The following is a 57477-nucleotide window of genomic DNA, read 5'->3' on the forward strand; positions in this document are numbered from 1 at the left end:
CAAGCCTTTTGGGTTACCTTTTCGGCGTTTGGAAAAGGTGACCCGCCGTCAGGGCGGAACCCTAAGCCGCCGTTACCGCAGCAACGGATATGTACCCAATCAACCCCACTAGCTCAAAACGACGACGCCACCCGGCAACTCAGTGCACTTAACGCCATAAGCATCCCGAATCAGCAACGCAACGCCAGCAAGTTGATCAAGGCTAAAGCGCGCCTGCACCCGCCGCTGCCCAAGCTCACGGTTGAGCAGCAACAACATCCCCGGCCGATACCGATTGATCTCATCAATCATCTGGCTCAGCGTAGCGCCGTTAAACACCAACACTTGCTGACGCCAATTCATCACCGCCGCCGTGTCGACACTCTGCACACTGCCAACCTGCCGCGCGTCATAGGTCACCTGCTGCCCCGGTTCAAGCCGCAAACTACGCCCCTCAACATCAACTTCAACCGCACCATCAAGGCAAGTCACGCAAACTTGCTGATCCGTGTTACGCAAGTTGAAACGCCCCTGACTCGCACGCAACCACCCTCCCCCAGCCTGCATCGCCAGCGGCAACCGCGCCGTCTGCACCTCAACTTCGCCACTGACCAGCTCAAAACCCTGCACACCGTCAGACACCGCACGCTGATTGATCCGCGTCTGAGTGTTCAGCTCCAGGCTCACACCCTGCACCGGTTCAAAGCGGCGCTGCTGGCCAACTTCGGTGATGTAGTCAGCACCCAGCCCTCCGAAGCCACCAGGAATCGTCCCGCGCACCAGCAAAAACGCCGCCGACGCAGCAATCGCGCCACCGAGAAAGGCGCGGCGACCGAAACGACGCGGCGCCTGCATTTGCTCCACAGCCGGTTGCAGTTGTTGCCACAACCGCTTGGCATCTTCAAACGCGCGGGCATGTTCGGCGCTCTGGGCGCACCATTCGCGCAGCGCGCGGGCATCGGCCACGGTGGCGCGGCCGGAGGTCAGCAGGACCAGCCAGTCGTGGGCTTCGTTGTGCAGAGGGTCGGCCGCCGATGGCTCGGCAGGTGTCAGTCGAAAGATGTTCAAACGCGCAGGTTCTCAACGAATTGATCGGGCACTATTCAGAAGACGGTTTTCCGGCCCCGCGACCGAACCGCTGAAACACTTTTCTTTCCAGTTTCGCGGCGCAGAAGCCCAATGCGGCTTTGATTTCCTTCTCGACCATGCGTGTGGAAATGCCGAAGCGCTGGGAGATTTCCAGGTGCGGTGCCTCTTCCAGGCGTGCGGCGATGAAGATTCTGCGACGTCGTGCGGGCAGTTCGTAGAGGGCACTGAGCAGTGACTGGATTTCCTTTTGCCCGCCCACCACCCGCGCCGGGTCGAGGGCTTCGTCACCGATTTGCAGCAGCTCTTCGACTTCCTCGCCGGTGAGCAGGCGCGCATCGGCCTGACGGCGGTCGGCGGCGATGTTCAGCGCCATGCGATAGAGGTAGGCATTGGGCCGCAACAGGTTCGGCGGCGTCTCCATGCGGTCGACCCGCAGGTAGGTTTCGTGCAACACGTCGTTCGCCAGGTCTTCCGAACCGAGACGCCTGCGCAAGCGCACCCGAAAGTCCTCGTAGGACGTCAGGAACAGCTGGACCATCGAACCTTGTCCGGTGTCTTTCATCCCCCGGAAACTCCTTCCCATTTGGTGCATTCCATGCGTTTCCCTGACGACTCCGGTAACAACAGCAACGTGACCGGCTGACGCAAGGCGCTGGGCGTCGGCCGGTCGATCTTGAGATTGCGAAAGCTCTCCACCAGCGCGGTATCGCGCCGTATATCACCGGTGGTGGCGACCAACCGGTTGTGCTGCACCACGCCGTCACGCCCGACCCAGACCTGCAACACCGCGCGATAACTGCCCGGACGGGTCAATGGCGAACGGCACAGGTTGCGCTCGATCGCCGTTTGCACGGCGGTGGCGTAGCTGCGACTCACGGCGGCGCTGGCCGGCGTGGGTTTTTCCATGGCCGACGGCACGTCCTCGACCTGCGCCACCTGCAAGGTGAACGCGTCGTCGCGGGCGTAGCGCGCCATCAGCCCGCTGCCGCCGAGCAAACGGCGCAGCGCATCGGCAGCGGTGTATTCGCCATCGACCGCCAATGAGCGTCGGCCGCGACTCAACTGGCTGTCGACCAGCACCGCCACCCCCGTGGCGTGGCTGTACTGATCCAGCGCCCGAGCCAGGTCCTGTGCCGGAATGTGCAGCGTCATGCGCAAGTCCGCCGGCACCGCGTCGGCCATCGCCTGGCCCGCCGCACAGCCAAGCAGCAACCCCAGACACATCCGGCGCACAAGCCTCGTTGAACGCTGAAAACCGTCCCTGGAACTGCCTCGCTGCACGGCTGACGAATCCTTGGAAATCGTCATCCTGAGGGCTGTTTATGAATCTGGTGTGACGGGCGGTGCAAAAAAACCATCACGGGAATTGCGCAAGGCTTGCACTAGACTCCAGACAACGAACGGCCTCTTCGGGCCGGCCAGGAGGCCTGGATGAAAACACTGTGGATAATCGCCCTGGGCGGGTTGCTGCTGAGCGCCTTCGCCAATGCGCACGCCGAGCAGCCGTTGGGCTGCGTGGAAGTCACCGTGGGTGGCTACAAGGCGCCGAATTACGACTGCCTGAGCCAGCAGATGGGCAACAACCCCGAAGGCGCGGCAGCCGCACAGAAGAATCAGGAAGCGCTGAACGTGCCGGTGAACAAGCGGCCACCGAATCAGGTCGGGCTGGCGACACCGGCGGGGACCAGTACACGAATGGGCAATACCTTCGGCACCTCGGTGAAACCACAACGCCCACCGCAATGACACCCCACCGATCGTTCCCACGCGCAGCAAAGGAATGCCTCAACGGACGCTCCGCGTTCGGCTCTGGAGGGGACGCGGAGCGTCCCGGGCTGCATTCCCACGCAGAGCGTGGGAACGATCAGGGCGGGCTCATTCGCTGGGGGTTTGGCGGAAGCTTACTGCGAGGCGATTCCAGCTGTTGATGGTGGTCACGGCCATTGTCAGGTCGACCAGTTCGCCTTCGCTGAATTGCTCGCGCGCCAGCTGATACACCTCATCAGGCACGCGGCTCTCCGCCAGCAACGTCACCGCCTCCGCCCAGGCCAGCGCCGCACGCTCACGCGGGTTGAAGAAGTTGCTGTCGCGCCACACCGCAATTGCATACAAGCGCCGATCACTCTCCCCGGCCCGCCGCGCGTCCACCGAATGCATGTCGGTGCAGAACGCGCAGCCGTTGAGTTGCGAGGCGCGGATCCTGATCAGTTGCAACAGCGGCGCTTCGATGCTCAGGTTGCTGGTGAGCGCTTCCATGGCGATCATGGCTTTCATCGCCTTGGGCGATGCGCTGTAGTAGTCCAGACGCGGGGACATGGCAGGTCTCGGGAAGCGGAATGATGAGTTCACGGTAAGCGCAGAGCTGCCGGCGTTACAGCCCCAATTCCACGGAAAACCGCTACACCAATAACCCCGCGAACTGATCGTTCCCACGCGCAGCAAAGGAATACAGCCATGGACGCTCTGCGTCCACCGTGAGGCAGAGCGTCACGGGAGGCGTTACCACGCGGAGCGTGGGAACGATCAACAATAACCATGAGCCGAACACAAATACCTGTAGGAGTGAACCTGCTCGCGATAGCGGTGTATCAGCCAACATTTTTGTCGGATGTGCCACTGTGATCGCGAGCAGGCTCACTCCTACAGGGATCTAGGCCAATTTCGGGTTTTTCGGGTAGGCAACTATTGCCAATCAAACAACAGCGGTAATCTGGCAGGCACGCCAAATAGCCCCGGGAGCCTCGTCGGTATGGAACTTCACGTCGTGATCAACGGCCGCAAGGACCTGGCCGGTCAGTTGTACAACCAGCTGCGTGGCGCCATCGAGTCCGGACGCCTGGCGGCAGGTACGCAATTGCCGCCCAGCCGCCTGCTGGCCGAGCAACTGGGGATCTCGCGCAAGACCATTTCCGACACCTACGCGCAGCTGACGTACGAAAATTTCCTCACCGGGGTGATCGGCAAAGGCACTTACGTCAACGCCCGCCCTGCGCAAGTTCAGCGCAAGCAAAGCCACACCGAACTGGCCAGTGCCGAGGTCATCGAAAGCTGGCGCAACCTGCCGATGTTTCTGCGGCATCCGACGCTGGATGGCTCGTTGCGCTACGACTTCATCGGCGGCGCCACCAGCAAGGGCCAGTTCCCCCATGACGACTGGCGCCGCTGCGTCTCGCACGCCATGCGCCAGATGGCCGCGTCCAAGGGTTTCTACAGCGTGCCCGAAGGCCTGCCGGTGCTGCGCAATGCGATTGCCCGGCACATCGCGTTCTCGCGCGGAATCAACTGCCAGGACGAAGACATTGTGGTGTGCAACGGCGCGCAACAGGCGCTGGACCTGATCACCCGCGTGCTCATCAGCCCAGGCAGTCGGGTGGCGATGGAAGACCCGGGCTACCCGCCGGCCCGCATGTTGTTCGGCACCCACGGTGCGGAAGTGGTCGGCGTGCCGGTGGATGCCGAAGGCATTGTGGTCGAGCAGATCCCCGAGGGCACGCGGATGATTTACGTCACCCCGTCGCACCAGTTTCCGCTGGGCATGTCGATGAGCCAGGCGCGTCGCCACGCTTTGCTGGCCAGGGCTTATGAACTCGGCGCGATCATCATCGAGGACGACTATGACAGCGAATTTCGCTACGAAGGTCGCCCGACTGATTCGCTGCACAACCTCGATCAGCGCGGCATCGTTGCCTACGTCGGCACCTTCTCCAAGACCCTGCTGCCAGAGCTGCGGCTCGGCTACGCGATCCTGCCGCCGGCGATCCTCGAAGCGGTGATCCGCGCCAAACAGCTCACCGACCTGCACGCCTCGACCCTGCCGCAATGGGCACTGGCCAAGTTCATCGCCGAGGGCTGCTTGCTCAAGCACATCCGCCGCTGCCACACCATTTATGCCCAGCGCCGCGAGCGGATCCTGGCGCGCATGGCCACCGACCTGTCGCCGTGGCTCGATGCGGTGCCGGCCAGCGCGGGCTTCCACATGGCGGTGTTGTGCAAGGTCCCGATCGATCTGCCGCTGGTGATCGAACTGGCAAAAAAGGTCGAGGTCGGGCTGTATTCGATCAAGGGTTTCTATCACCAGCAACCGGCGAAAAACGGCCTGTACTTCGGCTTCGGTGCGATCGAAACGCTGGACATCGACATCGCTCTGGATCGCCTGCGCGACATTCTGCAACAAGTCGCGTGAATGATTGGTCTGGGCGATTAACCGCCGATTGGTTATTGGTGATCACGGGGTGCAGGCCTATTCTGCACTGGCGTTATCCCTCAATGAGCGGGATTCGTCCGGCCTGATTCAGGAGTGTGAGCAATGTCCAACGAAGTGATCAACACCGTCGAGGTGCGAGCAGCAGCCGGGCGTTCGGAAGAACTCGGCCGGCAGTTGCAGAAGATCGTCGACACCCTGCGCGAATCCCCGGGCTGCGACTCCTATATGGTCGACCGCTGCCCCGAGGACAGCCACCGCTGGACCGTGAGCGCACACTGGCAATCGGAAGCGGCGATGAAGGCGCACTTCAACCGACCCGAGGCGCAGGGTTTTATCGACCTGATCGACAGTCGACTGACCAACAGTGTGGATTTCAACAGCTTTCCCATCGTCTGATCTGGCCCCTTCGCGAGCAAGCTCGCTCCCACAGGTTCTGCGATTGCTCACCTATCTTGTGAGCAACAGATAACCCTGTGGGAGCGAGCTTGCTCGCGAAGGCGTATTCCGCCACACCGATAACCTTTCTGACGCCCCGCAAATTGGTCACCCAACCTTCCCGAATATTGGCCGTTTGAATGCCTCGCCCTGCGGATTACTGTGATTAGCAACACCCCGATCATCACAGGTAACCCGCCATGAAAGCCCTGCCCTTCTTCGCCGCCGCCCTCGCCCTGAGCCTTTGCACCTCGTCCGCCTTCGCTCACGATCCCTCGGAAAAAGTCACCGTCCTGCAAGACCAGATGCTGAAAAACGCCCCCGGCAAAAAGGCCATGATGATCGAAGTCGACTACAAACCCGGCCAGTCCTCCATTGCCCACAAACACGACGGCACCGCCATGGCCTACGTGCTGGAAGGCGAAGTGATTTCCCAGGTCAAGGGTGAACAACCGATCACCTACCAGAAAGGCCAGTTCTGGTACGAACCGGCCGGTTCCGAACATCTGGTGTCAAAAAACGCCAGCAAAACCAAACCGGCCAAGTTGTTGGTGTTCATGGTGCTGGCGCCGGACGAGCAAGTGCTGATCCCTTTGAAAAACTGATGGTTGTTTACACAGCCATAAATAAAAAGGCGCAAAACCTTGTTTTGCGCCTTTTTATTTCCCTACGAAATTAGCCGTTCTGCCTTAAAGCCAATAAAACTATTGCATCGCCATCACCAGGAAAATTGTCAGCTTATTTACAGCTTGGCGGGTTTAGTCTGAATTAACTGTCGTGCGCCCGTCACCAAGAGCCACGACAACCCAGACTTTCCGACTGAAGTTGTTTCACGGGAGACTCACCATGAAACTTGCGTTTGCCAGCACCTTGGCGATATCGGTTTTAGCCCTGTCCGCCTGTTCAGTACCCACCGCGCCGACAGCGGTTTCATCCCTCGACACGCTGTTCACCCAACCGGTCGGCCGTAGTAGCGCCGCCCAGGTGAAAAGCGGCCCCGGCGTGTCACTGGGCGTGGTCTACAGCCCAAGCACCCAGACCAACCGCGAATACCTGCGTGACTACCAGGCCAATGCCGGCACCGGTTTCGGCCAGAGCCTGCTGGTCCAGCCGATCCACGACGCCTACGTCGCCACCTCGAAACCCGACATGGCGGTGGACTGGGTCAAGTCCTCGCTGCAACGGCAGTTCGGCTCGGTCACGGTGTATCCGGACATGCAAAGCCTGCGCGCAGCGCAGCCCGACATGGTGGCGATCGTCGACACCCACAGCCAGTTGATCACCTCGCGTAGTTCCGACATCAAGGCCGATGTCAGTGCGGATTTCTATGATGCGAAGTTCAACTACATCGGTACGGCGAAAGGTTCCGAGGCAAAAGAACTGACGCCGGTGTGGGCAGACTTCAAACGCTCGGAGGAGATTGTTGCCGATATTAATCAGCAGCAGGATGTGCAAGTTCGGGCGCTGCAGAAGTTTGACCAATCGCTCAACAATTTAGTCGCTAGACCTGCGGACAAAGTGTCGATGCTCGATAGTAAACAAGGTCAGAAGTTGTATTGATATAAAGGACGCCATCGCGAGCAGGCTCACTCCTACAGGGGGAACGCATTCCAACTGTAGGAGTGAGCCTGCTCGCGATGGCGCCGCAACAGGCACCAAAAACCCCTCAGACATAAAAAAGCCCCGGCATCTCACGACACCGGGGCTTTTTCATTCAACCACTACTTACGCCAATTCAAGCTCGGCATTCGCAGCAGCCGCAGGCACTACCGCCTGACCGCTCAACGCGAGGTCGAGCAGCTCACGGTTGGCCACCGCATACATGGCGTAGTCCGTGCCGCTCGCAGCACGGATTTCCACCAGCATGGCGCGCCAGCGCGAGATCATGCCTTCGTGCTGTTCCATCCACAGCGCCAGACGTGCTTCCACGTCCAGCGTGCCGTCGCCCTGTTGCAGGACGGAGATGGTGATCGCACGTTGCTGCCAGTCGACGTCATCACGGAACGCTTCACGGGCCAGAGCCTGCCAGTTGTTTTCAACCGGCAGTGCGCTGATCTGTTGCAGGTACCAGGTGATGTCCAGCGCACTGCCCACGGCGAAGTAGGCCTTGGCCACTTCTGCAGGGTCCTGGCCAGTCACGTCGGACGCTTCGATGATCGGCAGCAGGGTGTACAGGTGCGAGGTGCCCGCAACCATACGCGCCAGCAATTCCGGTACACCGGCCGCGACGTAAGCCTGATAACGGGCCTGCCAGTTTTCACGGATTTCGCCGCTCAGCAGTTCGTCCAGCTTCAGACCCAGTTCTTTCAGATGCGGACCGAAGTGCGCGACGTCACGGGCAGCGTTCTGCTCGTTGCGGCGGGCACGCAGGAACCAGCGTGTAGCACGGCGGCCCAGACGCATCAGCTCGTCCATCAGCTCCAGTTGCACGTCAGCGCTGACCTGGTAGTCCAGCGCTTCAATCTGACGGAACCAGTGTGGGAGGTGGAAGATGTCGCGCACAATCACGTAGGCGCCGGCCACGTTCGCCGGGCTCATGCCGGTCGACTCTTTGAGTCGTTGGACGAAGGTGATGCCCATGTGGTTGACCAGGTCGTTGGCGATCTGGGTGCTGACGATCTCGCGCTTCAGACGGTGACGACGCATGGCTTCGGAGAACTTGCTGACCAGGGTCGGCGGGAATGCCGTTTCCATGTCGCGGGTCAGATAGTCATCGTCCGGCACCAGCGAGCCCAACAGCTGCTCCTTGAGGTCGATCTTGCTGTACGAGATCAGCACCGACAGCTCGGGACGGGTCAGGCCATGGCCGGCCGCAACGCGCTCGTTGATCTGCTCTTCGGTCGGCAGGAACTCGATGGCACGATCCAGCTTGCCACGGCCTTCCAGATCGCTCATCAGACGCTTGTACTCAGCGATGCGCGCGTAAGCACGACGCGCCGCCAGGGACAGGGCCTGAGTCTGCTTGTAGTTGTTGCCCAGCACCAGACCGCCGACTTCGTCGGTCATGCTCGCCAGCAACTGGTTGCGTTGCTTGTCGGTCATGTCACCGGCCTGAACCACTTCGTTCAGCAGGATCTTGATGTTCACTTCGTGGTCGGAGCAGTCCACGCCACCGGCGTTGTCGATGAAGTCGGTGTTGGAACCGCCGCCATTGAGACCGAATTCCACACGACCCAGTTGGGTCATGCCGAGGTTACCGCCCTCGCCCACGACTTTGCAGCGCAGTTCGTTGCCGTTCACGCGCAGTGCATCGTTGGCCTTGTCGCCCACGTCTGCATGGCTTTCGGTGCTGGCCTTGACGTAAGTACCGATACCGCCGTTCCACAGCAGATCCACTGGCGCCTTGAGCAAGGCGTTCAGCAGTTCGGTCGGGGTCAGTTTGTCGGCCTTGATGGCGAAGCGTTCCTGCATCTGCGGGGAGATCGCGATGCTCTTCGCGCTACGCGAGAAGATACCGCCACCTTCGGACATGATGCTGGTGTCGTAGTCGGTCCAGGCCGAACGCGGCAGGTCGAACATGCGCTGACGCTCGACGAAGCTGGTGGCCGGGTTCGGGTTTGGATCGATGAAGATGTGCATGTGGTTGAAAGCCGCGACCAGTTGCAGCTTGTCGGACATCAACAGGCCGTTACCGAACACGTCACCGGCCATGTCACCCACGCCGACCACAGTGATGCTGTCTTCCTGAACATTGATGCCGCGCTCGCGGAAGTGACGTTGTACGCCAACCCACGCGCCCTTGGCGGTGATGCCCATTTTCTTGTGGTCGTAACCGGCCGAACCACCGGACGCAAACGCGTCACCCAGCCAGAAGCCGTAGTCGATGGCGATGCCGTTGGCGATGTCGGAGAAGGTCGCAGTGCCCTTGTCCGCGGCCACAACCAGGTACGGGTCATCGTCGTCATGACGCACGACGTTGGCCGGCGGCACCAGGGCGCCGTCTTTCAGGTTGTCAGTGATGTCCAACAGACCCGAAATGAAGATGCGGTAGCAGGCGATGCCCTCGGCCGCGATCTCGTCACGGCTGCCGCCCAGTGGCAGGCGACGCGGCAGGAAGCCGCCCTTCGCGCCCACCGGCACGATGACCGAGTTCTTCACTTGCTGGGCTTTTACCAGGCCGAGGACTTCGGTACGGAAGTCTTCTTCACGGTCGGACCAGCGCAGACCACCACGGGCGACGTTACCGAAGCGCAGGTGCACGCCTTCGACGCGTGGCGAGTAAACGAAGATTTCAAACTTCGGTACCGGCTTAGGCAGCTCAGGGATTGCGTGCGGGTTGAACTTGAAGCTGAAGTACGACTTGTTCTGGCCGTTGGCATCAGTCTGATAGAAGTTGGTGCGCAGGGTGGCTTTGATCAGGTCCAGATAACGACGCAGGATGCGGTCTTCGTTGAGCACCTGAACGTCGTCCAGTGCGGTCAGAATCGCTTGTTCCAGACGCTGTTGCTTGTCTTCCAGATCATCGCTGCCCAGCTTGCGTGCCAGGTAGAAACGGGTCTTGAACAACCGGGTCAACTCGCGAGCGATGTCGGTGTGGTTGTTCAGGGTGCTGGCGATGTAGCCCAGGTCAAAGCCCAGACGGATCTGCTTCAGGTAACGGGCGTAAGCGCGCAGCAGCGCCACGTCGCGCCATGGCAGGCCGGCAGTCAGCACCAGACGGTTGAACGCATCGTTCTCGGCATCGCCACGGACGATGTGGACGAACGCGTCCTGCAGGGTGTCGTTCAACTGCTGGATGTCCAGTTCCAGGCCTTCGGCAGCGGTGAACGCGAAGTCGTGGATCCAGAACTCGCGGCCGTTGGTGTGACGCAGACGGTACGGGAATTCACCCAGCACGCGCAGGCCGAGGTTTTCCAGGATCGGCAGCACGTCGGACAGCGCCAGCGGGGTGTCGGCGTGGTACAGCTTGCAATGCAGCTCGCGCTGGCCGGACACCTGGCCCAGCGGCTGATAGAAGCTCATCACCAGCGGATTTTTTTCGTTCAGGCTCAGCAGGTGCTGCATGTCGACCACGGCCGAATGCGCCGCGAAACGCTCGCGGTAGCCGGCCGGGAAGCCTTTCGGGAAGTCTGCCAGCACGTTGGTGCCGTGGGCTTCGCCGAAGCTTTCGACGGTCAGTGCGGCGTAGTCGTCCTGCCAGCTGCGGCAAGCCTGTACCACTTCCTTTTCCAGCAGCAGCGGGTCGATGTCGAGACGATTCTTCGGATCGACACGCAGGATCAGTTGCACGCGAGCCAGCACGGACTCGGAGAAGAACGTCCAGAACTCGCAGTCGGTGGCCTTCAGGCGCTCCATCAGGACTTGCTGGATCTTCTGGCGCACTTCGGTGGAATAGATGTCACGCGGCACGTAGGCGAGGCAGTAGCAGAAGCGACCGTACGGGTCTTTGCGCAGGAACACGCGGATCTTGTTGCGCTCCTGGATCTGCACAATCGACATCACGGTGCTGAACAATTCGTCGACCGGGGTCTGGAACAGGTCGTCACGCGGCAGCACTTCGAGGACCTGCGCCAGTTCCTTGCCCAGGTGAGCCTTGGACTGGAAGCCGGAGCGACGCTCGATTTCTTCGACCTTGCGGCGGATGAACGGGATGACCCGCACGCTCTCGCCATACACCGAGGAGGTGTACAAGCCCATGAAGCGGTGTTCCTTGATGACGTTGCCGTCAGCGTCGATTTCACGGATCGACACGTAGTCCGGGTAGGCCGGACGGTGCACACGACTCGGGTGCGCGGCCTTGGCGAACGACAGCAGGGTCGGTTCGCGCAGGTAGTTCACCGCGTAGTCTTCGATGTGACGGTCTTCGTTGGTCAGACCGGTGCGCAACAGTTTGGTCAGACCGAGGAAGGAATTCTGGTCGTATTCGATATGGCCACCATCGGCCTGATCGACAACGGTGAACTCTTCATAGCCGAGGAAGGTGAAGTGGTTGCCCACCAGCCATTCCAGGAAGCTCTTGATCTCGGTCTTTTCGTCGGCATCGACGGTGAATGCGCTGTTGTCGAGCTTGGTGAGGATCTCCTGCACCTTGGCCTTCATCGGCTCGAAATCGGCAACCGCGACGCGCACTTCACCGAGCACCTGCTCCAGCTCTTTGCTCAGCACGTTCAGTTCGGCCGCATTGGCGCAGCGATCGATTTCCAGGTACATCAGCGACTCGTGCAGCACGCCTTCGCCGGTGCTGCCTTTTGGCAGGATTTCCAGCAGCTCGCCCTTGCTGCCACGGCGTACGCTGAGCACGGTGGTTTGCAGGGTGTGGATGCTGTAGCCGCGACGGTTCAGCTCGGTGCGGACCGAGTCGACCAGAAATGGCAGGTCATGGTGCAGGACTTCGACCGCCGTGTGGGTCGACTGCCAGCCATGACGCTCGTAATCGGGGTTGTAGACGCGCACTTGCGGTTGCGCGTGATCGAAGCGCTCAAGCAGGCGCCACGCGGAAAGAGTACAGCCAGCGAGGTCGGAGAGGCGACGTTGGGTCAGCTCGTCCAGGGAAATGATGCCGAAGAATTGTTCAGCGAACAGCGCCACTTGTGGCAGTGCCTGTTCACTGATGTGCTGCGCCAGTGCCGCTTGCAGTTGGTGCTGGAAGTCGGCTTTGCTGGCTGCGGTGAAGAACGCCATCTGTGGTACTCCGCTTAAGCTTGTTATTGATGGAAAGCGTCGCGTGCAACACCCCTTTCGGGGCTTGTGTCGCCCTGCTCCTGATTCTCGGGCAGAGGAAACAGGGGGACAGGTGGGTGAAGCTGGACGAGACACTCAGGTCACATTCACCTTCCATTGAATGGGCATCTGCAAAAACGACTGCCGGGGCTGCCGACAATGTCTTTACGGGTGCTCATCCGTTGCGCAGCTTAATGGGTGCGACAATGTGTCTGCTTGCGGTGCTGCGACATATTCGGTCATTGGCACGTAAACGCAGGCCCGCGCACTGGTAAACATTAGCAGTCAAAGAGAAATCTCGCGTTTAAGGCATCCATTCAACGCGCAAGCGCACCTGAAATGACCGCTCACCCGAAATTCGTTCCCGTCGCGCCCTTGCGCTTCGTGCAACCACCCGTCATTACCCCGCCAAAGATTACACTTCTTCCGATTACTCGCACAAAAAAGCCAATAAAAACAACAACTGGAAACACACTAAAGAATCCTTACAAACTGACAAGAAATGTCTCACACAATTTAAAGACCGAATTCCTACAGCACGATTTGAATGCGCAAACCGGCAGTGCTATCTATATAAGACCAGCCCAATAAACAGAACATTGCTTTTTGACCGAACCCACGGAAAGGGTTCCCCATCACAGAAAGGAATCATCACATGCGACAACTCGAACTCCCGGCAACCATATTCTATGGTGACGGTACATGGGAGATAGTCAACTTAAGCCCAAAAACTATCCGGGGAGACATTCTCAAGAACTATCCACTTGGCAATCCGATGCATGGATTCACACTGGCAATAGAAAGCGATTATCTCGCAAGAAAGCACAATCTCGAACATGGCTTGCAAACAGAGTTGAACCTTATAGATAGCAGGCACCCACCACTCACCAACCCTACACCCGACACATGGCTGAACAAAGCCACGAACATTGTCAACGAATTACTTTTTCAAAAAAACGCGGAGTTGCAGCAAAAACTAAGGGACGTTCAAACGGCGCGACAACATTCGAAGTTACAAGCCACTTATGACGCCATGCTTCTGAACGAGCAAATCGCAAACCTCCAGAATCGGCAGACAAAACTGTATGCCGAAATAGCCCGGCGCCAGGCCGAGGCACTCGCCCAACAACAGGCAGCCGAAGCGGCGCGGCAGGCTGAAGAGGCACAGAGACGAGAGCACGTTCATCAGGCAGCTCTGGCAGAGGCCAAACGCCTGCAGGAAGAAAAAAACCGGATCGCTGCCGAAGCAGAAGCCAAGCGCATTGATGATTACAAACGCGCAGTGGCTTACGTCGCCGACGCGAACAAATACATCCTTGAGAAATACGGCGCAAACCTGCACCAGGTCGTGATGGATCTTCAAAAGGATGTTTCAGGGAAGAAGATCAGAAGCTACAACGATGCGTTGCAGACGTTCGAGCAGGTGCGGACCAACCCGAAGGCAAGGCTCAGCGCGCAGGATACTCGCGCGGTCGTCGATGCACTGAACGCGCTGGATAAAGCAACCTATGCGGACAACGTCAACCGATTGGCCAAGGGGTTTGGCGTAACCGGCAAAATTGTGCAAGCGCACTCGGTGATCGATAAAACTGTTGTCGGGTTCCGGGAAGGCAATTGGAAACCGTTGATGCTGGAGCTTGAGAGTATTGCGGCTGGAATGGGGGCAGGCGCACTACTGGCAGTGATCGCCGCCTATTCTTTCCCGGCACTGGCCATCACCGTGCCCGGCATCGTGGTAGTCGGCTTATTGATTGCCTTGGCAGCAGCCTATTTGAGTGCTGATAACGTGGAAAAAATAAATACACTAATCCTGGATCAGTTCAATAGCGCTTCCACAAAAGGATAGCAAACATCTGTAACGGGCCAGTCTCTAACTTCCGGCTGGCCCAGTTAAGCAGACAACACAGCCTTGCCTACTGGAGAACACCAAGATGAATAAAAACCCACCTGAACTGACTGTACCCCCATTATTAATTTGCCTTTTCTGCGCCCCGATCTTTTTTATAAATCTTCTCCTCCCTGCACTCCCGCAAAGCAGCCTGGATTTCGCCATTAACGACTTTCTTGACAATCAGCTTTTCAGCTTGAGCGGATTCTGGTCTTCCTTATTCCCCTTCAGCTCAAAAGCAACCGCAAACTATGTAGCGGCGATCGGGCCAATATTTGCGCTAACGCTATTCTACAAAGTGCACAAAACAATGAAAATCGACCCTGCCCAGTACAAAAACAAGATTTTAACGCGATTCATCACTGGGATATTCTTTACAGCCTTTATGATTATGTTTTTTACATTGGTTTTTTATTTAACCGACACAGACCTTGGAAAAGGCACCGGGAAATATGGAAATCTGTTTGGACAAAACATATTGTTCTACTCGATATTCTCTTCAGGCATGTTGATAATTTTCTTTGTTATCCCATTCATGATTCACCGAGTCTTTTTTTATTTCCCGTTCTTGCTGATCAAGAACTGGAAGGAAAAAAGGGAACGCAGCCACCCTCATTGAGCGCTACGCCCTCCCTTTTTCCCTGGACCATTTACGGCCATCACCCCATCAACATCAGTCAGGCAGTTCCTCGAACGCCCTGAATTTGCTCACCGTGGCACAGTCGTAACACATGGTTTTCAGGATCAATTTGTCCATGCTGGCGTCGATATTGCTGGAGTCACACTCTCGGCAAAACAGCTTCAAATGACCGAGCAGGTCGCAGTCAAAAGCTGCACCGGAAAAGAACTGCGGCACCAGTTCATCGCGCCAGTACATTCCCGGCGACTTGGAAAACCCGGCACCGCTGTCCTTGAGCACTACGTCGTACAACAACCGATGCAACGCCGATTGCGGTACCCGCGAATCGCGGTGTGCGTTTTTGCGCCAGTTTCGTGTCAGGGCATCCTGGGCGGTCCCGAGCATGTTGCGCGGGATGGTGTTGGATGCGTGATTGCGCCCCTTGGAATTGCCGGTGGCGTAGAAGTGCGCAGCGTTTTTTACTGCCAGACGAGCAAAGTAGTAGAGCTGACTCACGGAAAAATCCTGCAGGAGTTGCCCCACGACCGTTTCAGCACGAGCCTGGGCCGTGAACGTAAAACTGACTTCATTGGCCAGCACATGGATGTACTGCAGCGACTCTTCTCGGGCCAGATCAAAGATCAACCCGTAGAGCTCACTCTTCCAGGCGGCCTGAACGTCGCCGGACAACTCCTGATAGAGGGCCAGGTACAAGCTTTCCCGATTGCAGCGCGCAACCCCGTCGAGTGCCACATTGGGCTGCCAGCGCACCGCAGAATAGTCACTGATACTGCAACCCTCAGTGCGATCGAAGGCCTTGATATCGGAACTCGTCGCGACCGTTAACACGCCGGCCTCGTGCAGACTCTTCAGCCGTTCCTCACTGGCCTCAACGGTCGGTGCCAGATGTTCGCTTCGCGAAGGTGCGTTCAACGGAGCAATCCATTCGGGATGGCTGCCGTTGCCATCGTCAAGCAAGGCCAGCAACGTCAGTTTCTGCACAAACCCAAGGGCCGAATACGGTACAGCGACACAAGGCATAGCGTAGCGCGATTCAAGCTCCCGTCGATCAAGCTCGGCCTGCGCCGCCAATTGTTGTTGATGAGCCTGAAAGCATGCCTGGCAAGTACACACGGTACGTCGACCATGGCGGGCAGACGCAGAATATCGGTGCTCGCACCGTACGCACTTGAACGGATGACGCTGCGAGACCGAGGTGCCCCGAGCGTGCCGACGTACCCACATGGGCAAATCGCAATAAGGGCACATCAGATCCTGACTGACGATTGGCGGCAACACCTTGAGCAAGCTGCGAACAGTGGCAGGGATCTGATACTCGACCAAAAGTGCAGCGCTTTTTTCCCCGTCCAGATATCGCTGATAAATCTGCTCGATCTGATCGTCGGACAGGTGCGCGTTTCCTGAGCGCGTTCGAAATACTGATGCATTGAAAGAGGTCCTTTTTTTCAGTTTGGATTGACGCACTCCTTTGCGCTCGAGCGGCCAAAATAATGGCGATTGCGTCGATAAAACAAGCGAAAAAGCAGAAAACACCAGACAAGTTCCAACAAGGAATTTTTCCTTCGGCGTCCTCGGAAATTTCAGTCCCAGTCTCAAGACTCAGCTGCGGGAATTATCCTTCTTCATTGATTCTGCCAAGTTTCCTGCGAGCCATTATTGCGAGCATCAATAAGACAAAATCGTTTCCCAGCCGCCTGTGTCGACGCAAGAGAGCAGCGCAAATGCGCCAAGGCTGGCAAAATCGCGTTTTCGATTGCACTCAGCGCCCGTCGGCCAGGAATTCCCCCATGCAAATGACCACCGCCCTACTGATCGTCAACCCGTGCGATGACGAAGAAGACAACATGGCCATGCTCTGCTGCCACAGTGACAAGGGCGATATGTTTCTGATGAGCCGTTATCCGGACGAGGACGAACTGGAAATCACTCTGGATGGCGAGCCTTCGACGCTGGACGGCGTCAAGGTGACCTTGAGCAAGACGCTGCTGAAGATCGAAATCGCTGCGGCGGACGCCGATGCGTTGAATGGGGATGATGTGCTGGAGATCAGCTTCAACCCGGATATGGTTGATCTGGATGAGGTTGTTGAGACCTTGAAGAATATCCTTGATGGGACGGGTACCTTCATTAACGAAGTGTGATGGCGCCCAGACTGGCCTCATCGCGAGCAGGCTCACTCCTACAGGTCGGTGTACGACGATCCATTGTAGGAGTGAGCCTGCTCGCGATAGGGCCGGCACAGGCAACCAATCACTCCCCGGCTACAAAAATCCAACAATTACCCCAGTCATTTCCCGCACTTTGCGCAAAATGCCGTTAGTCGCCACCCCCCTCGATGGATTAAAGTAACGCCCCCAGCCCCGGCGTTATCCGAACGCCTGGGGCCACCCTTTCCAGGAACAGTCACCGATGGAACATCGTGAAGCGCTGCTGGCGCTGCGAACCTTTCTTTCAACGCAGATTCTCGGCCAGGAAAAACTCATCGAGCGCTTGCTCATCGCCCTGCTCGCCGACGGCCACATGCTGGTCGAGGGCGCTCCGGGTCTGGCCAAGACCAAAGCGATCAAAGAACTCGCCGAGGGCATCGAAGCCCAGTTCCATCGCATCCAGTTCACCCCCGACCTGCTGCCGGCCGACATCACCGGCACCGAGATCTATCGCCCGGAAACCGGCAGTTTCGTGTTCCAGCAAGGGCCGATCTTCCACAACCTGGTGCTGGCGGACGAAATCAACCGTGCCCCGGCCAAGGTGCAATCGGCACTGCTCGAAGCCATGGCCGAGCGCCAGGTCAGCGTCGGGCGCAGCACTTACGAGCTGTCGCCGCTGTTTCTGGTGATGGCCACGCAGAACCCGATCGAGCAGGAAGGCACCTACCCGCTGCCGGAAGCGCAACTCGACCGGTTCCTGATGCACGTAAAAATCGGTTTCCCGGACGCCGCCGTCGAACGCCGGATCCTCCAGCAGGCCCGTGGCGAAGCGCTGAATGGCGAAACCAAGCCTGAACGCCGGGTCAGCCAGCAGGCGATCTTCGCCGCACGCAAGGAAATCCTCGGCCTGTACATGGCCGACGCCGTGGAGGAGTACTTGGTGCAACTGGTCATGGCCACGCGCACCCCGGCCAAGTTCGACCCGGAAATGGCCGAGTGGATCGCCTATGGCGCCAGCCCGCGCGGTTCCATCGCTCTCGACCGCTGCGCCCGGGCCCACGCCTGGCTGGCCGGTCGCGACTTCGTCAGCCCGGAAGACATTCAGGCGGTGCTGTTCGACGTGTTGCGTCACCGCATCATTCTGTCGTTTGAAGCCGAAGCCGCCGGCATCGATCAGGATCGGGTGGTGCAGCGGATTCTCGACGTCGTAGCCGTCGCTTGACCCCCATGAACGCCCCCCTGCCGTCCGAACCGGGCATCCGCATCAGCCTCACCGACCTGATCGAGATGCGCCACCGTGTGCGCGAAGTGCAGCTGTTTTCCACGCCGAGTCAGCGCAGCCCGCTGATCGGCCTGCATCACTCGAAATTCCGTGGGCGCGGGGTCGACTTCGATCAGGTGCGGGTCTATCAGGCCGGCGACGACGTGCGCACTATCGATTGGCGGGTGACGGCGCGCACTCAGGAGCCGCACACCAAGCTGTTCCATGAAGAACGCGAGCGGCCGATTTTCATCATGGTCGAGCAGAGCACACGGCTGTTTTTCGGCTCCGGGTTGATGTTCAAGTCGGTGCTCGCGGCGCAAGCGGCGGCGCTGATCGGCTGGGCCGCGCTGGGGCACAACGACCGGGTCGGCGGGCTGGTGTTTGGCGACAACGAACATTACGAAATCAAACCGCGCCGCAGCAAACAAAGCCTGTTGCAGTTGCTCAACCGCCTGGTGAAGGTCAATCAGTCGCTGCACAGCGAACGCGAACCGGACCGCGACGCCCTCGGCGTAGCGCTGCGCCGGGCCCGTGAAGTGTTGCGCCCGGGCAGCCTGGTGATCGTGATCTGCGATGAGCGTGCGCTGTCCGACAGCGCCGAGCAGCAACTGAGCCTGCTGTCGCGCCATTGCGACCTGCTGATGCTGCCGCTGTCCGATCCGCTGGATCACGCGTTGCCCGCCGCGGGGCTTTTGAGGTTCGCGGAAAGAGGCGCGCAACTGGAGCTCGACACGCTCAATTTCGATCTGCGCCAGACCTATCGCGCCCAGGCCGAAGCCCGCATCGCCCGCTGGGAATTGCTCGCGCAAAAACTGCGGGTGCTGTTGATGCCGTTGAGCACGCAAAGCGAGATGGTCGAGCAGATGCGGGAGTTCCTCAATCCGCAGCGCTCGGGGAGCGGTCGATGAACGGCCTCGAGCAACTGCAACCTCTGATCTCCCCACCCCCAATCGACTTCTGGCCACCGGCGCCGGGTTGGTGGCTACTGCTTTTACTGCTGCCACTGCTGGGTTTCGCGGCGTGGCGCCTGCGTCGGTTCATACCGACCCGCAAACGCCCGATCGTGCGCGCCGAGCAACCGCTGGACCCGGTGCGCATCGCCGCGCTGGCCGAACTGGCACAAATGCCCAAACCCTACGACGGCGCGCCGGCCGGGGCCTGGCTGCAACAGCTCAACGGCCTGCTCAAGCGCCTGTGCCGTAACCACTACCCCTACAGCCAGAGCCACACGCTCAATGGCCGCAAATGGCTGGCATTTCTCGACAACCGTTGCCCGGCCGCTGGCCTGACACGCTGGATGGTGCTGGTCGAAGGCGCCTACAAACCCGAATGCAAACTCGACGACAAAGCCATCGCCGGCCTGACCCAAGCCGTTGAAACCTGGATTCGCAAACATGTTTGAGTTCGCCTGGCCGTGGATCTTTGTGCTGCTGCCGCTGCCGTGGCTGATGCGCCTGGTGCTGCCGGTGGCCGACAGCGGTGAGCCAGCATTGCGTGTGAGCTTTCTGTCCGACCTCGAAGGCCTGGCGCGTCGACGCGCCCGGGCCAACCTGCCGGCGTGGCGTCAGCAGGCACCGTTCCTGCTGCTGTGGCTGTTGCTGCTGAGCGCCGCTGCCCGCCCGCAATGGCTCGGCGAACCGCTGCCGATTGCCGCCAGCGGGCGTGATCTGCTGGTGGCGGTGGACGTGTCCGGCTCGATGGATTTTCCCGACATGCAGTGGCAGGACGAAGACGTCAGCCGCTTGTCGCTGGTCCAGCACTTGCTCGGCGATTTTCTTGAAAGCCGCGACGGCGACCGGGTCGGTTTGATCCTGTTCGGCAGTCAGGCCTACCTGCAGGCACCGCTGACCTTCGACCGCCACACCGTTCGCGTCTGGCTCGATGAAGCGCGCATCGGCATCGCCGGCAAGAACACCGCGATCGGCGATGCCATCGGCCTGGCGCTGAAACGCCTGCGTATGCGCCCGGCACAGAGCCGGGTGTTGATTCTGGTCACCGACGGCGCCAACAACGGCGGCGAAATCGATCCGCTGACCGCCGCCAGACTGGCCGCCAGCGAAGGGGTGAAAATCTACCCGATCGGCATCGGTGCTGATCCTGAGGACAGTGGCAGCACCGGCCTGCTCGGGATCAATCCGAGCCTCGACCTCGACGAGCCGGCACTCAAGGCGATCGCTGCAGCCACCGGTGGCCAATACTTCCGCGCCCGCGACGGCAAAGAGCTGCAAGCGATCAGGGACACCCTCGATCAACTCGAACCGGTGACCCAGCAACCGACCCAGGCACGCCCGGCGCAAGCCTTGTATCAGTGGCCACTGGCGTTTGCGCTGCTGCTGAGCCTGTTGCTGGTCGCCCGTGAATTGTGGCCGGACAACCCGCTGCAACGCCTGTTTACCAAGGAGCTTTATCTGCAAAGTCCGTTGCCTGACTGGCGTGAGCGACTGAAACGCCTGCGTCTGCGGAGGCGCCGATGATCGCGCTCTGGCCGCACTGGTTCCGTCCCTGGTGGCTGCTGCTCCTGCCGCTGCTCGGCTGGCTGATCTGGCAACTCTGGCACCGACAGAAACGCGCCGGGCGCTGGCAGATGATTCTGCCGCCGGCGTTTCACGCCACCTTGCTCAGCGGTGGCAGCGGGCGCGCCAGCAAACTGCCATGGGTCGCCCTCGGCGTGGCGTGGCTGCTGACCATCATCGCCCTGCTCGGACCGAGTTGGGAGCGCGTCGAACAGACCAGCCAGAAACCTGCCGATCCATTGGTGGTGGTGCTGGACCTGACCCCGGAAATGCTCGCCACTGACTCGCCACCAACGCGGCTGGAACAGGCCCGGCGCAAACTGTTCGATCTGTTGCAGGCACGCAGCGACGCGCAGACCGCGATTGTCGTCTACGCCGGCAGCGCACACACGCTGGTGCCGCTGTCGGACGACCTGGCGACCAGCCACAATCTGCTCGACGCGCTCAAACCGTCGCTGATGCCGGAAAGCGGTCATCGCGCTGATCTCGGCGTGAGCAAAGCGCTGGCCTTGCTCAAGCAAGGCGCGCTCGGTCAGGGGCGGATTCTGCTGGTCGGCTCCTCACTGAGCGAAGAAGAACGCCAAGGCATTCGCCGCGCCCTCGGCCAACAATCGGCGCAACTGCTGATGCTCGGCGTCGGCACCGCCGAAGGCGCGCCGATTGCCCAGGAAGACGGCAGTTTCCTCAAGGACGAACAAGGCGCGATCCGCGTGCCGCAACTCGACAGCCCGAGCCTCGGCGCCTTCCTCGCCAGCGTCGGCGGTGAATACCACAGCGCGCGGCTGGACGAGACCGACTTGCACGCCCTCGGCCTGCTCGATGGCCCGCGCAGCCTACGCAACGATGGCCAGACCGTGCGCCTCGACACCTGGGCCGATCAGGGCTACTGGCTGTTGTTGCCACTGTTGCTGCTGGCTGCCTGCGCCGGTCGGCGTGGCTGGCTGTTCTGCCTGCCGCTGCTGCTGTCCCTGCCGCAACCGAGCTACGCTTTCGACTTCGAAGACTTGTGGCTGCGCCCCGATCAACAGGGCCTGCATCTGCTCAAGCAGAAACGCGCGGCCGAGGCCGCCGATCACTTTGAAGATCACCAGTGGCAAGGGGTGGCGTTGTACGAGGCCGGCGATTACAGTGGCGCCGCTCAGCGTTTCGCCGAAGGCAGTGATGCCCGCGCCCACTACAATCGTGGCAACGCGCTGGCGAAAAGTGGTGAACTGGAAGCGGCGATCGATGCCTATGAACAGGCGCTGGAACTGCAACCGGACCTGCGCCCGGCGCAGACCAACAAGGCGCTGGTGGAAAACCTGCTGAAGCAGAAAAACACCCCGCCACCGGCCGAGCCGCAGCCGCAAACGGCGCAGCCGAACGTGCCCGGCGATGAACCACCGCCAGCGACCGCACAGCCACCAGCGGTGAAAAGTGACACCCCGAGCGAGGCCCAGCCCGGCGAATCGGCCAACCAACCGCCGCCGACCACGCCACCGCCACCAGGGCCCAACGAAGTGCCGGGCAACCCGCCGGACGAAACAGCGAATACTGCACCGACGCTGCAACCCGGCGAGGACAACCTCGAAGGCGAACAGCGTCAGGCACTGGAACAATGGCTGGGCAAGATTCCGGACAATCCCGGGGAATTGCTGCGACGCAAATTCTGGTACGAACAGCAACAACATCAGGATCAGGAAAAAACTCGATGACCCGTTTCACCGCTCTGTTGCTGCCCCTGCTGATCTGCACGGCCACCGCCCAGGCGGCCGAGCTGACGGCCAGCGTGGATCGCAGTCGCCTGAACTCCGGCGAGACGGTCGAACTCACCCTCGAAACCAACGACGTCACGCAGTTCGGCAAACCCGACCTGACCCCGCTGGAGCCGTTGTTCGAGGTGCGCGGCACGCGCCAGGTCAACCAGTTGAACACCCTCAATGGCGACAACCGCGCCACCACCCGGTGGATCATCACCCTGCTGCCGAAAGAAAACGGCAGCGTGATCATCCCGCCGCTGCAACTGGGTGAGGTGCAGAGCCAGCCGATCACCGTGCAAGTGGTCGAGAGCGACACCCGCGAAGAGAAAAACAACCCGGCCCCGGTGTTCATCGAGGCCAGTCTCGACCAGTCCAGCGTGTATGTGCAGGCGCAGGCGATCCTGACGTTGCGCATCTACCACTCGGTGTCACTGTACGACGACAGCAGCCTGACCCCGTTGCAGATCGCCGATGCACGGATCGAGCAACTGGGCGACACGCGCACCTACGAGAAAGACATCAATGGTGTGCGCCATGGCGTGATCGAGATGCGCTACGCGATCTACCCGCAGCACAGCGGCTTGCTGCTCATTGCCCCGCAGACGTTCAGCGCCACACTGGTCGACACCCAGCCCAGCCAGGACGCCACCGCGCAGGGGCCGAAACCGGGCAAACTGCTGCGCGTGAATTCCGCCGAGATTGCGCTGACGGTCAAACCAAAACCACTGACCTACCCGGCCGATGCGCCGTGGCTACCGGCACGCAGCCTGAGCCTGAGCGAAAGCTGGAGCCCGGAACCGGAGCACACCCAGGTCGGTGACTCGCTGACCCGCAGCCTGACCCTGAAAGTCGAAGGCCTGGCCAGCTCACAGTTGCCCGCCCTGCCCGCCACCGACGCCAACGGCCTGCGCCGCTACCCGGATCAACCGGTGCTGAGCAACCAGAGCGGCGAGCGCGGCCTGATCGGCAGCCGTGAAGAACGCGAAGCGCTGGTACCTGGTCGCAGCGGTAGCATCGAGTTGCCGACCGTCGACGTGATCTGGTGGAACACCTTCGAGGATCACCTGGAACACACCAGCCTGCCGGCGCGCACCCTGCAAGTGGCGAACAACCCGAGCCTGCAAGTCGACACTCCGGCCGGCACCCTGCAGTCGGCCAGCGCCGACAGCGACACCCTGTGGTGGTGGAAACTCAGCACGCTGATCCTCGCCTGCACCACCCTGCTCGGCTTCGGCCTGTGGTGGCGTGCGCGCTGGCAACCGGCGGTGCACCGCGCCGCACAAACCGGCCCGAGCCCGCGCACTTTGATGGACGATATCAAACGCGCAAGCCAGGCCAACGACCCGCAAGCGACCCGTCAGGCACTCGACGCCTGGGCCCGTCAGCAGCCGGAAACGTTGGCGGACATGGCGGCGCGCTTCGTGCCGCTGTCCGACGCCCTCGATGGTCTCAACGGCGCGCTCTACAGCGAGACCGGGCAGCATTGGCAGGGTGAGGATTTGTGGCGGGCAATCCGCACGATTCCGGCGGCGGAACGCGTGCAGGATCCTGTGGGTGACAGTGGGTTGCCGCCGCTCTACCCGAAGTAACCCTCTCCTGGATGTAGTGAAACCCTGTGCCACCTGAATCTCCACTCCCAAAAGACTGACTTCGACCACAGCCCGCGCATTTGCCAGTAAACTCTCCCCCTCTTTCGCCGCCCCCTCATTTCCCTGCGGCCATCACCTCTTTATTTGATGCGGAGTCCGCCTTGCGTCTGTTTCACACCTCCGACTGGCACCTTGGGCAAAACCTGCACGGCCAGGAGCGCGATTTCGAGCATGCGTGCTTTCTCGAATGGCTGCTGCGCCAACTGCAACTGGCGCAGCCGGATGTGCTGCTGATCGCCGGAGACATCTTTGACACGGTCAATCCGCCGGTCAAAGCCCAGGAACGCCTCTACGATTTCATCGTCAGCGCCCACGAGCAGCAGCCGTTGCTGACCATCGTGATGATCGCCGGCAACCACGATTCCGGCTCGCGCATCGAATTGCCTGCGCCATTGATGCGCCGCCTGCGCACCCATGCGCTGGGTCGGGTGTTGTGGCTGGATGACGGCCAGCTCGACGCCGAACGCTTGCTGCTGCCGTTGCCGAATGCCCAAGGCGAAGTCGCTGCGTGGTGCCTGGCGCTGCCGTTCCTGCGTCCGGCGGAAGTGACCGGCGCGCACCTGGGCGACAACTATTTGCGCGGTATTGGTCAGGTCCACGAATGGCTGATCGATGCCGCCAATGCCAAGCGCCAGCCGGGTCAAGCGCTGGTTGCCATCAGCCACGCGCACATGGCCGGCGGCTCGGTCTCGGAAGACTCCGAGCGCAGCCTGATCATCGGCAATGCCGAAGCCCTGCCCGCCAGCCTGTTCGGGCCGAGCATCAGCTACGTCGCCCTCGGCCATTTGCACAAGCCGCAGAAGGTCAACGGTGAAGAACGCATCCGCTACAGCGGCTCGCCGATTCCGCTGTCGTTCTCGGAAATCGGCTATCAACACCAGATTCTCGACATCACCCTCGATGGCGAAACCCTGGTCAGCGTCGAACCGAAACTGATCCCGAGATCGGTCAACCTGCAACGGATCGGCCCGGCGCCGCTGGCGGAGATCCTGCTGCAACTGGCAGACCTGCCGAACATCGACCTGCTCGCCGAAACCCAGCGCCAGCCGTGGCTGGAAGTGCGCGTGACTCTCGACGAGCCACAGCCGGACCTGCGCTACCAGGTGGAAAGCGCCCTGCAAGGCAAAGCCGTGCGTCTGGTGCGGATCGCCGCCGAGTACGCCGGCAACCGTGGCGCCGATGGCAGCGACGACAGCAGCGCGTTGATCGAACTCGATCAACTCACCCCACAGGAACTGTTCAGCCGCGCCTGGCTCGACAACTACGGCAACGAAGTCGATGAACAGACGCTGAAGGACTTCGCCGAACTGCTGCAGGACGTACAACTGGAGGGCGAGCAGCCATGAAGATTCTCGCCATTCGCTTGAAGAACCTCGCCTCGCTGGCCGGGCCGTTTGAAATTGACTTCACCGCCGAACCGCTGGCCAGTGCCGGGCTGTTCGCAATCACCGGGCCAACCGGTGCGGGTAAAAGTACCCTGCTCGACGCGTTGTGTCTGGCGCTGTTCGGCGCCGTGCCGCGTCTGAACAATACCGGTCGCGACGCCAAGGTTCCGGACGCTGACGGTGAAATCGCCACCGGCGACCCGCGCACCTTGCTGCGGCGCGGCACCGGTGAAGGGTATGCCGAAGTGGACTTTGTCGGCGTCGATGGCCGCCGCTATCGCGCTCGCTGGGAAGCCAATCGCGCTCGCGAGAAGGCTGGCGGCAAACTGCAGGCCAGCCGTCAAAGCCTGCGCGACATCGATCAGGATCAACTGCTCGCTAGCCAGAAAGGCGAGTACAAAACCCAGTTGGAAGCCGCGCTCGGCCTGAACTTCGAACAGTTCACCCGCGCCGTGCTGCTGGCGCAGAGCGAGTTCAGTGCGTTCCTCAAGGCTGACGACAACGACCGCAGCGAACTGCTGGAAAAACTCACCGACACGGCGCTGTACACCCGCCTCGGCCGCCGCGCCTTCGACAAGACCAAAGAGGCCCGCGAAGCGCATAAGCTGCTGCAGGATCAGGCCACCGGCGTCACCCCGCTGGCGCCCGAGGCCCGGGCCGAGCTGGACGAACGCTTCAACGCCGCTCAGCAACAGTTGAAGTTGCAACAGGCGCAGCTCAAGCAGCTCGAGCAACAGCACAGCTGGCTCAAGGATTTGCGCCAGTTGCAGGACACGCAACAAGCCGCCACCGAGCAACTGCACAGTGCGCAACAACAGTGGGAAGGTCTGGCCGGTGAACGCTTGAAGCTCACGCGTCTGGAACAACTCGCCCCGCAACGTCACCAGTTCGCCCGCAAGACTGAACTCGATGCGCAACTGACGCCGCTGGCGGCACAGATTACCGCGCACACCCGCCAACACGGCGAACTCGGTGAACGCCAGACGCAACTGGAGCAAGTGCTCGAGTCGGCAAAGATCGCCCTGAGCGAAGCGCAGCAGCGACACAGCGAAAGCGCCGCGCCGCTGCGTCAGGCTTTCGAGGAACAAAGCACCCTCGCCCGCCTCGCCAAGGACACCGCCCTCAGCGCCGAGGCTCGCCAGTCCGCCGAGCAAGCCTGCACGCAAGGCCTGAGCGCCATTCAAGCCTTGCAGGATAAGCAGACTCAAGTCGCCGAACGCCTGCAGAAAATCGCCACCGAACTGGAACAGAGTGCGCATCTGGCGCCGTTGAGCGACGCGTGGAATGCTTACCGCGATCGCCTGCAGCAGTTGATGCTGATCGGCAATCGTCTGAACAAAGGGCAAGCCGAACTGGCCAGTCTCGAACAGAACGCCGCGCACAGCGCCGAAGCGCTGGCCGCACAAAAACAACAACTGGAAGTGCTGTTCAAAGAAGCCGGCGCGGAGCCGGATGCCGTCGCCGAGCAGATCGGCATCCTCGGCAACCTGTTGCAGGACAACCGCAAACAGCTGCGCGCCATCGAAGACATGACGCGGCTTTGGGCCAGTCAGCAGGAGCTGGAAAAACGCGGCGCCGAGCTGCAGCAGCGCCTGCTCGATGCACAGCAAGAGCGCGAACGCCTCACCCAGGACGGGGTGAAAAGCAAAGCCGAGCTTACGGTCGCCGAGCAAACCCTCAACGTCACCCGTGAACTGCTCGAACGCCAGCGTCTGGCTCGCAGTGCCAGTGTCGAAGAGCTGCGCGCGCAGTTGCAGGACGACCAGCCGTGCCCGGTCTGCGGCAGTAACGAACACCCGTATCACCAGCCTGAAGCGCTGCTGCAAAGCCTCGGTCGCCACGATGAAAGTGAGCAGGCCTCGGCGCAGCAAGCGGTGGATCAGCTCAAGGAAAAACTCACCGAGCTACGCGCCGACGTCGGCGGCGTGATCGCCCGGCAGAAAGAGCTGCTGCAACAGCAAGAACAATTGACCGCCCAACTGCAGGCACTGGCGCCGAGTCTGCAGGCGCATCCGCTGGCAACTGCGTTGTTCAATCAGGACGCCGACCAGCGCGACGCCTGGCTGACCCGGCAAAACGAGCAGTTGAACCAGAGCATCACTCAGGACGAACAACGCCAGAGCGCCCTGCTCACCCTGCAACAGGATGCCGCGCGCCTGAGCCAGCAACTGCGCAATGCCGAAACCGCGCATCAACAAGCCGCGCAGCACCTGAGCAATCAACAACGCGAACTGAGCAGCGACCGTCAGCGCCTCGACGAAGAACTCACCGCGTTCGCCAGCCTGCTGCCAACCGACACCCTCGAAGCCTTGCGCGTGGAGCCGGCGGCGACCTTCATGCAACTCGATCGGCAGATTGCCGAGCGCCTGGCGCAGGTCGAGCAGCAAAAGGAAGAATTGGCCGAACAGCAGCAATGTCAGCAGACGCTGGAGAAGGAACAGGATCGCCAGCTCGGCCGCGTACAGCAACTGCAAGGCGCCGAGCAGCAGTTCAGCGCACTGGCCGAGCAGCAACAGGCCTGTCAGGCGAAACTTGCGCAACTGCTGGGCGAACACAGCAGCGCCGAGCACTGGCAGCAGCAACTGGAGCAGGCGGTGGAGCAGGCGCGCAACGCCGAGAACAGCACTGCTGCGCAGTTGCAGAACGTGCGCACGCAACTTGTGCAGATCGTTACGCAGTTGAAGGCGCAACAAGAGCGTCAGCAGTCCCTGGAAAACGAAGACCGCGAACTGACGGGCAAAATCGCCGACTGGCGCGCACGTCATCCTGAGCTGGACGACGGTGGTCTCGAAGACCTGCTGCGCGTTGATGACGCTCAGGTCGGCGAACTGCGCCAGCGCTTGCAGCACAATGAAAAAACCATCGAGCAGGCCAAGGTTCTGTTGCAGGAACGTGACGAGCGTCTGGCCGATCATCAGGCGCAGCACAACGGCAATCTCGATGCCGAAAAACTCGCCAGTGCGCTCGCCGAGCTGCAAAACCAGTTCAACCTCAGCGAGCAACAATGCGCCGAACTGCGCGCCGAACAGGCTGAAGACCAGCGCCGGCAGAACGCCAATCAGGCGCTGGCGCAACAGATTGCCGACGCCTATGCCGAGTATCAGCGCTGGGCGCGTTTGAATGCGTTGATCGGCTCGGCCACCGGCGACACGTTCCGCAAGATCGCCCAGGCCTATAACCTCGACCTGCTGGTGCATCACGCCAACGTGCAGTTGCGGCAACTGGTCAAACGCTATCGCCTGAAACGCGGCGGCAGCATGCTCGGCCTGCTGGTGATGGACACCGAGATGGGCGACGAACTGCGTTCGGTGCATTCGCTGTCCGGTGGCGAGACGTTCCTGGTGTCGTTGGCACTGGCGCTGGGCTTGGCGTCGATGGCATCGAGCACGCTGAAAATCGAATCGCTGTTTATCGACGAAGGCTTCGGCAGCCTCGATCCGGAATCGCTGCAACTGGCCATGGACGCCCTCGACGGCTTGCAGGCCCAAGGGCGCAAGGTTGCGGTGATTTCCCACGTGCAGGAAATGCACGAACGGATTCCGGTGCAGATTCAGGTGCGGCGCCAGGGCAATGGCCTGAGCACCCTGGAGGTGAAATGAACACGCTGTACTCGTTCCGCCGCTGCCCGTACGCGATGCGCGCGCGGATGGCCCTGCGTTATTCGGGGGTGCCGGTGAACATCGTCGAAGTCAGCCTCAAGGCCAACCCCGCCGAGATGCTGGCGATCTCGCCCAAAGGTACGGTGCCGGTGCTGGATGCCGGTGGCCGGGTGATCGACGAGAGCATGGAAATCATGCGCTGGGCGTTGGCGCAGCATGATCCGGATGACTGGCTGCTCGACGGGGATTCGTTCGGGGCGTTATGGATGGACAAGCTGATTCAGGGCAACGATCAAGTGTTCAAGGTGCACCTGAATCGCTACAAGTACGCCGAGCGCTATCCCGAGCAGCCGATGGAGGTATATCGCGCTGAAGGGGCGTTGTTTTTGCAGAAGCTGGATGAGTTGCTGGCGGGGCGCGATTACTTGCTGGCCGGCCACTTGAGTCTGGCGGATGTGGCATTGCTGCCGTTCGTGCGCCAGTTCGCGCATGTCAATCGCGAGTGGTTTGCGCAGACGCCTTATGTTCGTTTGCAGGCGTGGTTGCAGCGCTTGCTCGAGTCCGAGCTGTTCACCTCAATCATGAAGAAGTAACCCCCGGCGCCCCTGTTAAAAAGAAGACCTCCTGTGGCGAGGGGATTTATCCCCGATCGGCTGCGCAGCAGTCGTAAACCAGTCGCGCGGTGTACCAGAGAGATCCCGTTGTGGCATTTGGGGGCCGCTCTGCGGCCCGTCGGGGATAAATCCCCTCACCACAATGGATCGTGTTGCCTATGCAAGCACCTGGCACATCCCCAGTGCCGAGCAATCCACTTCAAACGGCCCGAGGAAATCGACCTCAGCCTTGATCGGCGGATTACCGGCCAGCAATCCTTGCGAATTAGCCCGTTCGATGTTGTGCGCGATGTTGTGATTGCTTTCTATGGCCCGTGCCAGCGCGCCGACCGAACCCTGACCGAAGCCGAGTAATGCAGCGCCATTGGTCATCAGTGCCAGACCGGCGATGACCCAAAGTCTGTAGCCTTTCATGCTCCGCCCACTCCTGCCAGTTCAGCCCCACCGACCAGCACGCCTTGCGCGCGGTGTTCGAACTGGATGCCGGGGTGTGCGACCTCGATCGGTGCGTCGAAGTCGTGTTGAGTGTGCGAGGCGACGCTGACGAACAACACCAGGACCAGGTAAAGACCGATGGCCAGGTAGGCGCCGCGCTTGGCTGAGATAATGATTGAACTGGCCATGATGTTCTCCGTGGGCATGTTTCAGTGCCGTCAGGATCAATCAAAAAAGCCGAAGCAACCACTCAGGGTTATCCATAGTGAACATCAACTCGGTTGATCATTAAGCCGCTCTATGCGGGCGTTGCAGAATATTTATGGGAACCGAAAATGCGATATGCAGGAGCGACATCACTTTTCTGGCCGCCGATCGTGACAACGATCATCGACGCAAGTGACTTCGCTCCTGCATATCGGATGCAGCGTGGGGCGCTCAGTGTTGGATTTTGTGATCCAGCGCGGCGTAGAAGTTGGCGCTCTGTTGCAGGTATTTCTGGGTGTAGCTCTGGGTGTGGGATTTTTTGCCGGCGATCTCAACGTTGGCACTGGCTGGCAGCGCTACGGTGGCAGAGATAGCGGAAGCGGCGATGACGGAGAAGAGATTGAAGTTCATGGCGGTAACCCTCGTGTTCGGTTGGCTTGCTTTGCCCGGTTGGGCCGTGAAGCAAACTTAACGCTCGAGGGTTGCTTGCTTGAAATGCTTTGTAGCAGTAGCAGTTATCAACGGGATTGATAACGCACCGCGCACGCCTGGGATCACGAGACGGGAACCGTGAAAATTCCACGAATGCACCAATATGTCGGCGTGGTGCCAGATATTCAGTCACACCGAAATAGCCAACCGCTTTGAAGTAATGCCGACGAGACAATGCGAGGCAGGAACTGACGTTGCCGGAAACGATCGATTGCAGCAGCATCGCGCTGGACATATCGGAATCGTCCACACCCGTAGCCCTCAGTGTCTGTGCAAACATTCTGGAATGTACGTCGGCCTCGACGCCATTACCCATTTCATCGAAGTAATTCTTCGCCAGTTCGAGCTTTTGCCCAACCGGCAAACCGATCTGCATAAACGCCTGAATATCGTCGAACTTCGGATCAAGATTGGTCTCTTGAATCAAGTAGTACTTAACGTCCGTCGCTGTTGCTTCCTCACTGAGAAAGTGCGTGTAAAACGGATGCACACTCGATGGGCTCTTTGACACCAGTTTTTTCAGCCATTTGACATATTCCTTGCCATTGGCCGGAAAACCGCTGACGTCGGCATCCGACAGACCTTGCATTTCATACTGGAGCATGGCGCCCTCCAGCACCGACTGAACGTCGCTGACAATCGGTCGACGGTCCGCATTGACTTGTTCAATACGGGTGCACTCGAACTCGTTTCGATAAATGATCGCCAGGCACTCATGCAACGTGGCGAGCGCATCCTGGTTTTTATTGACATAGGCGTCGTGCACCAGCAATCGAGCCAACTGATTAACGTTCCTGCGAATATCGAAATCTTCGTTAACGAAGTTCCATTCATCAGGGTTGCGTTCCATCGCAACAAACCATTCAAGCAGGTTCAACCCTTCCACCTTCATTGTGAACATCCTTATAAGTTGTTTTCCGTAGTTACTGTGCAGTGACTGATTTAAAAATCACCGGCGACGTTTTCGACAACTCTGAATTCAGGGTTATCACGTCGTGGTTTTCACCCGAGTACTCTTCGGGATTGATTATTGCGTCGACAGGACACTCAGGCTCACATACACCGCATTCGATGCAGGTATCCGGACAAATGACCAGTTGGTAGTCGGCATCGCGAAATGCGTCGACAGGACAGACATCTACACAGACTGTAGATTTGCACGAGAGACACTCTTTCCCAACTACGTATGGCATCTGGACGTTCCTTCGTCGTTCATCTTCGAATCACGCCAACCTGGAAAATCCGGCAATTGCCAAGATCTCTGGAAAGCGCTGCCATTTAGTCGTTATTTCAACTTTATGTACACTGTAGGAAACTACAGGTGCATAAAATTCTTGTTCGTACCTTCAACGTTTTCTGCAACTATCGCGGCGCCTTACCCGCACCTCTGGAACAGTGATAGACTCGGCCGCGATAGGGATTTCCATTAAAAACAACGACGTTTACCCGAGGCCTGTATGTACCTTCTTTATTACTCGCCGGGCGCCTGTTCACTGGCCGCCCATATCCTTCTTGAAGAATTGGCACAGCCGTTCAAACTTGAATTGCGCTCGGCCCTGAAGGGCATTGGTACCCAAACACCCGAGTACCTGAGCATTAATCCGAAGGGACGAGTCCCTGCCCTGCTTTGTCTGGACAGTCCGATTGGGGAAGAAGCCGGGGTGTTGACGGAGTTACCCGCCATCCTTGCCTATCTTGCGCTTGAAGAAAAAACCGGGCGTTTTATTCCCGGCACGCCTGGGGAGTTGGGCCGTTGCCTCGAATGGCTGAACTGGTTATCCGGAACAGTGCACAGTCTTTCTTATGGTCAGGTCTGGCGACCACAGCGGTTTGTTGACGATGAAAATCTATTCCCCGCCATTGTCGAAAAGGGCCGGCGCAATGTCATGGATAACTACAGGTTTATCGAGCAGCACATTGTCGAGGCACAGGGCCCATCGGTATTACGTGGATATAACGTTGTCCACCCGGTGTTGTTGGTTTTCTGGATCTGGGGTAAGTGGATTGATCTGGATATGAATAAGTCGTTTCCCGCCTGGCATCGCCTTGTGCAATCGGTGATCGAGCGACCTGCGGTGCAACGTGCCTTGGCGACAGAGGGCATTGATTTGAAGTTATTCGATTAGTAGTCAGCTTCTGCGGTATTTCACGTGCAATAAAAACGGGCATCAACCCATCAGTTGATGCCCGTTTTGCTGTGTCTACAATCTTGGCGCGAGCGATTACTTGCCGAGCAGAAATTTCAGATCGCTCGGCGCGTCCATCGGCAGTTTTTGCACGGTTTTGCCGAGCAGCCCGGTCTTGGCATCGCGTTCGACGACGACAATTTCGTTGCTCTTCTGGTTGGCAATCAGCAGAAATTTGCCACTTGGGTCGAGGCTGAACTCGCGCGGGTGATCACCTTCCACCGAGCGTTTTTGCAGCTCTTTGAGCTGGCCGCTCGCCGGATCAATCGCAAACACCACCAACTGATTGGCAGTGCCACGGTTGCTGACGTAGAGGAACTTGCCATCCGCCGAGGCGTGTAGCGCCGCACCGGCCTTGTCCGAAGTCGGCTGACCGGCTGCCAGATCGACCAGCTGCGTCTGGGTCAGCACGCCGTCGTTATAATCGAAAACCGCGACCTGCGCGCTCATCTCCATGGTCAGCCAGGCGTGTTTGCCATCAGCGCTGAACAGCAGATGGCGCGGGCCGCTGCCGGCGGGCATGGCGACGGAAGCGGTTTTCGCCGGGGTCAACGGCAGCTCCGGGTTGGCTTTCGGGTCGAACTGGTAAATGAACACCTTGTCCGCGCCCAAGTCATTGGAGAACACGTAGCGACCGTCCGGCGAGGAAACAGTCGAGTGCACGTGGTTCGAGGCCTGGCGCTCGGGATTGACCCGGCTGGCCGGGTGCGCGCTCATCTGCACGACGGGTTTGAGTTTGCCGTCGGCACCGACCGGCAATACCGCCAGCGTTCCACCCGGATCTTCCACCACCGAATAGTTGCTGACGAACAAGTGGCTGGCGTCACCGCTGAGGCTCGAATGGGTCGGTTCGTTGCCCAGGCTCTGCACCTGATTGATCAGAGTCAGGGCGTGGGTTTTCGGATCGATCGAATAGCTGCTGACGCGGCCGACCGGGTCTTTCTGGCCCGGGCCGTTTTCATTGACCACAAACAGACGATGCTGGTCTTTGGACAGGGTCAGCCACGACGGGTTTTCGCTCTTCACTACTTGCAGCGGCTTGGCGGCGATCTGGCCGGTGGCACTGTCGAAATTCATTCGATAGATGCCCTGGCTGGTGCCGGCGGTGTACGAGCCGACCAGCAATTGATAATTCTCGGCGCTGGCGCTGGAAAGGCCCATCACGCCGACGCTGCCGGCCATCAGCAGCGGCCAGAATTTACGCATTTTCATCAGTGTCATCCTCATCGTCGCTGCTGCTGACTACATCGCCGAGACAGACCAGGCGGTGTTCGCCAGTGGTCTTGGTGTCGCTGGCAAAACCAATGATCAGCCAGCTCTGCAGGTCTTCGTCAAACGTTGCTGCCTCAACCTGAGCCGGGGTGAACTCCCAATGCTTGGCCGCTCGGCCGTCGATGCATTCGATGTGCAGGTTGTCATCTTCGTCGAGGGCGAATTCGAAGGCGTGCAAGCCATCGATTTCGACCATATCGCAGTGTTCGAGGACGTCGAGAAGGGTTTGGGCAGTCATGGCAAACAGTCTTTCTTAGGGGGGAAAGGGCAAATGATAGCTCATTGTCGCTGGAGATCCTTGTGGGAGCGGGCTTGCTCGCGAAAGCGGTGTGTCAGGCAATGAATCACTGACTGAAAGAATGCCTTCGCGAGCAAGCCCGCTCCCACAGGGGGGGGGCGGCGCGATTTACAGGGCGTCGCGTGACGGCTTGCCATCGACCAGCCGCTGGATGCGCAATGGATTGCCATTCTTCAGCGGCTCGGGAAGCATAAAATCCGGGTAGTTCTGGAAGCACACCGGACGCAGGAAGCGATCGATCGCCAGGGTCCCCACCGACGTGCCACGGGCATCGGACGTTGCCGGATACGGCCCGCCATGCACCATCGAATCACACACTTCGACTCCGGTCGGGTAACCATTGAGCAGGATCCGCCCGACCTTCTGCTCGAGTAACGGCGTCAGTTCCGGGAAGCGTTCGAAGTCGGCCTGCTCACCGATAATCGTCGCCGTCAGCTGTCCATGCAGCCCCTGTAGCGCCGAGCTGAGCTCGGCATTGTCCGCCACTTCGACGATCACCGTGGTCGGGCCAAACACTTCTTCCTGCAGCACTTCATCACCGTTGATCAACAGGCTGACATCCGCCTTGAACAGTTGCGGCAATGCCTGATTGCCTTGCTGCGTCTGGCCTGCCAGATGTTCGATGCCGGGATGCGCCAGGAGCTTGTGCAAGCCTTTGCCGTAGCTGTCGAGGGTGCCGGCGTTGAGCATGGTCTGCGCCGGTTGATCGCCGATCAGCCCGGCGACTTGCTGCACGAAGGCGCTGAATTGCGCCGAGCGGATACCGATGACCAGTCCGGGATTGGTGCAGAACTGACCGCAGCCCTGCACTACCGAGGCAGTCAGGTCACGGGCGATGGACTCCGAACGCTCGGCCAACGCCTGCGGCAAAACGATCACCGGGTTGATGCTCGACATCTCGGCGAACACCGGAATCGGTTGCGGCCGCGCTGCGGCCATGTCGCACAGCGCCCGACCGCCCTTGAGCGAACCGGTGAAGCCCACTGCCTGAATCGCCGGATGCTTGACCAGCCATTCGCCAACGCCCCCGCCATAGATCATGTTAAACACCCCGGCCGGCATGGCGGTTTTTTCCGCCGCGCGAATCAATGCATCAGCGACCAGTTCTGCTGTAGCCATATGGCCGCTGTGGGCCTTGAACACCACCGGGCACCCGGCCGCCAACGCCGAAGCCGTATCGCCGCCAGCGGTGGAAAACGCCAAAGGGAAGTTGCTCGCACCGAATACCGCAACCGGACCGAGGCCGATGCGGTATTGGCGCAGGTCCGGGCGCGGCAACGGCTGGCGATCCGGCAACGGCAGGTCGATTCGTGCGCCATAGAAATCACCGCGCCGCAGGACTTTGGCGAACAGGCGCATCTGGCCGCTGGTGCGACCGCGTTCGCCCTGAATCCGCCCCGCTGGCAGCGCGGTTTCGCGGCAGACCACGGCAACGAAATCATCGCCCAGCGCATCCAGTTCATCGGCAATCGCGTCGAGAAACTGCGCACGGCGTTCGGCGCTGAGGCTGCGATACGCCGGGTACGCGGCGGCAGCGGCCTTGGCGGCGGCGTCGACTTCTTCAGCGGTGGCCTGGATGAAATCGTGCGGCAACTGTTCGCCCGTGGTTGCGTCGACAGATTGCAGTTTGACGTTGCCAGCGGCACTGCGCTGACCGCCGATGTAGTTGTGGCCGAGGATCTGAGTCATGGGATCTCCTTAAAGGGTGCCGATGCTGTCCGGTTGAAAAACCGCTGCTGCCGGAGCAATGCCGTTGACCAGCGGTGCGCCGAATTCAGCCTGGCTGATCTCGAACACGTCGCCCGGTTGTGTGCGAATGCCATCGGCGAACGACAGGGTAGCGGTGCCGAAGAAGTGAATGTGCACGTCGCCCGGACGCAGGAACTGGCTGTACTTGAAGTGGTGATATTCAAGGTTGGCGAGGCTGTGGCACATGTTGGCTTCGCCGCTGAGAAACTCGTTCTGCCACAGCACTTCGCCGTCGCGCAGGATGCGGCTGGTGCCGGCCAGATGTTGCGGCAATTCGCCGGTACGAAGTTCCGGGCCGTAACTGCAACTGCGCAGTTTCGAGTGCGCCAGGTACAGGTAATTCTTGCGTTCCATGACGTGGTCGGAGAACTCGTTGCCCACCGCAAAGCCGAGGCGATACGGTTTGCCGTCGTGGCCGATGACGTAGAGGCCGGCCATTTCCGGCTCCTCACCGGCGTCTTCGGCGAACGGTGGCAGCGGGAAGGCTTCGCCCGGACGGACGACGATGCTGCCGTCGCCTTTGTAGAACCCCTCCGGTTGCACCCCCGCCTGCCCCGTCGCCGGTTTGCCGCCCTCCACGCCCCATTTGAAAATGCGCATGGTGTCGGTCATTTGCGCTTCGTCAGCGGCGTGCTGGTGCATTTTGTCTCGCGCCGAGGCGCTGCCCAGGTGCGTGAGGCCGGTGCCACTGACCAGCAGGTGCGCCGGGTCCGGGTGATCCAGTGGCGGCAGGATGCGCCGGCTGTTCAGCAGTTCGGCGTAGTCATGGCTGATGCCGAGGCCGAGGGTTTGCACTTGCTGCTCAAGGCTTTTGCCGGCCTCGACGGCGGCCAGCGCCAGATCGCGTGTGGCGCGTGCGTCCTGGACTTCGCGCACCAGACCGTGGTCGACCACGCCGATACGACGCTCGCCGTTAATCAATTCGAATTGAACCAGATGCATGATTTTCTCCTATTCCCTCAAAACACCGCAGTTCCCCCTGTGGGAGCGGGCTTGCTCGCGAAAGCGGTGTGTCATTCAACGATGATGGTGACTGACCCACCGCTTTCGCGAGCAAGCCCGCTCCCACATGGGTTATGTGTTGTTCGGCGTATTCAGGTGCGTGTGGCGCCGCGTGCACTGGCGGCAAATTGGTCAGCCGGCAGGACGTGTTTGCGCTCAAGCACGCGGTAAACCACGCCGGTCAAAATCAAACCGAACACCATCACCCCCGACAGGAAATACAACCCCGACGCCAGATTCCCGGTGCACTCCTTCAACGCGCCGATCACGAACGGCCCGATGTAGCCACCGAGGTTACCCACCGAGTTGATCAAGGCGATTCCCGCCGCCGCACTGGCACCAGCGAAGAACCGCCCGGGCAAGGTCCAGAACACCGCCGTGCAGGAAAACAGCGCAAACGCCACCAGGCACAGCGCTGCCAGTTGCGCCACCGGCAACGACAGCCATGCACTGAAGAACAGGCCAATCGCGCCCAGCACATACAGCACCGCCAGATGCCCGTAGCGATCATTCATACGGTCGGAACTGCGCGGCACGATCAACAAACCGACGATGCCGAAGATGTACGGCACCGACGAGACGAAACCGGTGACCAGATCACTGCCGCCGAACTGTTTGATCAGTGTCGGCAGCCATAAGCCGAGGCCATAAATGCTCAGGGTCACCGGCAGATAAAACAGCGCCAGCAGCAACACGCGTTTGTCCTTGAGCGCATGCAGCGGGTTGCCGTGACGGGTCTGGCCGTACTCCTGAAGATCCTTTTTCAGCTCGCCGGTCAGCCAGTCTTTCTCGCTCTGCTCCATCCATTGCACTTGCTGCGGGCCGTCCGGCAGCCAGCGCAACACTGGCCAGGTCAGGAGGATTGCCGGGGTGCCAATGACGATGAACAGCCACTGCCAGCCGTGCAGGCCGAGGATCCCGTCCATGCCCAGCAAGCCGCCGGACACGGGGCCGGTGATCATCATCGCGATCGGTTGGGAGAGGATGAACAGCCCGAGGATCTTGCCGCGATGGCGCACCGGGAACCATTGAGTGATGTAGTACAGAACGCCGGGAAAGAACCCCGCCTCTGCCGCGCCGAGCAGAAAGCGCATCACGTAGAAACTGTGCGGGCCCTGGACGAACGCCATGCCGATGGTGATTGCGCCCCAGGTGATCATGATCCGCGCGAACCAGCGCCGCGCACCGAAGCGTTCGAGCATCAGGTTGCTGGGGATTTCCAGCAGGAAGTAGCCAATGAAAAACAGCCCGGCGCCGAGGCCATAAGCCGCATCACCAATGCCAATGTCAGCGCCCATGTGCAGCTTGGCGAAGCCGACGGCGGAGCGATCCACATAGGCGATCAGGTACAGCAGGATCAGGAAGGGAATCAGTTTCAGCGTGATGCGGCGGATAAGCCGCAATTCCTGGCTCATGGGGTCGGTCTCCGATTGTTGTTTTTATAGAACCTCGGGGGACGCCTCTCGCGGAAAACCGCCAGGGCCAATCCCTCCGTCGAAAATGACTATATAGTAATACTAATTACCCAACAACACTTCCAAACCGCCGATTTTGAGCTTATGTTTAGCCGTGAATCGCAAACAATAGTCTTACAATAAGAGAATCGATCATGTCTGAGAAGAAACCCACCCTGCGCTCGGCCCAATGGTTTGGCACTGCCGACAAGAACGGCTTCATGTACCGCAGCTGGATGAAGAATCAGGGCATCGCCGACCACCAGTTCCATGGCAAGCCGATCATCGGCATCTGCAACACCTGGTCGGAACTGACCCCGTGCAACGCGCACTTCCGCCAGATCGCGGAGCACGTCAAACGCGGGGTGATCGAGGCCGGTGGCTTTCCAGTGGAATTCCCGGTGTTCTCCAATGGCGAGTCAAACCTGCGCCCCACCGCCATGCTCACCCGCAACCTGGCGAGCATGGACGTCGAAGAGGCGATTCGCGGCAACCCGATTGACGGCGTGGTGCTGCTGACCGGCTGCGACAAAACCACTCCGGCGCTGCTGATGGGCGCAGCCAGTTGCGATGTGCCGGCGATCGTCGTCACCGGAGGGCCGATGCTCAACGGCAAGCACAAGGGCAAGGACATCGGTTCCGGCACCGTGGTCTGGCAGCTCAGCGAACAGGTCAAGGCCGGCACCATTACCATTGACGATTTCCTTGCGGCCGAGGGCGGCATGTCGCGTTCGGCGGGCACCTGCAACACCATGGGCACCGCGTCGACCATGGCTTGCATGGCCGAAGCACTGGGCACGTCCTTGCCGCACAACGCGGCGATTCCGGCGGTGGATGCGCGGCGTTATGTGCTGGCACACATGTCCGGGATGCGTGCGGTGGAGATGGTTCGCGAAGACCTTCGTCTGTCGAAGATTCTGACCAAGGAAGCGTTTGAAAACGCCATTCGGGTCAACGCGGCTATTGGCGGTTCGACCAATGCGGTGATCCACCTGAAAGCCATCGCCGGACGCATCGGCGTCGAGCTGAATCTGGACGACTGGACGCGTATCGGTCGCGGCATGCCGACCATCGTCGACCTGCAGCCATCCGGGCGTTTCCTGATGGAAGAGTTCTATTACGCCGGTGGTTTGCCGGCGGTGCTGCGCCGTCTCGGCGAGGCCAATCTGATCCCCAATCCGAATGCGCTGACCGTCAACGGCAAAACCCTGGGCGAGAACACCAAGGACGCGCCGATCTATGGCGAAGACGAAGTGATCCGCACCCTCGACAACCCGATCCGCGCCGACGGCGGTATCTGCGTGTTGCGCGGCAATCTGGCGCCGCTGGGTGCCGTGCTCAAGCCCTCCGCCGCCACACCTGAACTGATGCAGCATCGTGGGCGTGCGGTGGTGTTCGAGAACTTCGACATGTACAAGGCGCGGATCAACGATCCTGAGCTGGACGTCGATAAGGATTCGATTCTGGTGATGAAGAACTGCGGACCGAAGGGTTATCCGGGCATGGCCGAGGTGGGCAACATGGGGCTGCCGGCCAAGCTGCTGGCGCAAGGTGTGACCGACATGGTGCGCATCTCCGATGCGCGAATGAGCGGCACCGCGTACGGCACGGTGGTTTTGCACGTCGCCCCGGAAGCGGCGGCCGGCGGGCCTTTGGCGGTGGTGCAGGAAGGCGACTGGATCGAACTCGACTGCGCCAGCGGACGGCTGCATCTGGATATTCCGGAGGCCGAACTGTTGGCGCGCATGGCCGATTTGCAGCCACCGCAACAGTTGCTGGTCGGTGGGTATCGGCAGTTGTACATCGACCATGTGCTGCAGGCGGATCAGGGCTGTGACTTCGACTTCCTCGTTGGTTGCCGAGGGGCTGAAGTACCGCGCCACTCTCACTAACCTTCTCCACCGATCGTTCCCATGCTCTGCGTGGGAACGATCATTACCCGCCTCAAGATTGTCTGGTGCCTGCTATGATGCGCGGCATCTCCATCGCTCAGGATCGCGCCGTTCCCCATGGATTACCGCAAACCTTCCGACCGCAAAAGCATGCACTCGCGCATTGTCCAGGAACTGGGCATGCAGATCGTCTCCGGACGCTTTTTGCCGGACGACAAGCTGCCCGCCGAAGCCTTGCTCTGCGAGGAGTACGCGGTGAGCCGGCCGGTGTTGCGCGAAGCCACGCGGGTGCTGGTGGCCAAGGGGCTGGTGTATTCCAGACCACGGGTCGGCACGGTGGTCAAGGCGCGTCGGGAATGGCACATGCTCGACCCGGACGTGTTGCACTGGCTGATGCAAAGCAGCCCGCAGAATGAATTCTTCAATGTGCTGACCAGCGTGCGCAGCATCATCGAACCGGCCGCCGCCGCCCTCGCCGCCCAGCATGCGACCGACGCCGACATCGCGGCCATCGGCGAAGCCTATCAGCGCATGGAAGCGGCACCGACCCCGGAAGCCTTGCTGCAACCGGATCTGGACTTCCACAGCCGCATCGCCGACGCGACCCACAACGATTTGCTGGCGAACCTGTGCAACATGCTCTCGGTGGCAATTGCCGAGGCGCTGAAGCATTCGAACCAGCGACCGAATCTGCATGAGCTGGCGCTGCCACGACACAAGGCGATTCTCACTGCGATCGAGAACCGTGATGCCCTTGGCGCCCGCCACGCGACGCTGGTGCAGCTGGATGATGCGCGCAGTGCGCTGAGCGCCGTGCTTGGCACCGAGCTCTCCTGACCTGCACAAATCCCCTGTAGGAGTGAGCCTGCTCGCGATAGCGGTATATCAGCTAAAGAATCGCTGCCTGATACACCGCTATCGCGAGCAGGCTCACTCCTACAATGGATGTGTGAAATTCGCGGGATAAAAAAAGCCGCAACCCGAGGGTTGCGGCTTTGTCGTTTCAGGCCTGCCGATCAGTGGGCAAACAACGAATTGCCCTTCTGCCCCGCCAGTTTCTCCGGTTTGATCAGGAACTTGGCCAGCGCTGGCAACAGCCACAGCGCACCGAACATGTTCCACAGCAGCATGAAGGTCAGCATCAGGCCCATGTCGGCCTGGAACTTGATCGCCGAGAAGATCCAGGTGCACACGCCGATGGCCAGGCACAGACCGGTGAACAGCACCGCTTTACCGGTGGATTTCAGGGTCTGGTAATAGGCTTCCTGCAACGGCAGCCCGGCCCGCAGGAAACTTTCCAGACGGCTGTAGATGTAGATGCCGTAATCGACGCCGATCCCCACGCCCAGCGCCACCACCGGCAGGGTCGCGACTTTCACGCCGATGCCCATGAACGCCATCAGCGCGTTGCCCAGCACCGAGGTCAGCACCAGCGGCAGGACGATGCACAGGGTCGCCGCCCACGAGCGGAAGGTGATCATGCACATCACCGCCACGCAGATGTACACCAGGATCAGGATGGTCAGCTCGGCCTGTTTGATCACCTCGTTGGTGGCCGCCTCGATCCCGGCGTTACCGGCCGCGAGGATGAATTCCAGACCGTCCTTGTTGTTGGCCTTGGCGAATTCCTGCACCGCGTGCACTGCCCGGTCGAGGGTTTCGGCCTTGTGGTCGTTGAGGAAGATCAGCACCGGCGCCAGCGAACAGCTGTTGTTGTACAGGCCGTCGGCGCGGGCAATCGAGTTGTTCAGCACGTCCGGGTTGCGCGACAGGGTTTCCCATTTCAGGTTGCCCTCGTTCATGCCCTTGATCATCTGCTTGGACACGGTCACCAGCGAGATCGCCGATTGCACGCCTTCAGTGTTCTGCATCTTCCACATCAGCTCATCGATCGGCGCCATCGCCTCGTAGCGCGAGCAGCCTTCGGTGGCGGTCTTGACCATCACCACCAGCACGTCGGAACTGGTGGAATAGTTGTTGATGATGAAGTTGTTGTCCTTGTTGTAGCGCGAGTCCGGACGCAGCTCCGGCGCGCCCTGGTCGAGGTCGCCGATTTTCAGGTTCTGGCTGTACCAGAGGCCGCCGCCGAAGGCGATCAGCGCCAGAGCGATGGAGATCGGTGCGACTTTCGGGCTGGCGAAGTTCGACAGCATGCGCCAGAACGGATGTTCGCGATTCGCGTCCTTCTTGCTCCTGGCAATCGCGCGCTTGCTGATGCCGACATAGGAAATCGCCACCGGCAGCAGGATCAGGTTGGTGAACACGATCACCGCCACACCGATGGAAGCGCCGATCGCCAGTTCGCGGATCACCCCGATGTCGATGATCAGCAGGGTGATGAAGCCCACGGCGTCGGCAAGGATCGCGATCATCCCCGGCAGGAACAGTTGCCGGAAGGTGCGCCGCGCGGCGGTCAGGGCGTTGTCCGCCTCACTCGATTGCAGGGCGATACCGTTGATCTTCTGCACGCCGTGGGAAATGCCGATGGCGAAGATCAGGAACGGCACCAGCATCGAATACGGATCCAGCCCGAAGCCGAAGAAGTGCATCAGCCCGAGTTGCCAGACCACCGCCACCAGCGTGGTGCTCAACACCGCGATGGTGCTGCGCAGGCAGTTGGTGAACCACAGCAGCAGGATCAGGGTGATGACGAAAGCGATACCGAAGAACATCACCACCATCACCAGGCCGTCGATCAGGTCGCCGACCTTCTTGGCAAAACCGACGATGTGGATCTTGACGTTGGGGTTCTGCGCTTCGAACTTGTTGCGGATCTTGTCTTCCAGTTCGTGGGAGAACTGGCGGTAGTCCAGCGCCAGCAGCTTGCCCTGGTCCTGCGGGTCCGGGTAGGACTCCAGCAGCGGGATGTCGACGATGCTCGACTTGAAGTCGTTGGACACCAGCCGCCCGACCTGCCCCGACTTGAGGACGTTGTTGCGCAGCATGTCGAGGCTGTCCGGCGAGCCGTCATAGCTCTGCGGGATCACTTCACCGCCGGCAAAGCCCTCTTCGGTCACTTCGGTCCAGCGCACGCTCGGACTCCACAGCGACTTGAGGCCGGAGCGGTCGACGCCGGAGATGTAGAACACCTCGTCGTTGATCTGACGCAGGGTCTCCATGTACTCCTTGGAGAAGATGTCGCCATCTTTGGCTTCCACCGAAATCCGCACGGTGTTGCCCAGGTTCGCCAGATCATTGCGGTGCTCCATCATCTTCTCGATGAACGGATGCTTGAGCGGGATCATTTTTTCGAAACTGGTGGACGGCCGGATCAGCGTGGCCTGCCAGAACAGGAAGATGCTGACCACCAGGCAGATCAGGATCACTGCCGGGCGATTGTTGAAAATCAGACGTTCGAGAAACGTCGCCTTGTCCTGATGATGAGTGCTCAAGGAAGTCATAGCCCCGCCTTCTTATTATTGATCTCGGCGCCGTTTGGCTGCGTGGTGTGAACGCCACCCTGCCCGGTCAGAATCAGATTGCCGTCGCCGGCGGCCGTCACCGAAGACAGCGAAATGCGGTCCGGGCGGTTGAAGACACTGAAGGTTTCACCGTTGTCGCTGCTGCTGATCACCGAGCCGCCGTTGCCGACGATCACGATCGAGCCGTCCGCGAGCAGTGTCGCGCCGGACAGGCCGAATTCCAGTGAGCCACGTGCGGCTTTCAGTTCGACTTGCTGCCAGGTGCTGCCGAAGTCGCTGGAGCGATAGAGGTTGCCGCGCAGGCCGTAGGCCAACAGGGTTTGTGCCTGGGCGGTGCCAATCACGCCGAACAGCGAGCCTTGATACGGGCCCTGGAGTTTTTCCCAGGTCTGGCCCCAGTCGGGGGAGCGGAACATGCTGCCCTGCTCGCCAACGATGAACAAGCCAGCGTCCTTGACCGCCGCGATGGCGTTGAGGTGAAACTGGTCCTGGTTGTCGAGGCGGTCGCTGACGTCCTGCCAGTTTTTGCCGCCATCGGTGGTTTCCAGCAAGGCGCCGTAAGCGCCGACGGCGACGCCGTGGTTGACGTTCTGGAACCAGACGTCGAGCAGCGGCGCTTCGCGCTTGAGGTCTTCGAACTGTTTATTCCAGGTCAGGCCGCCGTCTTCGCTGGCAAGCACCTGTGCGTCGTGGCCCACGGCCCAGCCGTGCTTGTCATCGACGAAGTACACCGCCGTCAGCAGTTGCCGGGTCGGCACCTTGGCCTGGGCCCAGGTCTTGCCCTGGTCATCGGAATAGAGAATGTGCCCGCGATCGCCGACCGCCACCAACCGGGTGCCGGCGTGGGCGACATCGAGCATCAGGCTTTTGGCGGCTTTGGCCGATTCGGTGGAATACACCCCGTCGGCCGGCGCTTCGGCGGCCAGTGCGGGTGCCGACAAGGCAGCACAGCCCAGCAGAGTGAGTGCTGTGGCCAGCAACGCGGTGTTGCGTAACGCCGGCGGGCGGCAACGACTCATAGACCTTCCCCTATTTATTATTGTTAGACCGTTCGGCCTTAGGGCGCCGCAAGGGTGCTCGTGGTGACTGATGGGTCACAAGCATAGCCGTGAAACCCGCAGCCCAGAGCGCCTTGGGAAGCTGGCTCATCCTATCGGGCTTTGGAAACGTCTGACAATCGGCGCCACGTTATCTTTTGTTAACCGCGAGACTGAGGTTTTGAGTGAACTCCACTGTGGGAGCGGGCTTGCTCGCGAAAGCGTCGTGTCAGCCACCATAAATGTCGACTGATCCACCGCTTTCGGGAGCAAGCCCCCTCCCACACGGGGTTGTTGGTGTACTCGAGATTGCGGTCGACGGTGAATACATCACCATTCGCCGGATGGATGCGGCAAATCTTGCGTGGGGGACTTGCACGATAGGTATTATGGTATACCATCAGACGCACAGACACTCTCAATCCCCCAACGGAGCAGCTCATGAGTTTCGAAATTCGCAAGATCGTCAGCTATGTCGAAGAAACCTTCATCGAAGGCGGCAAGGCCACTGACAAGCCGGTGACCATGGTCGGCCTGGCCGTGGTGATGAAGAACCCTTGGGTGGGCAACGGCTTTGTCGAGGACCTGAAACCGCAGATCCGCGCCAACTGCTCCGACCTCGGCGCACTAATGGTCGAGCGTCTGGTGGGCATCATCGGCGGCGCCGAAAAGATCGAGGCCTACGGCAAGGCAGCAGTCGTCGGTGCCGACGGCGAGATCGAACACGCCTCGGCGGTGATCCACACCCTGCGCTTCGGCAATCACTACCGCGAAGCGGTCAAGGCCAAGAGCTACCTGAGCTTCACCAACAAGCGCGGCGGCCCGGGCACCTCGATCCAGATCCCGATGATGCACAAGGACGACGAAGGCCAGCGCTCGCACTACATCACCCTGGAAATGCAGATCGAAGACGCCCCGCGTGCCGACGAAATCGTCGTGGTGCTCGGTTGCGCCGACGGTGGTCGCCTGCACCCGCGCATCGGTAACCGCTACATCGATCTGGAAGAACTGGCCGCCGAAAAAGCCCAGTAATCACAATAAAAAGGCATTGCAGGAGCGCTCCATGATTCGGCTCACCGCTGAACTCACCCCGGCTGGCACCAGTTACCTGGCGACCGGCCAAGGCCAGCCCGTGGTCTTGATCCACGGCGTGGGCCTGAACAAAGAAATGTGGGGTGGCCAGATTGTTGGCCTCGCCAGCCAATATCGGGTGATCGCCTACGACATGCTCGGCCACGGCGCCAGCCCGCGACCGGCCAGCGGCACCGACCTGCTCGGCTACGCCGATCAGTTGCTGGAGCTGCTCGACCACCTGAATCTGCCTCAGGCAGCGGTGATCGGCTTCTCCATGGGCGGGCTGGTGGCGCGGGCGTTTGCCCTGCATTACCCCGAGCGCCTGCAAAGCCTGGTGGTCCTGAACAGCGTGTTCAACCGCAGCGAAGAACAGCGCGCCGGCGTCATCGCCCGCACGGCACAAGCCGCCGAACACGGTCCGGATGCCAACGCCGAAGCGGCGCTGTCACGCTGGTTCAGCCGCGAATATCAGGCGGCTAACCCGGCGCAGATCGCGGCCATTCGCCAGACCCTGGCCGGCAACGATCCGCAGGGTTACCTGACCACTTACGAGCTGTTCGCGACTCAAGACATGTACCGCGCCGACGACCTCGGCAGCATTCAGGCACCGACGCTGATCGCCACCGGCGAACTCGACCCCGGTTCCACCCCGGAAATGGCCGAGCAACTGGCCCGGCGCATTCCCGGTGCGAACGTTGCGGTGCTGCCCGAGCAACGGCATATGATGCCGGTAGAGTCGCCGCGCCTGGTCAACCAGACGCTGCTGGAATTTCTCGAATTCGCACACTCCCGACAAAACCAAATAAAGGGGATCGTTGCATGACACTCGCACGCTTCCAGATGTGCATCGGCGGAGAATGGGTCGACGCCCTCTCCGGCAAGACCTTCGAAAGCCTCAACCCGGCTTCCGCGCAAGCCTGGGCCGAGCTGCCTGACGCTGACGAAGCTGACGTCGAACGTGCCGTGCAAGCGGCACAGACAGCTTTCGACAGCCCGGCCTGGCGCGGCCTCACCGCTACCGCGCGCGGCAAACTGCTGCGCCGTCTCGGCGACTTGATCGCTGAAAATAAAGAACAACTGGCGCAGCTGGAAAGCCGCGACAACGGCAAGCTGATCCGCGAAACCCGTGGCCAAGTCAGCTATCTGCCGGAGTTCTTCCATTACACCGCCGGCCTTGCCGACAAGCTCGAAGGCGGCACGCTGCCGCTGGATAAGCCCGACCTGTTCGCCTACACCGTGCACGAAGCGATGGGTGTGGTCGCCGCGATCATTCCGTGGAACAGTCCGCTGTACCTGACCGCGATCAAACTGGCGCCGGCCCTTGCCGCCGGCAACACCATCGTGATCAAGCCGTCCGAGCACGCCTCGGCTACCATCCTTGAGCTGGCACGTCTGGCCCTCGAAGCCGGGATTCCGCCGGGTGTGGTCAACGTTGTCACCGGTTACGGGCCGAGCACCGGCGCCGCCCTCACCCGCCATCCGCTGATCCGCAAGATCGCCTTTACCGGCGGCGCGGCCACGGCCCGGCATGTGGTGCGCAGCAGCGCCGAGAACTTCGCCAAGCTGTCGCTGGAACTCGGCGGCAAATCGCCGAACATCATCTTCGCCGACGCCGATCTGGACAGCGCGATCAACGGCGCCATCGCCGGGATCTACGCCGCCTCGGGCCAGAGCTGCGTGTCCGGCTCACGTTTGCTGGTGCAGGACGAAATCTACGACGAGTTCGTCAGCCGCCTGGTCGAACGCGCCCAGCGCATCCGCATCGGCAACCCGCAGGAAGACCACAGCGAAATGGGCCCGATGGCCACTGCGCAACAACTGGCGGTGGTCGAAGGGCTGGTGGCCGATGCCATCGCTGAAGGTGCGCGGTTACGCACGGGCGGCAAGCGACCCACCGATCTCGGTGACGGCTGGTTCTACGAGCCGACGCTGTTCGAGTGCGACCGCAATTCGATGAAGATCATGCAGGAAGAAGTCTTTGGCCCGGTGGCTTCGGTGATTCGCTTCAAAGATGAAGCCCAAGCGCTGGCGATCGCCAACGACTCGCAGTTCGGCCTCGCCGCCGGCATCTGGACCCGCGACCTGGGCCGCGCCCATCGCCTCGCCCGCGACGTGCGCTCGGGGATCATCTGGGTCAACACCTACCGCGCGGTGTCAGCGATGGCGCCGATCGGCGGTTTCAAGAACAGTGGCTATGGACGCGAAAGCGGCATCGATTCGGTGCTGGCCTACACCGAACTGAAAACGGTGTGGATCAACCTTTCCCAGGCGCCAATGCCTGATCCGTTTGTGATGCGCTAGGAGTCCTGCGAAATGATCGAACCCGGCATTTACAAAGACGTCATGAGTTCATTCCCGTCCGGAGTCACGGTGGTCACCACCCTCGACCCGGATGGCGGCATCGTCGGCATCACCGCCAGCGCCTTCAGTGCGCTGTCGATTGACCCGGCGCTGGTGCTGTTCTGCCCCAACTACGCCTCCGACACCTACCCGGTGCTGCGCGACAGCAAGAAGTTCGCGATCCACTTGCTGTCCGCCGACCAGACCGCCGAGGCCTACGCCTTCGCCGGTAAAGGCAAAGACAAGGCCAGGCACATCGAGTGGCATCTGAGCGAACTCGGCAACCCGATCCTCGCCAAGGCCACGGCGATCATCGAGTGCGAGTTGTGGCGGGAATACGATGGTGGTGATCACGCGATTATCGTTGGCGCGGTGAAGAACCTGATCCTGCCCGAGCAACCGGTGACGCCGATGATTTATCACAAGGGCAAGCTCGGGCCGTTGCCGACCCTGGCCTGACAGATCCACACACATCCCACTGTGGAACTGCCCATTGTGGTGAGGGGATTTATCCCCGACCGGCTGCGAAGCAGCCGTAAAACCATCGCACGCGGTATGTCTGGCAAATCGCGGTTGCAGGTGTTGGGGCTGCTTCGCACCCGGTCGGGGATAAATCCCCTCACCACAGGTTTCATTCCAACAGGTGGGTATGCGTTGTGAGGAGGAATGATGAGTAACGAAAAGTATGAAAAAGGCCTGAAGATCCGCACTCAGGTGCTGGGTGAAGCTTACGTGCAGCGCTCGATGGAAAACGCCGACGATTTCACCCGCCCGCTGCAGGAAATGGTCACCGAATACTGCTGGGGCCATGTCTGGGGGCGTGAGGGTTTGTCGCTCAAGGAGCGCAGCATGATCAACCTGGCGATGATCTCGGCGCTCAACCGTCCGCATGAACTCAAGCTGCATGTGCGCGGCGCCTTGCGTAACGGCCTGAGTCGTGAGCAAATACGCGAAATTCTGCTTCAGGTCGGCATTTATTGCGGGGTTCCGGCAGCCGTGGACAGTTTCCGGCTCGCCCGTGAAGCCTTCGCCGAAGCCGACGCCGAGGCCTCCAGTTAACCCCTCGGCTGTTTAGATGCCCGTCTGGCATGGACAGCCAACATCAAGAGCGGACCCCATGAAACGCCAGCCACTCGACGACAGCTTCAAGGTCAATCGCAACCCCGTTACCCTGCGCGAAATCGTGCTGGACAAACTGCGTAGCGCGATCATGAATTTCCAGCTCATGCCAGGGGATCGTCTGGTAGAGCGCGATCTGTGCGATCGCCTTGGCGTCAGCCGCACTTCCGTTCGCGAAGCCTTGCGTCACCTCGAATCCGAAGGTCTGGTGGAGTTTGCCGACGCCAAAGGGCCACGGGTGGCGATCATCACCCTCGCCGATGCGGTCGACATCTATGAGCTGCGTTGCGTACTCGAAGGCCTGATCGTCCAGCTGTTCACCCTGCGCGCCAAAGCCAAGGACATCAAAGCCCTGGAAAAAGCCCTGGACGAGAACCGCAAGGCGCTCAAGGACGGCGAACTGCAACAGGTGATCGACTCGGTGCAGGGCTTCTATGACGTGCTGCTCGAAGGCTCGGGCAACCATGTCGCAGCCACGCAGCTGCGCCAGCTGCAGGCGCGCATCAGCTACCTGCGTGCGACCTCGGTGTCTCAGGAAAACCGGCGCGGCGCGAGTAACCAGGAAATGGAAAAAATGGTCGAGGCGATCAAGAGCGGCGACCCGCTGGCGGCGCATCAGGCCTGTGTCGATCACGTCCGTGCCGCAGCGACCGTGGCCCTCGATTACCTCAAGCGCAAGCAGGAAGAGACCGGCGCCACGCCGAACATCACCCTGCCCATCGCGCTGAAAGAACCGCGCATAGGTCACTGACATGTTCAGCCCCAGCTTTTGCCCGAAATGCGGTGGCCCTGACCTCGGTCAGCAGATACCGCCGGGCGATACGCACGAGCGCCTGATGTGCCGCGGCTGCGGCTACATCCACTACGTCAATCCGAAGATCATCGCCGGCTGCATCATCGAGCAGGACGGCAAATACCTCTTGTGCCAACGAGCGATCCCGCCGCGCCCGGGCACCTGGACGCTGCCGGCCGGCTTCATGGAAAGCGGCGAAACCACTGAACAGGCGGCGCTGCGCGAAGTCTGGGAAGAAAGCGGTGTGCGCGCGGAAGTCGTCTCGCCGTACTCGATTTTCAGCGTGCCGAAGATCAGCGAGGTGTACATCATCTTCCGCGCCATCGCGCTGGAGATCACCGGGCAATATGGCCCCGAAACCCTGGACTACAAGTTCTTCGCCCCTGAAGACATCCCGTGGGAGCAGATTTACTACCCGGCGATCCGGCAGATTCTCGAGCGTTATATCGAGGAACGCCAGGCTGGGGTGTATGGGATCTACATGGGCAATGATGACAGCGGCAAGATTCATTTCATCCGCTGAGCATCACCTCTACCCCTGTGGGAGCGGGCTTGCTCGCGAAGGCGTCGTGTCAGTCGCTAGAAATGTTGAATGATTGACCGCATTCGCGAGCAAGCCCGCTCCCACAAGGGATTTGTAGTGTGGCTTAAAGCGGGGCGATGCCTTCGACGATGACGATCTCCGCCCTCGCCCACTCCTCGCGGTAGCTTTTCGCCTCCTGATACGCCGCCGAGCGATAGCACGCCAGCGCTTGCTCGTAGCTATCGAATTCAATCACCACGCTGCGCTGTGGCGTCGCCCGACCTTCCATTGCTTCGCTGCCCCCGCCTCTAGCCAGAAACCTCGCACCGAACTCGGCGAACGCTTTCGGGGCGCGTTGGGTGTATTGGCTGTAGTGATCGGGATCGGTGATGTCCACGTGAGCAATCCAGTACGCCTTCATAGTGACCTCTTGGTTAATTTTGTATTATGGTATACCACAAATTTCATCCACATCGAGAGTCCAGCATGGCCTTCAACAGCATCGAAGAAATCATCGAAGATTATCGCCTCGGCAAAATGGTGCTGCTGGTCGATGACGAAGATCGGGAAAACGAAGGCGACCTGCTGCTGGCTGCCGACTGCTGCACACCCGAGGCGATCAGCTTCATGGCCCGCGAAGCGCGCGGGCTGATTTGCCTGACGCTGACCGACGAACACTGCCAGCGCCTGGGCCTGGAGCAGATGGTGCCGAGCAATGGCAGCGTGTTCAGCACCGCGTTCACCGTGTCGATTGAAGCGGCGACTGGCGTCACCACCGGTATTTCTGCGGCTGACCGCGCGCGTACGGTCGCTGCCGCTGTGGCAAAAGACGCCCGGGCGGAAGACCTGGTGCAGCCCGGGCACATCTTCCCGCTGCGCGCCAAGGAAGGCGGCGTGCTGACCCGCGCCGGCCACACCGAAGCCGGTTGCGATCTGGCGCGCCTCGCCGGTTTCACCCCGGCCTCGGTGATCGTCGAGGTGATGAACGACGACGGCACCATGGCCCGGCGCCCGGACCTGGAAGTGTTCGCGCGCAGGCACGGGATCAAGATCGGCACCATCGCCGACCTGATCCACTATCGCCTGAGCACCGAGCACACCATCGAACGCATCGGCGAACGTGAGCTGCCGACGGTGCACGGCACTTTCCGCCTGATCACCTTTGAAGACCGCATCGAGGGTGGCGTGCACATGGCGATGGTCATGGGCGATCTGCGCCGCGAAGAGCCTACGCTGGTGCGCGTGCATGTGATCGATCCGCTGCGTGATCTGGTCGGAGCCGAATACAGCGGGCCGAGCAACTGGACGCTGTGGGCGGCGCTGCAACGGGTCGCGGCGGAAGGTCATGGCGTCGTGGTGGTGTTAGCCAATCACGAGTCATCGCAGGCGTTGCTCGAGCGCGTGCCGCAACTGACCCAGCCGCCACGGCAGTTCAGCCGCTCGCAATCGCGGATCTATTCGGAGGTCGGGACCGGGGCGCAGATTCTGCAGAACCTGGGGGTGGGCAAGCTGCGCCACCTTGGGCCGCCATTGAAATACGCGGGATTGACCGGGTATGACCTGGAAGTGGTCGAGAGTATTCCGTTCAGCGAATAACCGAAGCCAAACACAATTCCAACTGTGGGAGGGGGCTTGCTCCCGAAGGCTCCGTATCAGTCGACATCAATGTTGAATGATCGAGCGCATTCGGGAGCAAGCCCCCTCCCACAGGGTTTTGCATTTCAGATCGGCATCTCACAACCCCAAAAAAAACAGATTCGCCAGATAACCGGTAAGGCAAAGTGCTTGCACAAAGTTTGGAATACCATAATATGATATTCCATAGACCGGGCGACCTGAAAAACCGTCCAGCTACTGCTCCCGACAGGCGGGCAACAACGCAAGCCCGCTCAAAAACACAACAATGAGGGCGTAAAAATGGTGTTGAACAAAGCTGCAACCGCGATCTTTTTTGCGGGACTGCTGAGCGTGACCGGCCAGGCCGCGATGGCCGCCGAGAGTGTGAACTTTGTCAGCTGGGGCGGTAGCACCCAGGATGCGCAGAAACAGGCCTGGGCCGATCCGTTCAGCAAGGCCAGCGGCATCACCGTGGTGCAGGACGGCCCGACCGACTACGGCAAACTCAAGGCCATGGTCGAGAGCGGCAACGTGCAGTGGGACGTAGTCGATGTCGAAGCTGACTTCGCCCTGCGCGCCGCCGCCGAAGGCCTGCTCGAACCCCTCGATTTCAAAGTCATCCAGCGCGACAAGATCGACCCGCGTTTCGTCAGCGACTACGGCGTCGGCTCGTTCTTTTTCTCCTTCGTCCTCGGCTACAACGAAGGCAAGCTCGGCGCGGCCAAGCCGCAAGACTGGACCGCGCTGTTCGACACCAAGACCTACCCCGGCAAACGTGCTCTCTATAAATGGCCAAGCCCCGGCGTGCTCGAACTGGCGCTGCTGGCCGACGGCGTGCCGGCCGACAAGCTCTACCCGCTGGACCTGGATCGCGCCTTCAAGAAGCTCGACACCATCAAGAAAGACATCGTCTGGTGGGGCGGCGGCGCGCAGTCGCAGCAACTGCTGGCCTCCGGTGAAGCGAGCATGGGCCAGTTCTGGAACGGCCGCATTCACGCCCTGCAGGAAGACGGCGCACCAGTGGGCGTGAGCTGGAAGCAGAACCTGGTCATGGCCGACATTCTGGTGATTCCAAAAGGCTCGAAAAACAAGGACGCGGCGATGAAGTTCCTGGCCAACGCCAGCAGTGCCAAAGGCCAGGCCGACTTCTCCAACCTGACTGCCTACGCCCCGGTCAACGTCGACAGCGTGGCGCGCCTGGACTCGGTGCTGGCCCCGAACCTGCCGACTGCCTACGCCAAGGATCAGATCACTCTTGATTTCGCGTACTGGGCCAAGAACGGTCAAGCCATCGCGACACGGTGGAACGAATGGCTGGTCAAATAAAAATGGCGGCCACTGCGTCCCGTCCCTCCTCTGTCTCCGGGAGCGCTACCAGCGCTGCCGGTTCAGCCCACGCAAAACAGGCGGTTGCGATGCAACAAGCCCCGTCCCTCAGACAACGCTGGCGCGGCGCCGGCAACCTCGCACCGGCGTTGCTGTTCCTCGGCCTGTTCTTTCTCGCGCCGTTGATTGGCCTGCTGTTGCGTGGCGTGCTGGAACCGACGCCTGGCCTTGGCAACTATCAACAACTGTTCGCCAACTCGGCGTACGCACGGGTGCTGCTCAACACCTTTTCGGTGGCCGGGCTGGTGACGATCTTCAGCCTGTTGCTGGGCTTTCCGCTGGCTTGGGCGATCACGCTGGTGCCGCGCGGCTGGGGACGCTGGATCCTCAACATCGTGCTGTTGTCGATGTGGACCAGCCTGCTCGCCCGCACCTATTCGTGGCTGGTGCTGCTGCAAGCCTCCGGTGTGATCAACAAGGCTCTGATGGCAATGGGCATCATCGATCAGCCGCTGGAAATGGTGCACAACCTCACCGGCGTAGTGATCGGCATGAGCTACATCATGATCCCGTTCATTGTGCTGCCGTTGCAGGCGACCATGCAGGCCATCGATCCGATGATCCTGCAGGCCGGCTCGATCTGCGGCGCGAGTCCGTGGACCAACTTCTTCCGGGTGTTCCTGCCGCTGTGCCGGCCGGGTCTGGCCTCCGGTGGTTTGATGGTGTTCGTGATGTCGCTCGGTTACTACGTCACCCCGGCGCTGCTCGGCGGGGCGCAGAACATGATGCTGCCGGAGTTCATCATTCAGCAGGTGCAATCGTTCCTCAACTGGGGTCTGGCCAGTGCCGGCGCCGCGTTGCTGATCGCGATCACTTTGGTGCTGTTCTACTTCTACCTGAAGCTTCAGCCGGAATCCCCGGTTGGCGCCAGCAACGCGAGGTAAGCCGAGATGCTCCTGACTCCCAATGCCATGAGCCGCCGGATGCGCTTCGGCCTCTACGCCACCACCGGACTGATCGGCCTTTTCCTGCTGCTGCCGATCGTGTTCATCGTCCTGCTGTCGTTCGGTTCGTCGCAATGGCTGGTGTTCCCGCCGCCGGGCTGGACATTGAAATGGTACGGCCAGTTCTTCTCCAACGCCGACTGGATGAACGCCGCAGCGGCCAGCCTCAAGGTCGCCGTGCTGACCACGATCTGCGCCGTAGCCCTCGGTTTGCCAACCGCGTTTGCCCTGGTGCGCGGGCGTTTTCCCGGTCGGGAAATGCTCTATGGCCTGTTCACCCTGCCGATGATCGTGCCGCTGGTGATCATCGCCGTGGCGGTGTATGCGCTGTTCCTCAAGCTCGGTTACACCGGGACCATGTTTGCGTTCGTCGTCAGCCATGTGATCGTCGCGTTGCCGTTCACCATCATCTCGATCATCAACTCGCTGAAGCTGTTCGATCAGTCGATTGAAGATGCAGCGGTGATCTGCGGCGCCTCGCGCCTGCAAGCGGTGTTCAAGGTGCCCTCCCCGCCGATCCGTCCGGGCATGGTCGCCGGCGCCCTCTTCGCCTTCCTCGTTTCGTGGGACGAAGTGGTGCTCAGCGTGATGATGGCCAGCCCGACCTTGCAAACCCTTCCCGTGAAAATGTGGACCACCCTGCGCCAGGACCTGACACCGGTGATCGCCGTCGCTTCGACGCTGCTGATCGGCCTGTCGGTGTTGGTCATGGTGATCGCCGCCGCATTGCGCCGGCGCAACGAAATCAGCGCTTGAGCGCCAGGAGTACGACATGAGTGCCGTGATCAAAGACGCATCCCAGCAGAACGACAAGCCCCTGGTCAGCCTGCGCAACCTGAACAAGCACTACGGCGACTTTGCCGCCGTCGACAATATTTCGCTGGACATCAAGGACGGCGAGTTCCTGACATTCCTCGGCTCCAGCGGCTCGGGCAAGAGCACCACGCTGTCGATGCTCGCCGGGTTCGAAACGCCAAGCAGCGGCGAGATCCTGGTCAACGGTCAGTCGCTGGTCAATGTGCCACCGCACAAGCGCGACATCGGCATGGTGTTCCAGCGTTACTCGCTGTTTCCGCATCTGTCGGTGCGCGACAACATCGCGTTTCCGCTGGCGATCCGCAAACTCGCCGCCGCCGAACGTGACAAGCGTGTCGACGCCATGTTGAAACTGGTGCAGCTCGAACAGTTCGCCCATCGCCGCCCTTCACAACTGTCGGGTGGCCAGCAGCAACGGGTCGCCATCGCCCGGGCGCTGGTCTATGAGCCACGCATTCTGTTGATGGACGAACCGCTCGGCGCACTGGACAAGAAACTGCGTGAGGATTTGCAGGATGAACTGCGCCAGCTGCATCGGCGCCTGGGCATCACCATCGTCTACGTGACCCACGACCAGGAAGAAGCCATGCGTCTGTCGCAACGCATCGCGATTTTCAGTCACGGCAAGATTGTCGGCCTGGGCAGCGGTTATGACTTGTACCAGAATCCGCCGAATGCGTTTGTCGCGTCGTTCCTCGGCAACTCGAACTTCCTCAAGCTCAAGGCCCAGGGCAACGCGGTTGCAAGTTTTGAAGGGCAGTCGTTGTCGATTCGACTGACCGCTGGCTTGCACACGGATCAGGATGTGCTGCTGATGGTGCGCCCGGAAAAAGCCCTGGCGCTGAGCGTGCCGCAAGCGAGCGATGAGCCGTTGGCGGCGGGCTGGAACGAGGTTTCAGCACAGGTCGTGGAAGTGCTATTCCTCGGCGAGAGCCAGACCTGCAGCGTGGTCACCTCCGGCGGCACTTCGATGACGGTCAAAGCGTTGTCGGCGGCGGGCATGCCGCTCAAGGCCGGGGATTCGGTGCGGGTGCGCTGGGCCACGGCGGATGCCTGCGTCTACACCGAGTGGACCGACAGCGACCTAAACAAAGCGGCCGGCGCCCACTGATATTTCAGGCCCCCCCCTTGTAGGAGTGAGCCTGCTCGCGATAGCGGTTCAACATTCAACATAGTTGTTGTCTGGCACACAGCTATCGCGAGCAGGCTCACTCCTACATTGGATCGCGTATCACCCTCGGGTCACCCCGGTGTCGGGCTGCGGTGACCCTTTTTCAGGTGATCGGCGCAAACCCTTCAATCTGATCCGGCCACGCCGTCAGGACTTCAAAACCTGTCTCCGTCACCGCCACCATATGTTCCCACTGCGCCGACAACGAGCCGTCTTTGGTCAGCACGGTCCAGCCGTCCGGCATGTTCTTCACATGACGCTTGCCGGCATTGAGCATCGGCTCGACAGTGAAGATCATCCCCGCCTTGAGCTTCATGCCCTGATCCGGAAAACCGTAATGCAGGATCTGCGGTTCATCGTGGTAGACCTTGCCGATGCCGTGCCCGCAGTATTCGCGCACCACGCTGAAACCTTCCTTCTCCGCCAGGCTCTGGATCGCATGG

The 57477-nt window shown here is 60.6% G+C and carries 52 protein-coding genes (1 of these 52 only partly in view); 32 read left to right on the forward strand and 20 right to left on the reverse strand.

From position 1 onward, the window contains the following. Window positions 1-108: 108 nt before the first annotated feature. The 3 genes from PseAD21_RS15925 to PseAD21_RS15935 are packed head-to-tail and all read right to left on the reverse strand — an operon-like array spanning window position 109 to window position 2292. On the reverse strand, window positions 109-1047 hold the full coding sequence (locus PseAD21_RS15925; protein WP_102356505.1) for a DUF4880 domain-containing protein: 939 nt from the start codon (window positions 1045-1047) through the stop codon (window positions 109-111). 31 nt (window positions 1048-1078) lie between these two features. Further along, complete coding sequence (locus PseAD21_RS15930) at window positions 1079-1630, reverse strand: RNA polymerase sigma factor (protein ID WP_027613107.1); 552 nt, start codon at window positions 1628-1630, stop codon at window positions 1079-1081. Next, complete coding sequence (locus PseAD21_RS15935; RefSeq protein ID WP_102356506.1) at window positions 1627-2292, reverse strand: STN domain-containing protein; 666 nt, start codon at window positions 2290-2292, stop codon at window positions 1627-1629. Before PseAD21_RS15935 ends, PseAD21_RS15930 begins: the two co-directional genes overlap by 4 nt. A gap of 207 nt (window positions 2293-2499) precedes the next feature. Here PseAD21_RS15935 and PseAD21_RS15940 point away from each other — a divergent pair, with 207 nt between their 5' ends. After that, window positions 2500-2814 carry a hypothetical protein gene (locus tag PseAD21_RS15940; RefSeq protein WP_102356507.1) on the forward strand — a complete coding sequence of 105 codons (315 nt, stop codon included), beginning with the start codon at window positions 2500-2502 and terminating at the stop codon, window positions 2812-2814. 129 nt (window positions 2815-2943) lie between these two features. Here the strand turns inward: PseAD21_RS15940 and PseAD21_RS15945 are convergent, their stop codons facing one another. Continuing rightward, the gene (locus PseAD21_RS15945; RefSeq protein WP_102356508.1) at window positions 2944-3384 is read right to left on the reverse strand and encodes a carboxymuconolactone decarboxylase family protein; all 441 of its coding nucleotides are present in this window, start codon (window positions 3382-3384) and stop codon (window positions 2944-2946) included. Between the two features lie 433 nt (window positions 3385-3817). Between PseAD21_RS15945 and PseAD21_RS15955 the strand changes: the two genes are divergently transcribed. From PseAD21_RS15955 to PseAD21_RS15970, 4 genes are all read left to right on the forward strand, one after another. Continuing rightward, the gene (locus tag PseAD21_RS15955; RefSeq protein WP_102356510.1) at window positions 3818-5251 is read left to right on the forward strand and encodes a PLP-dependent aminotransferase family protein; all 1434 of its coding nucleotides are present in this window, start codon (window positions 3818-3820) and stop codon (window positions 5249-5251) included. Between the two features lie 123 nt (window positions 5252-5374). Continuing rightward, complete coding sequence (locus tag PseAD21_RS15960) at window positions 5375-5668, forward strand: putative quinol monooxygenase (RefSeq protein ID WP_102356511.1); 294 nt, start codon at window positions 5375-5377, stop codon at window positions 5666-5668. Between the two features lie 239 nt (window positions 5669-5907). After that, window positions 5908-6312 (forward strand): cupin domain-containing protein, encoded by a 405-nt coding sequence (locus PseAD21_RS15965; protein WP_102356512.1) that lies wholly within the window; start codon window positions 5908-5910, stop codon window positions 6310-6312. Window positions 6313-6553: 241 nt separating this feature from the next. After that, the gene (locus PseAD21_RS15970) at window positions 6554-7267 is read left to right on the forward strand and encodes an ATPase (protein WP_102356513.1); all 714 of its coding nucleotides are present in this window, start codon (window positions 6554-6556) and stop codon (window positions 7265-7267) included. A 165-nt stretch (window positions 7268-7432) separates the two neighbouring features. Here the strand turns inward: PseAD21_RS15970 and PseAD21_RS15975 are convergent, their stop codons facing one another. After that, window positions 7433-12328, reverse strand: a complete 4896-nt coding sequence (locus PseAD21_RS15975) for an NAD-glutamate dehydrogenase (RefSeq protein ID WP_102356514.1) — start codon at window positions 12326-12328, stop codon at window positions 7433-7435. A 694-nt stretch (window positions 12329-13022) separates the two neighbouring features. Between PseAD21_RS15975 and PseAD21_RS15980 the strand changes: the two genes are divergently transcribed. Together PseAD21_RS15980 and cui are read left to right on the forward strand one after the other, a co-directional pair. Beyond that, a complete protein-coding gene (locus tag PseAD21_RS15980; protein ID WP_102356515.1) occupies window positions 13023-14213 on the forward strand; it encodes a colicin-like pore-forming protein in 1191 nt (396 codons plus the stop codon). 85 nt (window positions 14214-14298) lie between these two features. Beyond that, complete coding sequence (gene cui / locus PseAD21_RS15985) at window positions 14299-14874, forward strand: colicin immunity protein Cui (protein WP_102356516.1); 576 nt, start codon at window positions 14299-14301, stop codon at window positions 14872-14874. A 54-nt stretch (window positions 14875-14928) separates the two neighbouring features. Here cui and PseAD21_RS15990 read toward each other — a convergent pair whose 3' ends face one another. Beyond that, window positions 14929-16491 (reverse strand): hypothetical protein, encoded by a 1563-nt coding sequence (locus PseAD21_RS15990; protein ID WP_256588170.1) that lies wholly within the window; start codon window positions 16489-16491, stop codon window positions 14929-14931. Window positions 16492-16682: 191 nt separating this feature from the next. Here PseAD21_RS15990 and PseAD21_RS15995 point away from each other — a divergent pair, with 191 nt between their 5' ends. The 10 genes from PseAD21_RS15995 (at window position 16683) to PseAD21_RS16040 (ending at window position 29784) form a co-directional block, all read left to right on the forward strand. Then, window positions 16683-17036 carry a hypothetical protein gene (locus PseAD21_RS15995; RefSeq protein ID WP_102356517.1) on the forward strand — a complete coding sequence of 118 codons (354 nt, stop codon included), beginning with the start codon at window positions 16683-16685 and terminating at the stop codon, window positions 17034-17036. A 268-nt stretch (window positions 17037-17304) separates the two neighbouring features. Continuing rightward, the gene (locus tag PseAD21_RS16000; RefSeq protein WP_003218556.1) at window positions 17305-18264 is read left to right on the forward strand and encodes a MoxR family ATPase; all 960 of its coding nucleotides are present in this window, start codon (window positions 17305-17307) and stop codon (window positions 18262-18264) included. Window positions 18265-18269: 5 nt separating this feature from the next. Then, complete coding sequence (locus PseAD21_RS16005) at window positions 18270-19214, forward strand: DUF58 domain-containing protein (protein ID WP_102356518.1); 945 nt, start codon at window positions 18270-18272, stop codon at window positions 19212-19214. Continuing rightward, window positions 19211-19708 (forward strand): DUF4381 domain-containing protein, encoded by a 498-nt coding sequence (locus tag PseAD21_RS16010; protein WP_064587858.1) that lies wholly within the window; start codon window positions 19211-19213, stop codon window positions 19706-19708. Before PseAD21_RS16005 ends, PseAD21_RS16010 begins: the two co-directional genes overlap by 4 nt. Further along, on the forward strand, window positions 19701-20780 hold the full coding sequence (locus PseAD21_RS16015) for a VWA domain-containing protein (RefSeq protein WP_102356519.1): 1080 nt from the start codon (window positions 19701-19703) through the stop codon (window positions 20778-20780). The genes PseAD21_RS16010 and PseAD21_RS16015 overlap by 8 nt, the downstream gene beginning before the upstream one ends. Then, on the forward strand, window positions 20777-22513 hold the full coding sequence (locus PseAD21_RS16020) for a tetratricopeptide repeat protein (protein WP_102356520.1): 1737 nt from the start codon (window positions 20777-20779) through the stop codon (window positions 22511-22513). The genes PseAD21_RS16015 and PseAD21_RS16020 overlap by 4 nt, the downstream gene beginning before the upstream one ends. After that, on the forward strand, window positions 22510-24147 hold the full coding sequence (locus PseAD21_RS16025; protein ID WP_102356521.1) for a BatD family protein: 1638 nt from the start codon (window positions 22510-22512) through the stop codon (window positions 24145-24147). Before PseAD21_RS16020 ends, PseAD21_RS16025 begins: the two co-directional genes overlap by 4 nt. A 161-nt stretch (window positions 24148-24308) precedes the next feature. Beyond that, the gene (locus PseAD21_RS16030; protein WP_102356522.1) at window positions 24309-25553 is read left to right on the forward strand and encodes an exonuclease SbcCD subunit D C-terminal domain-containing protein; all 1245 of its coding nucleotides are present in this window, start codon (window positions 24309-24311) and stop codon (window positions 25551-25553) included. After that, window positions 25550-29191, forward strand: a complete 3642-nt coding sequence (locus PseAD21_RS16035) for an AAA family ATPase (RefSeq protein ID WP_102356523.1) — start codon at window positions 25550-25552, stop codon at window positions 29189-29191. Before PseAD21_RS16030 ends, PseAD21_RS16035 begins: the two co-directional genes overlap by 4 nt. Then, window positions 29188-29784: a glutathione S-transferase gene (locus PseAD21_RS16040; RefSeq protein WP_102356524.1), complete on the forward strand. Its 597-nt coding sequence runs from the start codon at window positions 29188-29190 to the stop codon at window positions 29782-29784. Before PseAD21_RS16035 ends, PseAD21_RS16040 begins: the two co-directional genes overlap by 4 nt. 177 nt (window positions 29785-29961) lie before the next feature. Here the strand turns inward: PseAD21_RS16040 and PseAD21_RS16045 are convergent, their stop codons facing one another. The 5 genes from PseAD21_RS16045 to PseAD21_RS16065 form a co-directional block, all read right to left on the reverse strand. Next, a complete protein-coding gene (locus PseAD21_RS16045; protein WP_102356525.1) occupies window positions 29962-30219 on the reverse strand; it encodes a hypothetical protein in 258 nt (85 codons plus the stop codon). Continuing rightward, window positions 30216-30428 (reverse strand): hypothetical protein, encoded by a 213-nt coding sequence (locus PseAD21_RS16050; protein ID WP_102356526.1) that lies wholly within the window; start codon window positions 30426-30428, stop codon window positions 30216-30218. Before PseAD21_RS16050 ends, PseAD21_RS16045 begins: the two co-directional genes overlap by 4 nt. A gap of 250 nt (window positions 30429-30678) precedes the next feature. Continuing rightward, window positions 30679-30858, reverse strand: coding sequence for a hypothetical protein (locus tag PseAD21_RS16055; RefSeq protein WP_102356527.1), 180 nt, complete (start codon window positions 30856-30858; stop codon window positions 30679-30681). Continuing rightward, window positions 30779-31831 carry an iron-containing redox enzyme family protein gene (locus tag PseAD21_RS16060; RefSeq protein ID WP_256588174.1) on the reverse strand — a complete coding sequence of 351 codons (1053 nt, stop codon included), beginning with the start codon at window positions 31829-31831 and terminating at the stop codon, window positions 30779-30781. The genes PseAD21_RS16055 and PseAD21_RS16060 overlap by 80 nt, the downstream gene beginning before the upstream one ends. A gap of 31 nt (window positions 31832-31862) precedes the next feature. Next, complete coding sequence (locus tag PseAD21_RS16065; RefSeq protein WP_102356528.1) at window positions 31863-32132, reverse strand: 4Fe-4S binding protein; 270 nt, start codon at window positions 32130-32132, stop codon at window positions 31863-31865. 264 nt (window positions 32133-32396) lie between these two features. On the opposite strand from PseAD21_RS16065, the gene PseAD21_RS16070 reads away from it, so the two are divergent. Next, window positions 32397-33065, forward strand: coding sequence for a glutathione S-transferase family protein (locus tag PseAD21_RS16070; RefSeq protein WP_102356529.1), 669 nt, complete (start codon window positions 32397-32399; stop codon window positions 33063-33065). A 96-nt stretch (window positions 33066-33161) separates the two neighbouring features. On the opposite strand, the gene PseAD21_RS16075 is transcribed toward PseAD21_RS16070, so the two are convergent. From PseAD21_RS16075 to PseAD21_RS16095, 5 genes are all read right to left on the reverse strand, one after another. After that, window positions 33162-34337, reverse strand: a complete 1176-nt coding sequence (locus tag PseAD21_RS16075) for a lactonase family protein (protein ID WP_102356530.1) — start codon at window positions 34335-34337, stop codon at window positions 33162-33164. Continuing rightward, window positions 34324-34635 (reverse strand): DUF5629 family protein, encoded by a 312-nt coding sequence (locus PseAD21_RS16080; protein ID WP_102356531.1) that lies wholly within the window; start codon window positions 34633-34635, stop codon window positions 34324-34326. Before PseAD21_RS16080 ends, PseAD21_RS16075 begins: the two co-directional genes overlap by 14 nt. A 168-nt stretch (window positions 34636-34803) precedes the next feature. Further along, window positions 34804-36384: an aldehyde dehydrogenase (NADP(+)) gene (locus PseAD21_RS16085; protein WP_102356532.1), complete on the reverse strand. Its 1581-nt coding sequence runs from the start codon at window positions 36382-36384 to the stop codon at window positions 34804-34806. 9 nt (window positions 36385-36393) lie between these two features. Further along, a complete protein-coding gene (gene araD1, locus PseAD21_RS16090; protein ID WP_102356533.1) occupies window positions 36394-37386 on the reverse strand; it encodes an AraD1 family protein in 993 nt (330 codons plus the stop codon). Window positions 37387-37538: 152 nt separating this feature from the next. After that, window positions 37539-38861 (reverse strand): MFS transporter, encoded by a 1323-nt coding sequence (locus tag PseAD21_RS16095; RefSeq protein WP_102356534.1) that lies wholly within the window; start codon window positions 38859-38861, stop codon window positions 37539-37541. 194 nt (window positions 38862-39055) lie between these two features. On the opposite strand from PseAD21_RS16095, the gene PseAD21_RS16100 reads away from it, so the two are divergent. Together PseAD21_RS16100 and PseAD21_RS16105 are read left to right on the forward strand one after the other, a co-directional pair. After that, the gene (locus PseAD21_RS16100; protein ID WP_102356535.1) at window positions 39056-40792 is read left to right on the forward strand and encodes an IlvD/Edd family dehydratase; all 1737 of its coding nucleotides are present in this window, start codon (window positions 39056-39058) and stop codon (window positions 40790-40792) included. Window positions 40793-40909: 117 nt separating this feature from the next. Further along, window positions 40910-41629: a FadR/GntR family transcriptional regulator gene (locus PseAD21_RS16105; RefSeq protein WP_102356536.1), complete on the forward strand. Its 720-nt coding sequence runs from the start codon at window positions 40910-40912 to the stop codon at window positions 41627-41629. A 179-nt stretch (window positions 41630-41808) separates the two neighbouring features. Here the strand turns inward: PseAD21_RS16105 and PseAD21_RS16115 are convergent, their stop codons facing one another. Further along, complete coding sequence (locus PseAD21_RS16115; RefSeq protein WP_102356537.1) at window positions 41809-44193, reverse strand: RND family transporter; 2385 nt, start codon at window positions 44191-44193, stop codon at window positions 41809-41811. Then, the gene (locus tag PseAD21_RS16120; protein WP_102356538.1) at window positions 44190-45233 is read right to left on the reverse strand and encodes a YCF48-related protein; all 1044 of its coding nucleotides are present in this window, start codon (window positions 45231-45233) and stop codon (window positions 44190-44192) included. The genes PseAD21_RS16115 and PseAD21_RS16120 overlap by 4 nt, the downstream gene beginning before the upstream one ends. 459 nt (window positions 45234-45692) lie before the next feature. Between PseAD21_RS16120 and PseAD21_RS16125 the strand changes: the two genes are divergently transcribed. From PseAD21_RS16125 to PseAD21_RS16155, 7 genes are all read left to right on the forward strand, one after another. Continuing rightward, window positions 45693-46283, forward strand: coding sequence for an amino acid synthesis family protein (locus PseAD21_RS16125; RefSeq protein WP_098964278.1), 591 nt, complete (start codon window positions 45693-45695; stop codon window positions 46281-46283). A gap of 31 nt (window positions 46284-46314) precedes the next feature. After that, window positions 46315-47148: an alpha/beta fold hydrolase gene (locus PseAD21_RS16130; protein ID WP_102356539.1), complete on the forward strand. Its 834-nt coding sequence runs from the start codon at window positions 46315-46317 to the stop codon at window positions 47146-47148. Next, complete coding sequence (locus PseAD21_RS16135; protein WP_102356540.1) at window positions 47145-48626, forward strand: aldehyde dehydrogenase; 1482 nt, start codon at window positions 47145-47147, stop codon at window positions 48624-48626. The genes PseAD21_RS16130 and PseAD21_RS16135 overlap by 4 nt, the downstream gene beginning before the upstream one ends. A 12-nt stretch (window positions 48627-48638) precedes the next feature. Continuing rightward, window positions 48639-49124: a flavin reductase family protein gene (locus tag PseAD21_RS16140; RefSeq protein WP_102356541.1), complete on the forward strand. Its 486-nt coding sequence runs from the start codon at window positions 48639-48641 to the stop codon at window positions 49122-49124. 210 nt (window positions 49125-49334) lie between these two features. After that, entirely contained in the window at window positions 49335-49724 is a 390-nt protein-coding gene (locus tag PseAD21_RS16145) for a carboxymuconolactone decarboxylase family protein (RefSeq protein WP_102356542.1), read from the forward strand. A 58-nt stretch (window positions 49725-49782) separates the two neighbouring features. Beyond that, a complete protein-coding gene (locus PseAD21_RS16150) occupies window positions 49783-50535 on the forward strand; it encodes a GntR family transcriptional regulator (protein ID WP_102356543.1) in 753 nt (250 codons plus the stop codon). Window position 50536: 1 nt separating this feature from the next. Next, the gene (locus PseAD21_RS16155; protein WP_102356544.1) at window positions 50537-51100 is read left to right on the forward strand and encodes an NUDIX hydrolase; all 564 of its coding nucleotides are present in this window, start codon (window positions 50537-50539) and stop codon (window positions 51098-51100) included. A gap of 124 nt (window positions 51101-51224) precedes the next feature. Here the strand turns inward: PseAD21_RS16155 and PseAD21_RS16165 are convergent, their stop codons facing one another. Next, entirely contained in the window at window positions 51225-51521 is a 297-nt protein-coding gene (locus PseAD21_RS16165) for a DUF1330 domain-containing protein (protein WP_102356545.1), read from the reverse strand. A gap of 65 nt (window positions 51522-51586) precedes the next feature. Here PseAD21_RS16165 and ribBA point away from each other — a divergent pair, with 65 nt between their 5' ends. From ribBA to PseAD21_RS16190, 5 genes are all read left to right on the forward strand, one after another. After that, window positions 51587-52696, forward strand: coding sequence for a bifunctional 3,4-dihydroxy-2-butanone-4-phosphate synthase/GTP cyclohydrolase II (gene ribBA, locus PseAD21_RS16170; protein WP_102356546.1), 1110 nt, complete (start codon window positions 51587-51589; stop codon window positions 52694-52696). 321 nt (window positions 52697-53017) lie between these two features. Beyond that, window positions 53018-54043: an ABC transporter substrate-binding protein gene (locus PseAD21_RS16175; RefSeq protein ID WP_102356547.1), complete on the forward strand. Its 1026-nt coding sequence runs from the start codon at window positions 53018-53020 to the stop codon at window positions 54041-54043. Next, window positions 54028-54987, forward strand: coding sequence for an ABC transporter permease (locus PseAD21_RS16180; RefSeq protein WP_102356548.1), 960 nt, complete (start codon window positions 54028-54030; stop codon window positions 54985-54987). The genes PseAD21_RS16175 and PseAD21_RS16180 overlap by 16 nt, the downstream gene beginning before the upstream one ends. Window positions 54988-54993: 6 nt before the next feature. Continuing rightward, the gene (locus PseAD21_RS16185; RefSeq protein WP_102356549.1) at window positions 54994-55803 is read left to right on the forward strand and encodes an ABC transporter permease; all 810 of its coding nucleotides are present in this window, start codon (window positions 54994-54996) and stop codon (window positions 55801-55803) included. A 16-nt stretch (window positions 55804-55819) separates the two neighbouring features. After that, window positions 55820-56974, forward strand: a complete 1155-nt coding sequence (locus PseAD21_RS16190) for an ABC transporter ATP-binding protein (RefSeq protein ID WP_102356550.1) — start codon at window positions 55820-55822, stop codon at window positions 56972-56974. A gap of 163 nt (window positions 56975-57137) precedes the next feature. Here PseAD21_RS16190 and map read toward each other — a convergent pair whose 3' ends face one another. Next, window positions 57138-57477: the 3' portion of a type I methionyl aminopeptidase gene (map, locus tag PseAD21_RS16195; RefSeq protein ID WP_102356551.1), read on the reverse strand. It continues 452 nt past the right edge of the window; the window shows 340 of its 792 coding nt (coding positions 453-792); its start codon lies off the right edge, out of view; its stop codon occupies window positions 57138-57140.

The sequence above is a fragment of the Pseudomonas sp. AD21 genome, assembly GCF_002878485.1.
GTDB lineage: Bacteria > Pseudomonadota > Gammaproteobacteria > Pseudomonadales > Pseudomonadaceae > Aquipseudomonas.

Coding starts and splice junctions, on each gene's coding strand:
- PseAD21_RS15930 (WP_027613107.1), bottom strand. CDS start 1,630: ATGAAAGACACCGGACAAGGTTCGATGGTCCAGCTGTTCCTGACGTCC.
- PseAD21_RS15935 (WP_102356506.1), bottom strand. CDS start 2,292: ATGTGTCTGGGGTTGCTGCTTGGCTGTGCGGCGGGCCAGGCGATGGCC.
- PseAD21_RS15940 (WP_102356507.1), top strand. CDS start 2,500: ATGAAAACACTGTGGATAATCGCCCTGGGCGGGTTGCTGCTGAGCGCC.
- PseAD21_RS15945 (WP_102356508.1), bottom strand. CDS start 3,384: ATGTCCCCGCGTCTGGACTACTACAGCGCATCGCCCAAGGCGATGAAA.
- PseAD21_RS15955 (WP_102356510.1), top strand. CDS start 3,818: ATGGAACTTCACGTCGTGATCAACGGCCGCAAGGACCTGGCCGGTCAG.
- PseAD21_RS15960 (WP_102356511.1), top strand. CDS start 5,375: ATGTCCAACGAAGTGATCAACACCGTCGAGGTGCGAGCAGCAGCCGGG.
- PseAD21_RS15965 (WP_102356512.1), top strand. CDS start 5,908: ATGAAAGCCCTGCCCTTCTTCGCCGCCGCCCTCGCCCTGAGCCTTTGC.
- PseAD21_RS15970 (WP_102356513.1), top strand. CDS start 6,554: ATGAAACTTGCGTTTGCCAGCACCTTGGCGATATCGGTTTTAGCCCTG.
- PseAD21_RS15975 (WP_102356514.1), bottom strand. CDS start 12,328: ATGGCGTTCTTCACCGCAGCCAGCAAAGCCGACTTCCAGCACCAACTG.
- PseAD21_RS15980 (WP_102356515.1), top strand. CDS start 13,023: ATGCGACAACTCGAACTCCCGGCAACCATATTCTATGGTGACGGTACA.
- cui (WP_102356516.1), top strand. CDS start 14,299: ATGAATAAAAACCCACCTGAACTGACTGTACCCCCATTATTAATTTGC.
- PseAD21_RS15995 (WP_102356517.1), top strand. CDS start 16,683: ATGCAAATGACCACCGCCCTACTGATCGTCAACCCGTGCGATGACGAA.
- PseAD21_RS16000 (WP_003218556.1), top strand. CDS start 17,305: ATGGAACATCGTGAAGCGCTGCTGGCGCTGCGAACCTTTCTTTCAACG.
- PseAD21_RS16005 (WP_102356518.1), top strand. CDS start 18,270: ATGAACGCCCCCCTGCCGTCCGAACCGGGCATCCGCATCAGCCTCACC.
- PseAD21_RS16010 (WP_064587858.1), top strand. CDS start 19,211: ATGAACGGCCTCGAGCAACTGCAACCTCTGATCTCCCCACCCCCAATC.
- PseAD21_RS16015 (WP_102356519.1), top strand. CDS start 19,701: ATGTTTGAGTTCGCCTGGCCGTGGATCTTTGTGCTGCTGCCGCTGCCG.
- PseAD21_RS16020 (WP_102356520.1), top strand. CDS start 20,777: ATGATCGCGCTCTGGCCGCACTGGTTCCGTCCCTGGTGGCTGCTGCTC.
- PseAD21_RS16025 (WP_102356521.1), top strand. CDS start 22,510: ATGACCCGTTTCACCGCTCTGTTGCTGCCCCTGCTGATCTGCACGGCC.
- PseAD21_RS16035 (WP_102356523.1), top strand. CDS start 25,550: ATGAAGATTCTCGCCATTCGCTTGAAGAACCTCGCCTCGCTGGCCGGG.
- PseAD21_RS16040 (WP_102356524.1), top strand. CDS start 29,188: ATGAACACGCTGTACTCGTTCCGCCGCTGCCCGTACGCGATGCGCGCG.
- PseAD21_RS16045 (WP_102356525.1), bottom strand. CDS start 30,219: ATGAAAGGCTACAGACTTTGGGTCATCGCCGGTCTGGCACTGATGACC.
- PseAD21_RS16050 (WP_102356526.1), bottom strand. CDS start 30,428: ATGGCCAGTTCAATCATTATCTCAGCCAAGCGCGGCGCCTACCTGGCC.
- PseAD21_RS16055 (WP_102356527.1), bottom strand. CDS start 30,858: ATGAACTTCAATCTCTTCTCCGTCATCGCCGCTTCCGCTATCTCTGCC.
- PseAD21_RS16060 (WP_256588174.1), bottom strand. CDS start 31,831: ATGAAGGTGGAAGGGTTGAACCTGCTTGAATGGTTTGTTGCGATGGAA.
- PseAD21_RS16065 (WP_102356528.1), bottom strand. CDS start 32,132: ATGCCATACGTAGTTGGGAAAGAGTGTCTCTCGTGCAAATCTACAGTC.
- PseAD21_RS16070 (WP_102356529.1), top strand. CDS start 32,397: ATGTACCTTCTTTATTACTCGCCGGGCGCCTGTTCACTGGCCGCCCAT.
- PseAD21_RS16075 (WP_102356530.1), bottom strand. CDS start 34,337: ATGAAAATGCGTAAATTCTGGCCGCTGCTGATGGCCGGCAGCGTCGGC.
- PseAD21_RS16080 (WP_102356531.1), bottom strand. CDS start 34,635: ATGACTGCCCAAACCCTTCTCGACGTCCTCGAACACTGCGATATGGTC.
- PseAD21_RS16085 (WP_102356532.1), bottom strand. CDS start 36,384: ATGACTCAGATCCTCGGCCACAACTACATCGGCGGTCAGCGCAGTGCC.
- araD1 (WP_102356533.1), bottom strand. CDS start 37,386: ATGCATCTGGTTCAATTCGAATTGATTAACGGCGAGCGTCGTATCGGC.
- PseAD21_RS16095 (WP_102356534.1), bottom strand. CDS start 38,861: ATGAGCCAGGAATTGCGGCTTATCCGCCGCATCACGCTGAAACTGATT.
- PseAD21_RS16100 (WP_102356535.1), top strand. CDS start 39,056: ATGTCTGAGAAGAAACCCACCCTGCGCTCGGCCCAATGGTTTGGCACT.
- PseAD21_RS16105 (WP_102356536.1), top strand. CDS start 40,910: ATGGATTACCGCAAACCTTCCGACCGCAAAAGCATGCACTCGCGCATT.
- PseAD21_RS16115 (WP_102356537.1), bottom strand. CDS start 44,193: ATGACTTCCTTGAGCACTCATCATCAGGACAAGGCGACGTTTCTCGAA.
- PseAD21_RS16120 (WP_102356538.1), bottom strand. CDS start 45,233: ATGAGTCGTTGCCGCCCGCCGGCGTTACGCAACACCGCGTTGCTGGCC.
- PseAD21_RS16125 (WP_098964278.1), top strand. CDS start 45,693: ATGAGTTTCGAAATTCGCAAGATCGTCAGCTATGTCGAAGAAACCTTC.
- PseAD21_RS16130 (WP_102356539.1), top strand. CDS start 46,315: ATGATTCGGCTCACCGCTGAACTCACCCCGGCTGGCACCAGTTACCTG.
- PseAD21_RS16135 (WP_102356540.1), top strand. CDS start 47,145: ATGACACTCGCACGCTTCCAGATGTGCATCGGCGGAGAATGGGTCGAC.
- PseAD21_RS16140 (WP_102356541.1), top strand. CDS start 48,639: ATGATCGAACCCGGCATTTACAAAGACGTCATGAGTTCATTCCCGTCC.
- PseAD21_RS16145 (WP_102356542.1), top strand. CDS start 49,335: ATGAGTAACGAAAAGTATGAAAAAGGCCTGAAGATCCGCACTCAGGTG.
- PseAD21_RS16150 (WP_102356543.1), top strand. CDS start 49,783: ATGAAACGCCAGCCACTCGACGACAGCTTCAAGGTCAATCGCAACCCC.
- PseAD21_RS16155 (WP_102356544.1), top strand. CDS start 50,537: ATGTTCAGCCCCAGCTTTTGCCCGAAATGCGGTGGCCCTGACCTCGGT.
- PseAD21_RS16165 (WP_102356545.1), bottom strand. CDS start 51,521: ATGAAGGCGTACTGGATTGCTCACGTGGACATCACCGATCCCGATCAC.
- ribBA (WP_102356546.1), top strand. CDS start 51,587: ATGGCCTTCAACAGCATCGAAGAAATCATCGAAGATTATCGCCTCGGC.
- PseAD21_RS16175 (WP_102356547.1), top strand. CDS start 53,018: ATGGTGTTGAACAAAGCTGCAACCGCGATCTTTTTTGCGGGACTGCTG.
- PseAD21_RS16180 (WP_102356548.1), top strand. CDS start 54,028: ATGGCTGGTCAAATAAAAATGGCGGCCACTGCGTCCCGTCCCTCCTCT.
- PseAD21_RS16185 (WP_102356549.1), top strand. CDS start 54,994: ATGCTCCTGACTCCCAATGCCATGAGCCGCCGGATGCGCTTCGGCCTC.
- PseAD21_RS16190 (WP_102356550.1), top strand. CDS start 55,820: ATGAGTGCCGTGATCAAAGACGCATCCCAGCAGAACGACAAGCCCCTG.